A 57,671-nucleotide genomic window follows, 5' to 3' on the forward strand; every position below is an offset into this window, starting at 1 on the left:
ACTGCATTGTCTTCAAAAGCCTCAGCATGTTTTGGATCTTGTTCTGCTAAATGATCTGCCACATAGTCTGTTGCTTGCTTCCAGTTTTCTACACTGAACCAGATATGCGGATCTACTGTAGAGTCTGCTCCTTCTTCTACTTGAATTAAATCGTCTTCCGCTATTGCGTCTCCAATAACCATTGTCGGAATGCCTCTCTGAGCAGATTGTTCAAAGACATCTGTGAATTGCGCTTCTAAATGCAATCCGTTATAGGCAATCATATCTGCTTCCCCAATTGTATTGACTTCTGTTGCGGAAGGTTTATACGTATGAGGATCCACTCCCGGTCCCATCAGTCCAGTAACCGCTACTTGCTCTCCTCCGACTTGTTCCACCAGATCCTTAATCATCGTTGTCGTCGCCACTACATTGATCTTCCCGTCATCTCCGGCAGCAGACTCTGTTTGCTGACCGCAAGCAGAAAGGAAAACAATCCCCGTCAGTAAAAGCAGTCCCATAATTTTTTTCATTTGATTTCTTCTCCTTTTAAACTATTGTTTAAGCGAGCTTATTTTATATTTTTAGACTACCCTAAAAATATTTTTAAGTCAACCGTGTACTATGTATCTTTTTTACAAAAGAACCCTTCCGGTCAGCAGACATTTAAAATGAAGTTTGTTTCTGATACCGCCTATACGGTATAATTAAAGTACTGAACTTGCAGCCTATGTCTGCTTGTCAGATAGCTTGAAAGGTTGTAAAATAAGATTTCTGTGAAGTATTACGTGAGAGCATTCTGCCTATAAAGGTGTTTAAATGATAAATAAAGGAGTATCCTCCATGACCCCAAACAAAGAAGATTATATAAAAGCGATCTATGAACTGGGCGGAGAAAAAACCGTTGTCAGCAATAAGAATCTTGTCCAAGCTTTGTCCGTGTCAGCCGCTTCTGTGACAGAAATGAATGGCCGGCTGCTGAAAGAAGGTCTGCTCAACCATACCCCATATCAAGGAGTCCAACTGACATCCAGCGGACTGCAAATTGCCAACAAATTGATCCGCAAACATCGTTTATGGGAAGTTTTTCTGTCCGAGAAGTTAGGCTACGATTGGAATGAGGTGCATGCTGATGCAGACCTGCTGGAGCATGTTTCTTCTGATGCACTGATTGAACGACTGGATTTGTTTTTGGGCGAACCGAGATTTGATCCGCACGGCGGAGTGATTCCCGACAAAGATGGAACGGTTGAAGCAATGGATTATACACCACTGGTTGACGTAGCTGTCGGCACACCATTTATCGTCAAAGAAGTAGATGATCAGCAGGAGTTCCTGGAGTATCTGCTGCAGAAACAAGTACAGTTAGGTAATGCATATACACTGCTGAATATAGAAGCATACGAGGGGCCCTTGACATTAGAATCTGCTGAAGGATTAAAAACCGTCATCAGTCATAAAGCAGCGTTTAAAATCCTTGTAAAAGAAGTGAAACAGCCCTGATTTCTACAGCGGCGCCATTAAGGTGTCCGCTGTTTTTTGTACAAAGAGCTTTCTTTTTTAGTTTTATTTATCTAGTGGCGACTGATTCTATAACTCGTTCTACATGCTTTTCTTATTCAAGATTGCTATAGTAGAAGTGTGTACTGCTGTTTACTTTTCAGCAGATTATTACTGAATGAATAATGACAATGATGGAGGAACTCACTTGGACAAGGTATTTGATTCAATCCAACAGAAGATCGATTACTTAGAACAGCATATTTATGAGGATTATGACTTAGGACTGACTTATGCTAAACAGAAATCACTCTTCAAGGTCTGGTCGCCACTGGCTGAAAAAGCTGTACTGAATCTTTATAAAACTGGCGATGAAAACGAAGAAACACTCATTGAACAAATTGAGATGACTCGTCAGGAAGCTGTCTGGCAAGTAGAGGTCGAGCGCGACTTAGCGGGCCTATTTTATACGTACACTTTCACACATAATGGCAAAGAGACAGAAACACCTGACATCTACAGCAAAGCCGTTGGCGTTAACGGCAATCGGTCAGCGGTTGTAGATTTAAGAGAAACGAATCCGGTCGGTTGGAATTACGATGCACCGGTCAGACAAACGGCTATCACTGAAGCCATCATCTGGGAGACCCATATTGAAGACTTTTCCAGTGACGACAAGGCAGGATTTACGGATGAATATAGAGGGAAATACCTAGCCTTTACTGAATCCGAGACCGTATTAGCTGAAGATCCAGAACAGCCGACTGGTTTAAATTACTTGAAACAGCTAGGCATCAACTATGTACACTTACTGCCTGCATTTGATTTTGAAAATGATGAGCTGGGCGATCAATATAACTGGGGCTATGATCCTAAAAATTATATGGTTCCCGAAGGAAAATACGCATTGAACCCAAGCGATCCAATATCTAGAATCCGTGAATTCAAACAAATGGTTCAGAGTCTGCACCAGCAGCAGATCGGAGTAGTACTGGATGTGGTCTATAATCATACTTTTACCGTAGATGACGGCTGCTTCCAGCGGACGGTTCCTGATTATTACTATCGTCAAAATGAAGATGGATACCTGACAAATGGTTCGGGCTGTGGAAATGAAACGGCCAGTGAACGGAAAATGATGCGCAAGTATATGATCGACTCGCTGATTTATTGGGCTCAAGAATATCATATAGACGGATTCCGCTTTGATTTGATGGGGCTTCATGACGTTGACACTATGAACGCTATCCGTCAAGCCTTTAATGACGCTGGTATGGAAGATGTGATCTTATATGGTGAACCATGGAATGCCGGAAGTGTTGAACTGCATGAGCCTAATATTCCAGCGGACAAATTCCATGTACAGTCTTTAGCTGATGGTATCGCGATTTTTAATGATGAATTCCGTGATTCTATCAAAGGACCTGTATTCGATGCTCAAAAAGGGGCCTTTTTACAAGGCGCAAATGGTTACAAAGACAGTGCCTTTATGAATGGGGACCTTATCGGCAGTCTTCTGGCTAATACTCAAGTAGAGGTAGGCGATTTTTCACTTCCGGATGGAAAAGACTGGGCTAGAACCCCTTCACAAGTCGTCAATTACGCTTCTGCACACGATAACTTGCCGTTGTACGATAAACTGGTGGCCAGCATTCGACACGACAATAAATACAGCCGCCGCGAAGATGTTATTCAGTTGAACAAATTAAATGCAGCTCTTCTATTTACGGCTCAAGGCGGTATATTCCTGCAAGCCGGCGAAGAATTCGGCAGAACGAAATTCGGAGATGATAACAGCTACCATTCTCCTATCGATGTCAATAAACTGCACTGGACCAGAGCAGCTGGAAATAAAGATTTGGTCGACTATTATAAAGGGATGATCGAGATCCGCAAAGCTTATCCGCCTTTGAGAGATGCAACGACCAAGACGGCAGAGCAAACGCATTTCACCGCTTTGAAAGAAAACGTCATTGCCTACACAATACCTAACTTGATTGAAGACCAGCCAAAGTGGAAACAGCTCGCCGTTATTGTTAATACCAGCATGCATCCGGAGAGTATTGTCTTAAACTCTGCACATCCATTGCCTGAAGCCTGGACGATCATTGCTAATCGTCATACAGCCGGACTGGAATCTCTAGGCGTGCATGTAGGACAAAAACTGCTGATTAATCCGCGGGAAGTATTGATACTTGCGGCAGAAGAATAATTTTTTGCACATTTTTAAAAGAATATTTTTTATAAAAAGACACTTTTCCTGATTATGATTGTTTAATCATGAAAAGTGTCTTTATTGATTCTATTGTATTTGTTTTTCTCCTATGAATATGATTATTTCCAATACTTTTGCACTGCACCCTCTTGCCCTTGAACTGGATCGTTCTCTGGAACAGGCACCTTCGTAGATTCTTGTCTGACTTTCTCATATATTTCTTCAGAAGCAACGTCTTCTTCTCTATATGTCTGGTAATCTATACCATCGGGGTAAGCTCCCACAATCTCGAAGTCATCAGAAGCTTCAATTCTCTTATGTGCTGTACCAGCCGGCAGCAGCAATACATCTCCTTTTGAAAAGGTCACCGTTTTTCCATTCGGGCCACCTAGCTGAACGGATGCTTCTCCTTCAATACAGACCAGAACTTCATGAGTATTATTGTGAAAATGATGGTATGGAAAAATCCCATCTACCCAGTCTCTTTTATATAGATGTTGCCCAAGTTTTTCGATCACTTCTCTTTCTGGATTATCATTATTTGTAATCTCTTTGAAAGCCTCTGGATAATACAGAACTGGAAATGCACTATTGGGATAGGGCCGATCTTCTTCTAACAAAATTTGTTTAATCATTGAATTTCCCACCTCTTTTTCATTGATTATCCATAGTTTCTCACGTCTGCTGACCAGATTCAAAAATCCCGCTCTTTTAATCAACACCAGCAATGATTTCTAGTAAAGCAGCCTATCCTTCTTTATGATGTCTTAATTGACATTAATCTTTTTATTACGTATCCTTAAAATGATACATATAAATTTTACGGAAATTCTGCAGAAACGTTCAAATGTAAAGGTATACAAAAAGGAGATCTCTCTATGAAGTTCTTTGACCTATTCAAGTCTAAAAAGTCTTACTCAAACACTGCCAAGAAAAAATGCGACGTCAAAGCCAAGATGATTCAATACGAATCCAAAATGACTGCTCGATCTATTACAAAGGATTCCGCTCTTATCCAGTCCGCCATTGACCGTATGATCAAAGAAGACCCTTTCAAAAACTATTATACCGGTAAAACAGATGCTGACTTCGGTCCAATGTCTAAACGGGTTTATAAATATGATGCCGTCACTACAGTTAACGTCAACTTAGTATCTCCAGACGACCATTCATGCTTACTCTATGTCGAGGGAATCTCACTCGGAGAAATCCCTGACTCTGAGAAAGAAAAGATTGATCAATATAAAGAAAATTGCCTTCTTACAGCTTATGCTTATGTGACCGGCGGCCCCTATAAAGAATATTCAGAAGCCGAACAGTCAGTGGTTGAATTGGAAGATCCGTATGGTCTTGATATCTACATTCAGTTCACTTAATTAATATTTTCTTAAAGACCTTAGCATCCACTGGAGTTAAGGTCTTTTGTTTGTTCTGCAAGCTGAATAATTGCAGATTTACAGCGGAAAGAGTACTCTGAAAAGTAACAAGGATTATTTTGAAACCAAGAAATAAGATTTCAGGAGGCTAATCATATGGATTTAGGAATCAAAGGAAAAATCGCATTGATCACCGGCCCTGCTTCAGGCATTGGTAAAGCGACTGCAGAACAATTATTAGCAGAGGGCGTTACGGTTGTATTAACTGATAAAAAAGCAGAAAAGTTAGCAGAAACTGCTGAGCAGTTAAAAGAACATGGCAAAGTTTACGCTTATCCAGCCGATATCACTGATCTGGAAAGCTTGAAACAACTGCATGAACAAGTTAAGGACAACGTTGGAGAAATCGATATTCTCGTACAAGATGCCGGCACTTCCGGTGCTCAAGGACTTTTCCATGAAATTGAAGATGAAGGCTGGGTCGAAACTCTTGAAGTCGACTTGCTGGGACCTGTTCGTGTAACAAGAGAATTTTTACCTGATCTCAGAAATGGCGGATGGGGACGCATCGTATACTTATCTTCCGAGAATGCCGTTCAGCCGTATGCAGATGAACTGCCTTACGATGCTGCTAAGGCAGGAGTACTAGCCTTTTCTAAAGGACTATCTCGTCAATATGCTAAAGAAGGATTGCTTGTCAATACTGTTTCACCAGCATTCATTGCGACTCCAATGACCGATGAAATGATGGAAAAACGTTCCAAAGAAATGGATGTCTCATTTGATGAAGCTATCCAATCATTCCTTGATGAAAAACGACCTTACATCGAGCTGAAACGCCGTGGTAAAGCAGAAGAAGTCGCTGCCGTCGTTACTTTCCTATGCTCTGATAAAGCTTCATTCGTCAATGGCGCAAACTATAGAGTAGATGCAGGTTCTGTAGCAACCATTCAGTAATTTTATCTTATACTCAATCAAAGGAGAGACTCACTCAATGAACAATGAAGAAACTTATGTTGACTATCTGATTATCGGCGGTGGGATTGCTGCCGGGAATGCCGTGGCAGGTATTCGTGAAGAAGACAAAGCCGGAACAATCGGGATTATATCAGCTGATGTCGATAAACCTTATGAACGTCCGGCGCTGTCTAAAAAGTTATGGACAGATGATTCTTTTACAGAAGATCAGATTTTCTATAATGTCAGCGAAGAACATCAAGCTGCATTGATGCTGGAGACTGAAGCGACATCGATTAACCGTCAGGAACATACTGTAACGACCAATAAAGGTGATACCGTTAAATACAAGAAATTGCTGATCGTTACTGGCGGTATTCCTAAAACGATCGAAGGTCCAGAAGATGACAGAGTTTATGCTTTCCGATCTTACCGTGACTATAAAAAGCTGCGCAACTTATCAGGAGATAATCAGCATATCGCAGTTGTCGGGGGAAGCTATATCGGCACAGAACTGGCAGCCAACTTGGCATTGAATAATACTAGAGTGACCTTGATTTACCCGCAGTCTACCTTAGGCAACAACCGATTCCCGGAAGAAATTGCGGCAGAATACGAACAAACCTACAAAGATCATGGAATTAAAATGATCAGCGGGACACGCGCTGAAAGCTATTCTAAAGATGGTGATGAATTTGTTTTGGCTTTGAACAATGGAGAGACTGTCAGAGCTGATTCCATTATTCTAGGACTAGGTGTCTCCCCTGTTTTAGACCTTGCCAAGGAAGCAGGACTAGACGTAGATAACGGTGTGGTCGTGGACGAATACTTACGTACATCTGACCCAGACATCTATGCAGCTGGAGATATCGCTTCTTATCCAGATCCTATTCTTGGAAGACAGCGCATTGAACATGTGGATCACGCCAGAAACTCAGGAACCGCAGTCGGAAAAGTCATGGCCGGTATCAACCACCCGTATGACTATACACCTTACTTCTACTCCATGGTCTTTGATATCTCATGGAAAGCAATCGGGACATTGGATCCTTCATTAGACGTACTGATCGATGAAGTAGACGGCGGGAAAGTCGTATACTATCTTAAAGACGATAAACCCGTCGGGATCCTGACATGGAAAATAGAACCTGATCTAGATCAAGTTCGCCACTTGCTCGACAATCCGCCAGCTTCATCAGAACACTTAGTTGGTGCGATTCGCAGCCAAGAAAATTAAGTCTATCATTAAGGGGTACCGCTAAGGTGCCTCTTTTTTAGATGGATCAGAGTTTCTTTAAATGCACTTGTTAAGGCTGTCTCTTCCATATAAAGTTGCAGTAAGGATTCAGCTCTATTTGACCGAAGGAGGTTCAAAATCTAAATGGAAAATCATGAGTATACAATTGAGCAAAACCAATGGTTGATTGAGCAAAGAGAGCAAGCTTTAGAGCTGCAAGAACTGGAAATCGAATCTCAAGAACATGCTGTTGAACAAGCAGCATCAGAACTTGAAGATCGAGAATTAAAGTTAGAGTTTGATTATTTACAACCAATCATTTTACCAGATCATCCAACCATCAAGCGCAATAAGATTAACGAATGCATATAAAAAGGTGCCGGCAATCATGCCGACACCTTTTTTCAATTTATTTATTCATTTGATTTCAAAGCTTCGATCATATTGATGGTTTTTAATTTTCTGTGCGTAAACAACATTACGATAGCAGAGAATAATACCGTCATAACTGCTGAAATTACGTATCCTTGCCAATGAATAACCAGCGGGAAAACAATCATATCAGAAGAAGCCATGGTAATAATAAACCATGTCAATACATTTCCAATTCCAAATCCGAACAAGATTCCGAAAATTGTAAAGATAACATTCTCTCTTACAATATACATGGTCACTTCATTATCAAAAAATCCAAGTACTTTAATGGTTGCCAATTCTCTTTCCCGCTCCGAAATATTGATATTCGTTAAGTTGTATAGAACAACAAAAGCAAGTGTCCCTGACAAGATAATAAAGATCCATACGATTACACCTAAATTATCGGTGGAATCAGCCTGCGTTTCGATTTGGTCACTCATAAAGGTCGTGTTCAGCACCTCGTCCGTTTCCAGAAGATTCTCTGAGAACGTCCCCTCTTCTTCATTTGTCATATTATCCGACTTGATCAAGTAAGCATTCATAGGATTTTGAGTATCTGCAACCTCTTCATAATACGAGTGAGTCATATAAACATTATGTCCGAGATAGTTCTCAACAATACCAGACACTTCGATCTCAAATTCATTTCCCTCTGAGTTTTGGATCATCAGCGTATCGCCAGCTTCAGCGTTATAGACACTGGCCAGACGAGAAGTGACCACTGCCCCTTGATTCGTCAGCTCTACGGACTCTCCGCCATTTTCAGCATTCAGCGTTACATAATCGCCCACATCTGTAGTGTCATCAAATGCATAGAGTGATACCGACTGGTCCATTACATCTTCAGCTGTGAAGGTAACTTGATCCATATAAACAGGTGCGTAGCTGTTCACTGCTTCATTCTGCTCAATCACTTCTTGTGCTGCAGTGTAGTCAGTTGTCCCTTCTGTGTCTTCCTCTTCCAGTGTCACGATCGACTGATACTGCACAATATCGTCAAATTGCTTGCTGGCAATAGCTCCAATAGAATCCTGCAGTCCGAACCCTGCCATCATCAATCCAGTACATCCGGCTATCCCTAAAATCGTTAAAATCATTCGTGCTTTATAACGGAAAAGGTTTCGATAAGTCACTTTCTGATTAAAATTCATTCTATTCCAGATCGGTGTAATTCTTTCTAATAGCACTCGTTTGCCGGCTTTCGGTGCTTTCGGCAGCAAGAGAGCCGTCGCTTTTTCTTGCAGATTTTTTGTGAGTACCAACATAGATGATCCTAATGTAGCGATCAGTGCAGCAATAACTGCCAAGGTAATCGGAAAGGCAAAAAAGGCTGTTGTATAGTCTGTAAAAATATACTGTTCTCCCAGCAAGTTAAAGACCACACGCGGCAAGGCTTTAACACCGATGAGAACACCTAATGTTGTTCCGATCGCAGCGGCTAATACAGCATACAGAATATACTTGCTGGCAATTTCCAGTTTTCTATAACCTAAAGCTTTCAGCGTTCCGATTTCTTTACGATTTTCTTCCACCATTCGTGTCATTGTCGTGAAGGTAATGAGAATCGCAATAAAGAAAAAGAATACGGGGAAGACATTGGCAATCGCATCAATACGATCTGCCAGACTTGTGTATTCCGTGAACCCGGGATTGCTGGTCCGGTCATTCACAATATAATTCGGTGTATCCATTTCTTCAATTTCTGTTCTAACGTCTTCAAGTTCTGCTCTTGCTTCATCAAGCTGTGCCTGATTTTCTTCCAGTTCAGCACGCTGATCTGCCAGTTGTGCTTCAGCTTCTTCAAGCTGTTCATCAGCAACAGCTGCTCCAAATTGCGCCGTCAACTGCGCTCTTTGCGCTTCCAATTGCTCACGCTGTGTGTCCAATTGTGTTTGCGCTGCTTCTAGCTGATTTTGCCCATCTGTCAATTGTGCCTGATTATCTTCCACCGTTTGTTCTTCATCAGACAGTTGATCTAAAGCTTCCTCTTGCAGCGTTTCTTTTCTTTCTACGGCACGTGTATCAAAAACAGTTTCCAGCTGATCTACTTTTTCTTCCAGTGCCTGATCATATTCATCTGACAACGGCTGAAGAGAAGCTAAATCCGTAAAGTTCATATACATGATAGAATAGGCCTCTGCATCAAAAGCAGCTTCAGGAATATAGACGAACCCATCCAGTTCACCGTCACCTACAGTTGTGGCTCCACGCGTTTTATCGTCCACATAAAGCGGTGAATCAGCATAACCGACAACTTCGAATGTCGATTCCGTAAGCTGATCATTTTCAATCGTCAGTTCATCTCCAATGGCATATTGATCAGCCAGTTCTTCATCAATTATCGCTTCGTCATTTACTTGAGGCAACTGACCTTCTGTGATGATCAGCTGATTTTGCTCGCTGCTTTCATCATAGGAATGGATCTGCAGATTCAGCTGCTCTTCTTCAATATATTGAGGAATACTGTAGCCCAGCTCTGCTTCTGTACCTTCCACTTCTTCGACAGCTTCCAGATCTGCTTCTGTCAAGCCGGCAGTCGACTGGATCTGCAAATCAGACAACTGAACCTTGTCTACAAAATTCCCTACCGTTTTTTCCAGATTCGGACCGACTGACTTGATTCCCACAAAAAGCAGAACACCCATGAGAATGATCAAAATAATAGAAATGAAACGGCCGAACGATTTACGAATATCTGTAAAGGTTGATTTTAAATATAACTTTATTTTCACTGCTGTCCCCTCCTACCATTCAATCTCGTCGACTGGTACCGGGTTTTCATTGATTTCAACAGACCGGACTTTAGCATCATTGATGTGAATCACTCTATCAGCCATTGGTGCGATCGCTGAGTTGTGCGTAATAATCAAAACTGTTTTATTTGCTTCACGGCTGGCATCTTGAAGCAGCTTCAGAATCTGCTTCCCAGTATTGAAATCCAGTGCTCCTGTGGGCTCATCGCACAGTAAGAGCTTCGGATTTTTAGCTAATGCACGGGCGATTGCCACACGCTGCTGCTCGCCGCCTGACAATTGTGCCGGAAAGTTCTGCATTCGATCTTCTAGTCCTACTTGTTTTAATACTTGTGCAGGATCCAATGCATCCGGAGACACAGCAGTTGCCAGCTCTACATTTTCAAGTGCAGTCAAATTCGGAACCAAATTATAAAACTGGAATACAAATCCAATATCTTTGCGTCGGTATTCTGTCAGTTTTTTCTCTGAATAGTTTTCAATATTCATTTCATCAATGATGATTTCTCCATCACTAGGTGAATCCATTCCGCCTAAAATATTTAATACAGTGGACTTACCGGCGCCACTCGGTCCTAAAATAACCGTTAATTCGCCTTCTGCTACTTCAAAGTTCATATCATTATTGGCAACAATAATGGTATCTCCCATCTGGTAGCGTTTATACTCATTTTTTACTTCAATAAATCCCATTCTCGATGACTCCTTCTATTTTCAATAATCATTTTATGAACACAGTGTTGATTAAAAGACATAATGTCAGTATAATAACCTTGCGTATGATTGGCAACCAACAATACGAATCACTTTGTCATTAAATCAACACAAATACATAATCTGTTGAAAGGAGTAATGTAAAATGGTTGGACGAAAAAATAACCGCCGAACTCAATATACCATTGCAGCCATTAAAGAAGCTTTTTTAACTTTGTTGAAAGATACCGATTTATCTAAAATCACCGTTACGGAAATCTGCAAGCTCGCTGATGTGAATCGTGGAACATTTTATATTCATTTCTCAGATCCTTTTGATCTCTATCAGAAAATCGAGTTAGATCTCACTGAACAAATCAAACCTATTCTGGCCATGAAGCCGCAGGACCAACTGCACGACTGGCTGCAGCGCTTGATTTTATTGTTCAAAGAAAACGAAGCTGCCAGCAGAATCATCTTAGCCAATTACCAGAACAGTAAAATGGTCAATGATATTTTTTCAGAAGTTCATGAAGCAGCTATGAAAGATTTCAGTATTTTGTTCAATGAACAGAACCCGCTACTCCTGGAATATTATTTTACCTATTTTGTAAAAGGAACGATTGGAACAATACTTGATTGGATGGAAAACGATCAGGAGACTTCCGTCGAAGAAATCACAGACGTGTTAAGCAACTTGATTTCTACATTTACTAGGAAGACAGACTAAAACCGACTGATCCCCATAAGAGAGATGCATTTAATCTTTCTTATGGGGTTTTTAATTATTGCCTAATTCCAGACATTCTAATATATAAACGTATTAATTGTAAATCTGAAAGCTGGTTTATATACTGGGAAGTGTAATCGTTGGTTTATACTGAAGGGGGAATGTATGAAATGGATAAATATGTTGAAGGTCATTATAGATCAGTTGAAGAAGCAGTCCATGCAGCAAAAGCCTTATTATCACAAGGGTATGCGAATGAAGACTTATTATTTGTGACAAATGATTCGACTAAGTCAGAATTAGCCGCTCAAACGGAAGTGGACGTTACCACTGATCTTTCCTTGGACCAAGAGGACAACGATCAAGATGAATCAATCATGGATAAAATTAAAGATGCCTTTACTAGTAATGACAATGACGATTCCGATCGTGACTCGGAAACAACAAAACAGCTGCAGGATCACAAAGAAGCCATTCGAGCAGGAGACATTTTCTTACTGGCAGAAACTGCCCCAACAGTGGATCGTGATCCAACAACTGAGCCAAACAGCGGATATGACAATCACAGTTCGATTCAAGATCCAGAAGTATCTTCTATTCCACAGACGACAGATGGATTTAAAAAAGACAATCCAGAAGATATTCATGTGGACAACAGTGACATTATGCACCGTCCGTAAGAATTGCAGATTTTTATGATCAAACTTCAGCTTCACCAAATAGTAATAGGAGGAAAATAAATGAGTAAATATGTAGACGGAAATTATACTTCCATGGAAGATGTTACCCATGCAATCAACGCCTTGGTTATGCGCGGATATAACAAAGACGGCATTGTAGTGGTTACTAATGAAAACAAGAAGCAAGAAATCTCTTCAGACTTAGATATGAATGTAACGACTGATGACTCTTATCCTGAGTTGAATGACTACAAAAACGATATTCAAAACGGTCATTTCATTGTACTGGCAGACGAAGACTCCAGTATCAATGAAAATCAAAGAACGGGCTCAACCAATGGAGAAGCAGAAAGTCCAGCAGCAGATCCGGCTCCGGCACCTGACTTGGGTTCGACTGCTTCAAGAGAGAGCGACATCGGCAACGACACATCAAGAGAAGTTCCCGTCACCGACAAGGAAGACGAACCCGGTGACATCCCTGTAGATGAAGATCATGATCTTAAAGGTCCACATAATTTATAGATAAGCAAAAGGACGACTTGGATCAAAACCCTAGTCGTCCTTTTTATTTATACTTCTTTTCCATATTCCAGCAAGTCCCCCGGCTGGCACTCCAGTACTTCGCACAGTTTCTCCAATGTAGAAAATCGAATGGCTTTTGCCTTACCGTTTTTCAGATTGGATATATTTGCCATCGTGATACCGACTTTCTCCGACAGTTCGGTCACAGACATTTTCCTTTAAATTATCATTTTATACCTGTAGATACTCCGTTAAAGCAAATAAACACTAAAAAAGTTGAGCAACACATTGCTAACTTCCTGCTTATCCTTTTTGCAACATAATTGGATTGCTGCTCCGTCTGTAGTCAGATGACAGCTGACATTTTCAAAGCGAGCATATGGTTTGTATTCAGTCATTATCCTCCTTATACTGACAATATAACCATAAGTATTGAAAATTCCATTAGGAGGAATTTAGTTATGAACAAACATGTTATTGGAAGTTACCAAACTGTAGATGAAGCAAAACAAGCTGCAAAAAACCTGATCGATCAAGGCCAAGCTAGAGATGAACTTACATTGGCAGCGAATCAGGCAACTGCTCAACAAATCGATACAGATATTCCTGTGAAAGTCTATGGAAATCATCACAACGAAAATCATCCTGATGAAGACAACGACGATTCTGTCATCGATAAAATAAAAGATGTCTTTACTGGCGACTCTGATGATCATTCGTTATCGCATACTTCAAACGAAGAAAATACACTGTTAGATGAATATCAAGCTGACATTTCTCGCGGCAGTATCGTCCTTTTAGCTGAAGAACGATTGGATACGAATGTATCTGGAATGAATGCCGATCGACCAATCATTGATTCTGGCAATTCAGCAGACAAACCCGTCATTGATACAAATGACTCGGTAGATAAACCTGTCGTTGATCCGATTAACCCTGCTTCAGACGTTGTTGTCGATTCAAAAGATGACCCTTCTGTTGATCCGGCCATAGCGCCAACGGATAAACCTGGAATCGATCCAACAGAACCTGCTCATCAAGAGGCTTCTCAATCGACTGAGCGTTCCTCAGATAAAGGAGGAAAAGTGGATAAACCAGTCATTGACCCTATTAATCCAGCATCAGATGTCGTAGTCGATTCTGAAAATGATCCATCGGTTGACCCAGCCATCACACCAGCTGATGATCCGGATATTGATCCAACTGATCCGGCACACCGCTCACCAAAGAAATAAACACGTAACTCATCAGCAATCAAATTAAGTTTCATGATCTGGGACAGGCATAATGCTTGTTCCAGATTTTTTATTTTGAACAACGCTTGTTTAGCCAAACCAACCATTCTCTATTGGTTTTGATCCGGCTCTTTCACCCTATATGCGTTTAATTTGAATAATGCCAATAGTATTTCTATACTGAAATTAAACGATTTTCGTGGAAAATCAAAGGAGGACTCAAGTAATGAATCAATTTATCAAAGGAAGCTATGAAACCGTTAAAGAAGCTAATAGCGCAATAGATCAGTTGATTGTGCAAGGATATAATAAAGATGATATTACGCTCGTTTCAAACGCTTCTACTCATAGTACCATTCGGACAGATGTCCCAACTAAAGTATACAATGGTCCTGAATCTTCAGATGAACAAAATGGTGAATCATTTATAGAGAAAGTCAAAGATATTTTCACAAGCGATTCAGCAAATAACACAACACATCAGACATCTAAAAATGAAAATACCTTATTGAACGATTACCAAAGTGACTTGGATGCCGGACACATCGTGGTGCTGGTTAAAGAAAACCCTAATACAGACAGTGTAACCAATTATGAAACAACAGAACCTGTAGAACCGCCAATGGACCCGATCGTCAAATCATCCACAGATGAAACTAATACAGAAGAGAAGCAATCCTCTTCTGCACAACAACCTGCTCATACTTCAGATAACCAAAAAGAAGCGATTGAATTAAAAGAAGAAGAACTAGATATCAACAAACACGAAAAACAGGTCGGTGAAGTGCACATCCAGAAAAATGTTACAGAAGAAACCAAAACAGTAGATGTCCCTGTAAAACATGAAGACATCAAGATCGAAAGACATCCTGCCTCCAGCGATACCCCTTCTGATACAACGATAGAAGAAGGCGAAGAAATTACTATTCCTTTATCAGAAGAACAAATAGACGTGACCAAACGTCCTGTCGTAAAAAATGAGGTTACCATTGAAAAAGAAACCAAAGAAGATACCCAACGAGTATCAGAATCTCTGCGCAAAGAAAATGCTGAAGTTCAAACAGAAGGGCCTCTTCATTTGGAAGACGACAAAACAGGTGATGACGAAAAGCGCAAATCTTAAAACCGATTGAATCCAGTGAGAAGAGAACTACTCAACTCTCCTTCTCTTTTCATACTGCATTCAAATAAAGGAAGAGAGACAACCTTGAATACAGGTTGCATCTCTTCCTTTTTTATAGGATTGATCTTTTTAAAGCATTTCTTTGGCTAACAGTCTGTACGTATTCAGTCTCTGTTCTTGAGAATGGGCGATGCTGCAGATCATAGCTTCGTCAAACCCATATTCTTCAGCATCTTGATAGAGTTTTTTCGCCACTTCTTCAGCTGTTCCCACTAAATGGATTTCGCGGTTGCGTTTGATCGCCGCTTCCTCTTCTTCAGACAGTTTGTATTCAGCCGCTTCTTCTGGTGTCATTAAACTTACCATTTTTCCTTGTGCCAAGCGAATACGCGCAATGTCTTGCGGTTTAGCTTGAAATTCGGCTTCTTCTTTTGTTTCAGCGACTGTAACGAGATAAGCTACATTGATCTCTGGCTTTTCCATAAACTCAGAGGGTGTGAAATGATGTCTGTATAATTCAAAGATTTCCTTGCGCATAGCGCCCAGCATAAAGAATTGTGCAAAAGAATAGCCTAATCCTTTTCTGCCTGCTTCAATCGCGCTGTTCCCGCTTGATCCCAGCAGCCATGCTTCTGGCTTAACGATTTTGCCAGGTGTCGCAAGTGTGTGCTTATATAAGGTTTCTTCCGGTCTTTTATCATTGATCAGTGTCAAAGCTACATCCAATTTTTCATATAAATGATCAAAATCCGGGTTGTTGCCTTGTGACAATGCATAGATCGAACGCTGATCTCCGCCTGGTGCACGTCCGACTCCATAATCAATTCTTCCCGGTGCCAAGGCACTGAGTGTTTTAAACACTTCTGCCATTTTCAGCGGTGAATAGTGCATCATCATCGTTCCGCCAGTTCCTAAACGGATACTGTTGGTTTTAGCAGCCATGTAGGCAATAATAATTTCAGGTGCTGAGCTGGCAAACGCATCACTCCCGTGGTGTTCTGCCATCCACATACGGTAATAGCCTAGTTCTTCTGCTACTTGGGCTAATTCTACCGCTTTTTCAATGGCACCTTGACCTGTATTGCCTCTTGTAATAGGTGCCTGGTCTAATACGCTAAGTTTCATTCATCTATCAACCTTTCTTTTACTTACTTTTAGTATACCACTGGTATCACGATCGGTCATGCTGCACTCTATCATTTTTTCTGTATTTATTCGGATGCCCGCTCAAATTCTACCATGTAGTGACAGATAATACAGCCGATACATTTCACCAGGTTCCGATTCAAATGCCCAGGGATTTCCTCTATATTCTTCTCCTTCTAGCACAAACCCATTATCTCCACCAGGAAAATAAACATCACTCATTGTTCCTTCCACGACTTCTGTCTCTCCTTTTAATGCATACGGCAGATCTAGGAGCGGTAAATAAAGAAAATTCTTCAGGATATCATCAAAAAAGGTAGCAAAATACCGATAAGCAATCACCATTTTTTATTCAAACGACCTTTTTTAATCGCACGACCATTGGAATCAGTCTCCCGAAAATCATTAAGAAAATGATGATCTCAAATGCTAGCGAACCGTAGTAGTATTCCATATTCAATTCTCCAAATCTGGTATAGAAGACTGTGCTTCAAGCAGTTCTTTTACAAAAAATGCCGTGATCTGATCCATTGTCGGTACTTTGACTAAATGTTTTTCATCTTCTTCAATAAACGTCAAGTTTGCTTCGGGGTTCTCTGCTACAAATTCTGCGGTATCCTCATAAGGGACAACGACATCCTGGTTCCCGTGCCAGAATAGGACTGGACGTCCAGCCAGTTTCTCGGGCTGTCTTGATAAATCATAATAAGGAATCCAAGCCAATAATGACTCGTAATCTTTTGGATAAAAGCGTCCCATCTCCTCAGCATACGCAAAAATCCGCTCGCGATAAGCTACCGGCTTAGGTGAACCCATAATACAAGCTGCTGCCTTGATCTCAGGATGATTCGTCAGCAATGCACAGGTTGTAATCCCGCCCATCGATACGCCGCCTACTGCAATCTGATCTTCTACCAGCCCCAGCTGTTTGAAGTGATTTACAATATACCCAAATTCAAATAAATTGGTATGAATACTCTGCCAGAATGTCAGCGATGGAACCTTTGTAATTTGCTGCTTCCGTTCTCCATGATTCGCCGCATCCGGCAGCAAGACACGAAAGCCGGCTTCAGCCAATTTACGCCCCTGGGTCAATACCAGTTCCTTGGACGACTGCCACCCATGATAATAGACAATCAAGGGCATACTTTCATTTCGCTTTTCTTGCTGCACCACTTCCAGCAAGGGGATCGTTCCCAGCAGTCTTTTTCGAATGGTTAATTTCATGTTCATTCACCTCATTTATTAGATTACCGCAAAACCATAACAGTGGATATATATAAACGCTTAGAATTTTCTCACTTCTTAAAAATAAGTTTCTGGTGAGCCTTTTCTTTTGAATCAATCAGCATTTTCTACATAATGGTTGTAAGGAGGAGATTTAAGTGAGAGAAGATACATTATATTATGATGGTCAATGGCAGCAAGCTCAATCATCTGACTACACTGAAGTTATTAATCCAACAACTGAAGAAGTCATTAGTAAAGTTGTAAAAGCAAACAAAGAAGATGCCGATCGAGCAGTTGCTTCTGCGAATTCTGCTTTTAAAGAATGGAACACATTAAATCCCGATAAACGAGCTGATTATGTAGAAAAAATCCTAGAAGGTATTAAAGAAAGAAAACAGGAATTAATGGATACAATGATTCAAGAACTAGGAACTTCTTCTATTTTTGCTAATAGCACTCAAGTAGCGCTAGCGGTTAACGAAATGTCAGCCAGCATCGAAGAAGCCAGACAGTATTCTTTTGAAGAAGAAGTAGAGAATGCTACCGTCATTAAAGAAGGTTTTGGTGTCGTTGTCTGCATCACTCCGTGGAACTTTCCGTTGAATCAGATTCAAAGAAAAATCACACCGGCATTGCTGGCAGGAAATACTGTCGTCGTCAAGCCGCCAAATCTAGCACCGCTTACCGCTTTATTACTCACAGAAATTATACATGATGCCGGGCTGCCGAAAGGGGTTTTCAACCTTGTTACAGGTTCTGGAAGCGAGACAGGTGATTATCTGACCAGTCATCCAGATGTATCAGTGATTTCCTTTACTGGATCCACTAAAGTAGGGAAAAGTCTATATGAAAAAGCTGAAAAAACAGTCAAAAAAATTGTATTGGAACTCGGCGGAAAATCTCCCATGATTTATCTTAAAGGCGGCGACTTGGAATTAGCTGTTAAAAATGCAGCAGATACCGTTTTGCATAACCAAGGACAAACATGTTCTGCACTTACGAGACTGTTAGTTCCAAAAGATGAATTAGAACGAACAAAAGAAGTCATTAAAGATTACTACAAAGACATTAAAGTAGGAGATCCAAGTGAAGAAGATACTATGGTTGGACCGCTAGTCTCAGAGGATCAAATGAAGACGGTCTTAGACTATATTGAAAAAGGAAAAGAAGAAGGAGCAGAAATCCTAATTGGCGGAAACAAAATTGACCGTACCGGTTATTTTGTTGAACCGACTGTCTTTGTTAATGTTGACAACAAGATGACCATTGCTCAAGAAGAAATTTTCGGCCCTGTGCTTGTCGTTATCACTTATGAATCAATAGAAGAAGCTATTGAGATAGCAAATGATTCAATGTACGGTCTGTCTGGCGGAGTCGTTGGACCAGAAGATGAAGCCATAGCTGTGGCTCGTCAGATTCGTACCGGCAACGTATTAGTAAATGACGGAAAACGTAGTCCTAAGGCTCCATTCGGTGGATATAAACAGTCTGGATTTGGAAGAGAAAATGGGGCTTATGGTTTAGAAGACTATTTTGAAATTAAAGCGATTTTCAAATAAATATCTTTGATTCAATAAAATCATTGCAAATAGACCGCGCTGTGTAGGTGACTATACAGCGCGGTCTATTCGTATTAATCAAACCGTTCTTCTATAAGCTTTTCTGCAGCATATTTTCCTGAGCGCACAGCACCTTCCATAAACTGTGGAAATTCCGGAGCGAGTTCTGTGCTCGCAAAAACCAGATTATCATGCGGCTCTTTTAATACTTGCTTTGCTTCAAAATCTCCAGCAAAGTGGGTAACAGCACCATAACCGCCTCCGAAATAAAGGGATTCTACCCAAACCTTTTCCACTGAATCAGAATACTTTCCTGCCTGATCCCCAAGAACTTCAGTCAGGCAGTCTACTGCAAACTGCTCTCTTGCTTCTGGTGAAGTTTCAGACAATTCTTTTGCTTTGTCTCCTCCAATAAACATGGTCAACCGGCTTTCGCCTGCAACTTTGGAGGAATCCATTACATTGACCCCTTCGTGCTCTGCAAACAATACACCAAAAAGTGTTTTCTCTTCTCCGCGAATTGAAAAGTGACGCCAGAACGCTTCTTTATAACTCAGCGTGATTTTGATCACAGCACCATCAATAAAGCTATTCAATGCTCTCTGATATCGCTCCTGCAATGATTCGCTGAATCGAATCCGACGCGCTACGGTTGGCGGAACAGCCACAATCACTTTTTTAGCAATGTAAGACTGCTGATTGCCGATTTTTATGACATAATTGTTTTTCTGTTTAAGAATGTCTGTTACTGGCGCTTGATAAATAATTCGCTCTGATGATTCTTCCGCTAAAAACTGGATCACATTATCTAACGGACCTGATGCCTGAAACTTTACTTCGTCTTCTTCCAGTGTAATATTTCCGATCAGTCTTTTCAGTGCTTTGGGATTGATATACTCGCTGTTGACTGTAAATTCCGCCGCTACGAAACTCTTGATTGCTTTTGCTTCTTCTTCATCCTCCACTACTTCTTTCAAGACTGCTGATAATGGATTTTTCTTTTTAAAAGCCAGATCTCCCAGCAGCTCTGCATGATGGTCAAAACCAATATGGCCGACTTCTGTTTTTCTTTCATTGATAATGATCGCATCGTCCAGCAGATAGGTTCGCTCCAGTTCCATTCCAGCTTCTCTGATCAGACGAACCATTTCGACCATATCTTCATTCACAAACTGGGCTCCTAACTCCGTATATCGGCCACTGTCCGCTTCTACGTTGGACCTGACTTTCCCACCAGGTTGTTTTGTTGCTTCTATGACCTTGTATTGCAGTCCTTTATTTTTTAATTCTCTTGCAGCAGACAGCCCCGCTAATCCGGCGCCAATCACAATGACATCATACACTGGCTCTTCTGGCTTCATTATTTCACTCCTGTATATATGAACGAATTCCCTTCAGTTTGAACTATTTGATTATGATTGTGGTTGTGCTATACTGATTACATAAAAAGAGGACATGCTCTAACATGCCCCTTAGTGTAGACCGTTTAAGACGGCAGCAAAGTTTGACTATTAAAAAATAACCGTTAACTCGCCAAAGTTAAAAGACGGTTATTTTTTTCTGTCATTAATCAGCTTGATCAGAGCAACTACAAGACCAATTAAGGAAATCAAAAGACCTCCGAAACAATCATAAGCTGCAATGCATCAGCTATGGACAAAAAGGCTTCTCCTTTCTAAGATTTCAGCACTTATCTCCATAAGCACCACCACCTTCCGGATAGCCACCGTCTTAACTTTCTACTATGATAGTATATCATGTTTTATGGTGCGCAAGTTATACTAAGTAACAACTGTTTTAGTAATCTAATAGAACGAAAACCGTATTCTAAAATACTCAACTAGGAGGTATTCCTTTGATTTTCGCAAAACTTAACCAGTTAAAGTCATTAACAGCAAGCGAGCAAACCTTAGTAGACTATATCCTTAAAAATCCTAAATTTATTATACAGCATGATCCAACTATGATTTCAAAAGAAGCCTTTGTCTCTGTATCAACCATTTACCGCTTATTGAATAAACTAGATTTCAATGGATTAAATGATTTAAAAATACAATTAGCGCAAGACCTTGAGCACCAAGAAGAATTCCCTTCTCAAATAGATATTAATTATCCAGTCATTGAAGAAGACAGTCATTATCAAGTCATGAGAAAGTTAAAGTCCGTATATACCGAAACACTAAATGATACACTTAATCTCAACTCTCCTGAATACTTAGCTCTTCTAGAATCCGCTTTAACCCGCGCGAAATTTATCGATGTTTATACGTCCTCTGCCAATATTTTTCTCGCTCAGAACTTTCAGTTTCAAATGCAGGAAATTGGGCAGCAAGTCTCTGTTCCTGTAGACGAGTATATCCAGCGATTAACTGCGGCAAATAGTACTTTCGAACACCTCGCTATTGTCATTTCTTTCGGCGGTCGAGGTGCGATGGTGCACGATATTTTGTCCATATTAAATGAAAATCAGACTCCTATTTTATTGATTGCGTCTGAGGAAGCCGTTGAGTTAGAAGGAAAAGTGAATTACCGACTTTTTCTTTCTTCTCTCGAAAACCATTATCACAAAATCTCTTCTTTTTCTACTCGGCTATCTTTACTTTATGTACTGGATACCTTATACACATTGCTATTCAACAAAGATTATCAGAAAAACAAAGACTTTAAATTGAAAAACTATCAAAAAATCAATCACTCCCTTAAATAACTAGGGTGTGATTGATTTTTAATTACTAAAGGTGTTCAATGCTCTTGTAAAGAAATGAACTGTTCGATTGCTTTCAGCACACCTTGTTGATCATTTGATTTTGTGACATAATTGGCAATGTCTTTGACTTCATCAAAAGCATTTTGCATTGCAAAGCTGTAGTCTCCAGAAGCCAATAGTTCCCGGTCGTTGTAGCCATCTCCGAATACCATTGTTTCTGATCTTGCTGCTCCTAATATTTTTTGTAGTTCTGCGACCGTTGTTCCTTTGTGGACACCTTTATTGGCAATATCAATCCATGCTGCTTCGGATGCAACAATAAAGGCATCCTCTTGAAACTGTACCAACTGTTTAACAGAATCATAACAGCGCAAAACGGGGTCATAGATTGTAATTTTTACAAACGCTTCTTCTATGTGCTGAAATTCAGGTACTTTTTCGATTCTGGTATAAGATCCTCTAATCTTTTCCACAACTGCTTCAGGCGTCGTATCTTTTATATATGCCGATGTTGGAGTACAAGCAATAATGGCATGGTCATCTGCTATCTCTTCCAGCTTTTTTATAATCCTTTTCCCTATATCGTTTGGCAAAAGGGATTCATACACATACTCTCCAGCATGTTTAATACGGGTAGCACTATCTCCTAATATCCATAAATGGTCACTACCGGATTCTTCGAAAAGTTCCTCTACCCTCTCACATTGCTTTCCCGTACAAATGGCAAATGTAACTCCTTTTTCATCCATCAGCCTCTGAGCTTTTTGATAGCGTTCGTGGTCAAAACTGCCCTGACTATTTAAAAAGGTTCCATCCAAATCTGTTATGACTAACTTGATCATTCACTGTAATCTCCTTTTCTATTCAATTGTAAGAACAGAAACTGTCCTCACTGCTTATTATAAGACAGAATCGGGCTTAGATACGGATTCATCAGTACATTGAAAAAATCTTCTTAAAAATTTCACCTTCTGCCTCAATCAACTGAGAATTTTTTCTCAAAATGCTAAATGGATTTATAGAGAAAGAAAAGCCAAGACGTAACAAAAAATTTCTCAGCAAATAGACGTCCTTAAAGTGATCGTTTCTACATACTGAGAGAATGATATTACTTAAATATTCGAATGTACTGATAGAACGGTTTAAATCTATCTAGCTGCCACATAACTAATCGGCAACGAGTCTAAAATCTTTAAATGACAAACCTGCTGATCATCCATTTCGAACAGATATGAGACTTTTTCGTTTAATCGCTGTTTATCGCGCGAGCTGTGGTCTTCGATTTGAGTAAAATCATAGTTTGTACTTCTCGTATCATTGCAATCTTTTTATTATTTTTGTATAGAGACTGAATTGATTTATTCCTCTAAAAATGCCTCTCGATGCTGCTCAAAAAACTTTTGATACGTCTGAACGTTTTTTAACGCTGTCCATTTTTTGACCTCAACGGGATCAGTGTCCAGGTCATAAATCTTAGCGTGCGGTATAGACAACAGGAACGGTGAATGGGTCGAAATAATAAATTGACAGTTGAAGAAACGAGCGGATTCTTCGATATACTGTTTTAACTCCAGCTGTTTCTCTGGAGACAGGCTGTTTTCCGGTTCATCCAGCAGATAAAGCCCTCCTTCTTCAAGCTTTTCTATGAAGTAGTAAAAGGCACTTTCGCCATTGGACTGCTCTCGAATGTTTTTGATGAGACGGTCTCTTACATATCTAGATTGTGTTTTTCTTCGTGCCTCATTGATTTTTTTAAGCTGTTCATAATCCTCCAGCGACTTCAGCTGAAATTGTGCATACTTCGTATTGAGATAATCTTCAAACATCTCCTCACGCTTATCGTCGATCTCTTCATTGATTGAACGCAGCGTCAAAATATAATCAAAGACATCATCGCTAGTGATGATCCGCTTGTATTCCGGCTGCTCAAAAGCAAAATCAACTGTACAAAGTTTTAGATATTCAGGAAAAAAAGATGACTTATTGTATAAAGCATCTCGTTCTGCCGCTATTTTTTCGCCTATGACATTTAAAGCCGTCGTCTTCCCAGATCCGTTTCCGCCATATAAGATTGTAATCGGCTCAAAGTCCAGACGCTCAAGGCGTCGTTTAGATAACACCTGAAACGGGTAAAACGTTGTATATACTTTTCGCTTTACCTTGCAGATAAAATACTCGGACTCTGCATCATTATCCGGAAATGTAATCGAGTTGATGTACAAGGGTATGCTCCTTTCAAGTAAATATTGTGATAACTATGTATGGTGATCACTTTTGCTGGTGATCTTTTTAAGTCGTTACTTCAGTTTATCATAACGTCTGTTTCAGATACTAAAAATCAGCGCTATTCTTAGTAAAATTACACAAAAATCTCCCGACAAATATACCCGGCCTGCTGCCAACCTGATACATTCATCGAGAGAACTATACTGTATTGAACAATCAAAAACATTAACCAGCTGCCACATAGTTGATAGGCGACCAGTCAGCTGTTTTCAGATGACGAACTTGCTGATCATCCATTTCAAACAGATGTGAGACTTGCTCATTTAATCGGTGTGTGTCTCGCGAGCTGAAGGCGCCCATTTTAATAAAATCAAAGATAGACTCATGAAAAGCTCTCCTTCTCATATAGTCGGCATCCTTGATTAGAAAATAATCTGCGAGCACTACATCAGAGTAAATCATTTCAAGTCGATTCTCATCATTTAACACTTTCAATTCATACGTTACTTCCTGCAACTCATCATTTTTTTGTACTTGATGATATAATGCTTTCATCGTCTGTTTACCCGGGGAGTGTTCCTCTGTCAGTAATGTAATTACTTTTTCAGACATCTAAGTCCCTCCATATTCACCTTTTTTTGAAAATCATTTCTCCGTTTTCATTAACAACTAAGAGTGTACACCCTAGACCCGGGTAGAAGTCAAGTTTGTATGCTCAGCTTTAGATAATCTTTAGATTGTGAGCGGATTCATTGTAAACTCAGCTTTTTTTGCTTTCTTTTGTCCTCTAATCACTTATAATCAAAAAGAGACGAAAGGAGTACGATGATGATTGAGATCAAAGAACTAACGGAAATCCAAACGAATCAAGACGAGTTAGCTCGCCTTTTCCAGGAAGTTGTTGCAGATGGTGCTTCGATGAACTTTCTGCATCCCATGCAATATGAAACGGCTATCCATTACTGGAGCAATGTACTAACAGAAAATGTTCGACTATTCATTGCTATATTGGATGATAAAATTGTAGGCACGGTCCAGCTGCATCTGAGCGACAAAGAAAACGGCCAGCACCGAGCAGAAATTGCTAAACTCATGACCCATCCAAACGCTCGCAGAAAAGGAGTCGCCAAAACGTTACTGCACTATGTATTGCAGATCGCAGAACAAGAAGGAAGGACCCTGCTGCTGCTCGATACAGAAAAAGACAGTTTGGCAAATGGTCTATACCAATCGGCAGGATTCGTTCTATATGGAGAAATTCCGGCCTATTCACAAGACCCTTTCGGTGTTTATAAAGACGGGAATTGCTATTATAAGTTGCTGAAGTGAATGCACTAAAAAACAAAGATAGCAGTCCGAAATGAACTGTTATCTTTGCTTTAAAAATGTTTGCTATTGATTCTTCTCAATCATTTCTTCCACCAAGCTTACTAAATGATGATGGGAAAAATCTGGTTGTGAATAATAGGGATTGTACTGATCTTTTTTGCGGTCAATGTAAGCTGTCGTCAGCCCTGCTCTCTTAGCCCCGAACAAGTCCCAATCGTGAGTGGCGACCATGACCGTTTCCTCTGCCGTAGCGTTTTCTTCTTTCAATACATACTGATAGATATCTTTGAACGGTTTATATTTCTGTACGGCATCCACCGAGTAATACGAATCAAACAATTCGATGAGCCTGGCGTTTGTCAGCTGCTCTTTAACCATTTCATTAGAGGAATTTGTTACAGCAATGACTTTGATATCCTGTTCTTTCAGCAATCTTAATGCTTCCGGTACGTCATCATATGCCGGAAGTTTTTTAAATGACCCTAATATATCTGTCTTGATTTCCTCTGTCAGTTCTTTTCCTTTCTCTAGAAACAAACTTTCTAAAGCTGCTTCTGATAGTTTTCCGAAATCGACATACTCGTCCATTGCGCCCATGACCGCAGAATAGTGTAATACCTTGGCAAACCAATACTTGGGAACAGTCGGGTCCGCAAAATGTTTTTCAAAATTTTCTTTCAATAAGCTTAGATTCAGCAGCGTTTCATTCATATCAAATAAGACGGTTTTGATCATTTATTTTTTCATCCCTTTCCAGTAAACTCTTGCTTGTCCGAATTCTAACATGAAAAGGTATCTTTCCTGAAACAGAAAGATACCTTTTCACGATCTATTTAATCATCTAAACTAAAATCCAGCTCCGGCCCTTTTGGTACGATACCGTTTGGATTGATCTGTTTATGGCTGCGATAGTAGTGCTGCTTAATGTGATGGAAATCGACTGTTTTTTTGACGCCTGGTTCGTTATACAGTTCCCGCGTATAACGCCATAGATTTTTGTAATCCACGAGACGACGGATATTACATTTAAAATGACCATAATAAGCACTGTCAAAACGAATCAAGGTCGTGAATAAACGCCAGTCAGCTTCTGTGATCTGGTCACCAACTAAAAAGCGGCTGTTTTCTAAGCGTGCTTCTATCTTATCCAGCGCCTCAAATAAAGTCGTGACTTCTCTTTCATAAACGTCCTGACTTGTCGCAAATCCAGTCTTGTAGACTCCGTTATTGATTGTCCCGTATACAATATCATTGATCTCGTCAATTTCATCCAGTAAGTCTTCCGGCAGATAGTCTTTGTTATTTGCCCCGACTTCATCAAAGGCAGAATTAAGCATTCGCATGATATCTGAGGATTCATTATTGACAATGGTATCCTGCTTTAAGTCATACAACGTCGGTACCGTCACACGTCCGCTGTAATTCGGATCGACTTTCGTGTAGATTTCATGCAGATAGTTCGCATCCATGACCGGATCTGGAATAACTCCTTCTCCCGGTTCAAATGTCCACCCGTTTTCCAGCATCAACGGATTTACAACAGAGATTGAAATCATATCCTCCAGTCCTTTAAGGCTGCGCATAATCAGCGCACGACTCGCCCAAGGACAAGCTAGAGAGACATAAAGATGATAGCGGTTCGGCTCAGCCTTGAACCCGCCTTCTCCTGTCGGCCCAGCACTGCCGTCTTGTGTGATCCAATTTCTAAATTGCGACTCCTGACGAATAAATTCGCCCTCATCATTGTTATAATCCCATTTGTCATGCCATTTTCCTTTTACTAGTAATCCCATGGTTGGCTCCTTTCAAGATGACTTACACTTTCTGTTTTAACGTTTTTGACGTTTCTCTTTTAAGTATAAATCTCGAAATTGAAATAAACAACCAACTAGATTCATTTACCCTAATCGTAGTAACCTCACTGAATTTTATTTAAAAAGTAATTCAAGACAGCGTAATCTTCTGTTAATTCCGGATGATGAGCCGTCACTAGAACATTCCCCTGCTCTGCGGCAACGATTTTCTGATCAATAGAAGCGAGCACTTTAACGCCAGATCCGACCGACTGAATATAAGGCGCACGGATAAATACAGCTTCGACTTCCTGAGCAATCCCCTCAAACTGAAGGGCAGTCTCAAAGCTGGCTGCTTGTCTTCCAAAACCGTTTCGTTCGACTTCCATATCAATAAATCCTAGACGCAAATCTTCAGTATCGCGGCTTTCGTCTGTACTGCAGAGTATGAGACCTGCGCAGGTTCCGAAAATGGCTTTTCCTTCTTTATGAAAAGTGCGCAGGCGGCTTTCCAGTCCTTGTTCACGGATCAATCGGCCGATTGCCGTTGATTCTCCGCCGGGAATGATCAAGCCATCTAATCCATCGAAGTCTTCAGATTTCTTAACAGATACTGCCTGCACCCCCAAACTGCTTAAAGCAAAGAGATGTTCTGTAACAGCTCCCTGCAGATCTAAGACACCGACTGTTTTTATCATGCCTACCATCCTCTATCCTGCATGCGTTCAGCTTCTTGAAGGTGGCTGATCTCGATTCCTTTCATCGGTTCACCTAACCCTTTAGAAAGTTCAGCCAATAATTCGTAATCTTCATAATTTGTCGTTGCCTGAACGATCGCCCGTGCAAATTTTTCTGGTGATTCGGATTTGAAAATTCCCGAACCGACAAATACACCATCCGCTCCAAGGCTCATCATCAATGCAGCATCAGCTGGTGTCGCCACCCCACCAGCAGCAAAGTTGACAACCGGCAATTTCCCTAATTCTTTGACTTCTTTTACTAATTCGTACGGCGCACCCAAGTCTCTGGCAAACGTCATCAGTTCATCATTTGATTTGCCGGACAGAATCTGGATCTGGCTGTTTACTTTGCGCATATGACGCACCGCTTCAACGATATTTCCAGTTCCAGGCTCTCCTTTAGTTCTGAGCATAGAAGCTCCTTCGCCAATACGGCGCAACGCTTCTCCCAAATCTCGGCAGCCGCAAACGAAAGGTACGACATAGTCAGATTTCAGCAAGTGATATTCCTCATCTGCCGGCGTCAGCACTTCGCTTTCATCGATGTAATCCACGCCCATCGCTTCTAGGATACGGGCTTCCGAAACATGTCCGATACGGACTTTAGCCATGACCGGTATACTTACGACATTCATGACTTCTTCAATAACAGTAGGATCGGCCATACGCGCAACGCCGCCTGCTTTTCGTATATCAGAAGGTACACGTTCCAACGCCATGACCGCAACAGCTCCTGCAGCTTCTGCTATTCTAGCCTGTTCCGCATTGACCACATCCATGATGACACCGCCTTTTTGCATTTGCGCCATTCCGCGTTTAACTTTTTCGCTTCCGATGATTCTTTCACCCATAATTAATCCCCCAACTTTTCTAAGTTTTTCTTTTTTTATATTATTCTCTAACGATAGAAAGTATACGCATGAAAAAAAGATTGGGCTACATCCAATTGGACTAGAGTTAACCCATCCAATTTATGATATAATAAGTGAAATCTGACTAAAGGAGGATTTGATATCGATAATTGGAAAATACAAAGAGACCGATCTCTGCCGATCTATCAGGAAATTATGAAATTAACAGAAGAAAAAATCCGGTCCGGTGAATTGCAGCCCGGAACCCGGCTGCCGGCTGAAAGAAAACTAGCAGAGGCTTTGAATGTGAACCGTTCTACCGTCATACGAGCTATGGAAGAATTGACTGCTCAAGGTGTACTGACCCGGAAGAAAGGAAGCGGTACCTTTGTAAACCCGGACAAATGGGGACTGCAGATGAAGCCTTTGATCAACTGGGGCACGTCACTAACCACAGAAACACTGAATAAAAAGACAAAATATGAACAAACCGCTGCACGGCTTTTGAAAGATCGAAAAGGAAAAGTCATGGATCTGTCTAAAGGAATTTTGCCTGCAGAATTGCTGCCGGAGCTTCAGTCGCCCGATCTCTCCTGGAAAGAACTGATCCAGCAAGAAAAAGAACAAATCCCCATGCATAGCGGTATCTATTCTTTAAGAGAAAGTGTTCAAACTTACTTGAAGAAAACCTATGAAATGGAGGTTCCTTTGGAAGAAATTCTGATCACTTCCGGCACCCAGAATGCACTATTTTTAATCTCTCAAGGTCTGCTGAAACCGGGCGATGCTGTTGGAATAGAATCCCCTTCTTATTTTTATTCCCTTCGTTTATTTCAAGCAGCCGGACTGCGCATCGTGCCGATTTCAATGGATGCAGAAGGCATGACCCTTAAGGGATTGCAGGAAGCTTCTTTGAATTATCCGTTGAAGATGATTTTTTTGAATCCGATTTTTCAAAACCCGACCGGCCGGGTAATGAGCCCTAAGCGAAAATCTCAGATCCTAGACTATTGCATGATGAAGCGGATCCCAATCGTAGAGGACGATGCTTACGGCGGTCTCGCTTTTGATCAATCAGTGGATACTTCTCCATTGAAGAAAATGGATCAGGCGGACCAGATCATTTACCTAGGCACTCTCTCCAAATTAGCCGGAAATCATTTACGGATCGGCTGGATGGTTGGTCCCCGAACCGTAATGAAAAGCCTTGCCGATATCCGGATTCAGATCGATTCAGAACTCAGTTTTCTTCCGCAGTTTATGGCCGATCATTTTCTTAGAACGGAAATGGAAGAACATCAGCAGAACATCAGAAAGACACTGGCAAACAGAGCTCGCAACTTGGAGACCTGGTTGCAAAAAGAGTTCGGATCAGACATTGCCTTTTCTCCTTCTAAAGGCGGATTTCACTTGTACTGCCAGTTTTCAAACAAAACAAGAGAAGAAGTAGAGAAAATATTATATGAACTACTCGATAAAAACGTAATAGTACTAGAAGGGAAAAAGTTTGGCGCTCAGACAAATGGATTCCGCTTGAGTTTTACTCATTTTGAAAAAGAGTTTTAGAAAGAAATCCCTTTTCATTTTCTATTCGATCAAACACCTTTCTCCAGAAAAAAACTGTTTTTCGACAATCCACTTCCTAAAAAAGTGCTGTATCATAGGGAGATTGTAGACTCATTATTATTCTAATATGCGGTCGTTTAATGCGTAAAGAAAAGAACTATTCACTCGCTCTATCAAAGAAGACAGCAACCGAATCTGCTGCTGTCTTCTTTATTTCCATGTATATCTACATACAAAATCACTCTATTTTTCTTAGTTTTCAAAGTCAGCATGTATTCTTTATCTTTTTATGAATCATTCCAGTCAGTCAACAGCAGCCCATAGTAATAAACATCCAGCCATTTCCCATCCTGGAACAGGCCTTCTCGGTCAACGCCTTCTCTTTGAAAGCCGATTTTCTCGTAAAGCTTGATCGCTGCTTCGTTGTTGCTGTGGACGGACAAGCGGATTTTATGCAGTCCCAGTTCGTAAAAAGCAAATCGGCAGATCGTGTTCAATGCATCCGTCGCAAATCCTTGTCTTCGATTGGTTTGTGGAACGATCGCTAAACTGAGCTCTGCGCCTCTATTCTTCAGCTGCACGTCAGATAGCGCTACCCAGCCTATAAACGTTTCTGTAGTAAGATCTCTAACCGCAAACATGAATCGTTCATTATCGTTCGGGTCTCCTTCAAACGTTTTCCATGTTTCTACATTCCATGGGTGAAATGTGTCCCACGTCAGATGTCTCAGGAATTCATTGTCCCATTGATACTCAGCCAGGAACTCAAAATCTTCTTCATAAAAATGGGTAAAGTAAATCTTTTCTCCGGCAATGACATTTTTCATTTCAGTACCTCCACTCTCTTTAATTTCACTATACAGGAAGGGACTGCGACCGACAATGCAGGAAATAAATTTTATAAACAAACCGTCTATTAGAACAACCTTCCTTTTACGTGATGAATGAACAGCTGTTTCTATTGTTGCTGATTGATCATAGTACACCGGCTATTTACTGTCTAAAGGGGTTTAAAGACTTTCCTTGATTAGAATCGTGGTACTGATTATTTTTTCTGTAAAATCTAGCTGGATTTTTGGAGAATCCTATTCAACTTGTAAAGGGACATAGTCATATGGCAAATTCTGATCATTAACTTTGTGCCCTTTGATTCTCTGCACTCTCTCAATATCCTACTCTTCCCATAACAACTGCTTCAGCTCTTCAAATTCATCGCTTTTCCTTTCCAAATCTTTATGTGCCACGTTCGTTACCTTTCTCGTTCACTCTGCAAAATTTCGAAGTTAAGTGCAAATCTTAATATAGTAACGGACAATTTGAAGCCGACTTCATTTTCTCTTTTATTAACCCTAAATAAAAAGGTACCTTTCCGAAAACAGAAAGATACCTTTTAAAATTAGTCATTACTTCAGGTGATTTACCAAGCCGGTACTAAAGCACCTTTAAATTCCTCTTCAATGAATTGTTTGATCTCTGGAGTTTTATAGTATTCAACAAATTGTGCCAAAGCTTCATCGTCTTTGTCTTCTGTTCTGGAGACGATATAGTTTGCCTGAAATAGATCATCCACATTTTCCATGAATATACCGTATTCTTCAGGGTTGATTCCTGCATCCAGGATAAAGTTTGAATTAATACCGGCAGCACCCACGTCTTGTAGTTGGGCAGGTAATTGAGCAGCTTCCGAAGCAATAAAGTCTAAGTTCAGTGGATTATCTACAATATCATCAATGGTCACTTCAACGCCTGACCCTTCAGGCAGCGTAATCAGCTCCGCTTCTTCGAACAGTTGCAGTGCGCGACCTTCTTGAGTAGGCGAGTTCGGGATGCCGATAACATCTCCTTCTTGTATTTCACTGACATCATCGTATTTTTCAGAATAAATGCCCATTGGTATCGTTAGTGTCGGTTCTATCTTCGTTAAGTCATATCCGCTTTCTTCTACAACCGTATCTAAGAAAATGCCTGTCTGGAACGAGTTGATGTCCAGCTCTCCTTCTGCTAATGCAGTATTTGGCTGCACAAAATCACTAAAGGGAACCACTTCGATTTCCATTCCATCTTCTTCTGCGATTTTTTTGACTTCATTTAGAATATCTTCATGCGGTCCGGCAGTCACACCCACTGTCAACACCCCGTCACTCAATAATCCTTCCGCTTCTTCAGAACTGGCATCTTGTCCACCGCATCCTGTTAAAATTGCCCCAATCGCTGCTGTTGTTACAAATCCCCATACTTTTTTCATCTTCTTTTCTCCCTTTTTAATCACTGGTTTTTCATTTCTGTTAATGGTGTAAGCCTATATTTTTAATTGAGCAAGTCTTTTCGCTGCTTCAATCAACCGTTCTTCCGAATGCGCTAAGCTGATCCGGACGTACCCTGCTCCCAGACTCCCAAAACCATCTCCAGGCGCAACCAGAACTTGTACTTCTCTTGCCAAGTATTCCATAAATTCTTCTGAACTAAATCCTTCCGGCGCTTTCAGCCAAATGTAAAACGATCCTTTTGGTTTGTTGAATTTGAACGCTGTCGATTCTAGTTCTTTTAAAAAGAGATCTCTGCGTCTTTCGTAGGTTGCCGTCAGGTTCCGTACAGAAGACTGATCGCCTGTCAGTGCTTTTGCGGCTGCTCTTTGAATCCCGCCGTAGTAGCCGCACCCAATATGGTCTTGCAGCAGATTTAGGCTTTCGATAACCGACGCATTTCCGACAGCGAACCCCATTCTCCATCCTGCCATGTTATGCGACTTGGATAAGGTGAAAAATTCTACCCCGACCTCTTTTGCACCTGGCGTCTGCAGAAAACTCAAGGGACGCTCTCCGTCAAATCCAATCGTTCCATACGCAAAGTCCTGCGCTACACAGATATGATGCTGCTTCGCAAATGCCACTGTCTCAGCGAAAAATTCAGGCGTGGCAACGGCTGAAGTCGGATTGTTCGGATAGTTCAGAAACAACAGCTTCGCTGCCTCCGCAGTCTGTTCATCCACCTGACCATACTGCGGTAAAAACAAATTTGCTTCCAGCAGCGGCAATTCAGCGATCTTTGCACCCGCCAGTCCGATACCGGACAGATAATCAGGATAGGATGGATTCGGCAAGAGCACGGTGTCTCCTGGATTCAGTAAACATTGACTGACTTCCACAACACCTGCTTTTGAGCCATGTAAAATCGCTACTTCTGTCTTCGGATCCAGCTCGACGCCATACTCCCGAAGATAGTATTCAGCTACGGCTTCTTTCAAGTAATCGAACCCAGTTGCCGGGCCGTACTGGTCATTGATCGGATCATCAGCCGCCGCTTTCAGTTCTTCCACAATAAACTCTGGCGCCGGCAGATCCGGATTCCCGACGCCTAGATCAATGATATCTTCATACTGCGCCTTGAGTTCATTTTTTCGTTTTGCTAAATAAGAAAAATACTGCCTGGGCAGTCGTTTCAGCATTTCCGACTTTGCAAAATCGCCCATTTCTCATCCCTCAATCTCAGTTTTTCTGTTTTTTTCTCTATATAATCCTCTAATTCAACAATTGCTTGGACTAAACCATTTTGTGTCGCAGGATATCCTGACTTGACCACTGCATCATCCTGTACAACTTTTCCTGCAAATTGTTCGACTTGATCAGCTGTCAGACCGCTTAACTTAAGATCCGCCAGCGACTTCGGCAGGTTCAATGCATTATAGAACGTAAACAGCTGATCGATCTCAGACCATTTGTTTTCGACCGCGAGTTGGACCAGTACACCATATGCTACTTTTTCACCATGAAGGTAATCATGTGTTTCCGGGAAAACGGTGAGTTTATCGTGGACAGCGTGTCCCACTGTCGTACGAGCATATGCATCTCCCAGTCCGCCTACCAATCCGCTGATTGAAATGATAGTTTCAACAATCTGAATAAAAGCGGGCGTCAGAGTCTGTGACTGGATATCAGCGACGGCTTGCTGGCCGTGCTGAACGATGTTATCTCTGCAGTGCAGAGCTGCTGAGCGAGCCATCATCAGGAATGCATCTGTCTGATGTTCCGGCTGAGACAAAATCAAATCTGATTCATACCACTTAGCTAATGTATCAGCTACTCCAGCAATAAAGTAATTAACCGGAGAATCAAGTACCAGCTTCGGCTCAATCAATAAAAGTCCGACTTGCTCTTTGTGGAAGTCATATCCAAGACAGACACCATCAGCTGAATACATGACACTCAACGGTGTCCAAGGTGCACAATTGCTCGCCAGCGTTGGAATTAAAATAGAATAGATACCTTGTACCTTGTCCGCTGAATATTTGACTGTGTCCAGCAATTTCCCGCCGCCAACTCCAATAATGGCGTCCGCTTCTACCTGAACGGCAAGTTCTGCAATACGCTCAACTTCTTCATACGTACACTCTCCATTGAAGGCACTCAACTCGATTTCAATTTCACTTTCCAGAAACGCTGATAGATAGGGTTGAGCGACTTTCCAAGAGGTTGTTCCATGAACGATGACCACTTTCTGGATACCGCGTTCTTTTACTCTTTCGCTTAGCGCATCCAGTACCCCTGCGCTGCATTCATACTCTTGAGGACCTGTTCTTACAACTAATGACATCTGCTATTCCTCCAATTTTTTCTATAAAAAAATCCGCCCTCACACAAATAAGCTTTGTGAAAGGACGGAAAGTTATCTACTCTCGTGTTACCACCTTGTTTCGCAACAGCTTCGCAGCTATTGCCTTCAGCAGTGCGTTCGGCCAAACATTGGACCTACTGATACTGTCGCGCTTTAGCGGGCGCACCCGTAACCGTCTGAAGTTCCATGAACCCTCGACCGTTGACACTCCAAGACCATCTTCCATTTCTTTTCGGCTGCCCTCTTCCACCAGCAAGGGCTCTCTATGAGCTTACTACAACATGTACTCTTCTCTTCATCGTGTTCGAAAGAGTATTCCCACTCTCTCTAATGAATATCTAATTTTCATTTATAATAGCAAGTTCCCTATTTGTTGTCAAACATTATTTTCATTACTGACCGATTGCGCCTGAAATATGGTCTGACATCCTGCTGTACAAAGCTTTGTATCTTTCAGTTTCTAGTGTACACTATACTTATTGATTCCCCTATCAGAAATTTGATGAGTTGACGTCAGGATTTACTTTGACGTTTTCGAGCATAAAACCGATTCAAATTAGAAATGGCTTAAAAAAAGTGATCAGAAAGGATCTGTGTAAACATGAAGGCTTTAATAAATATTGACTATACAAACGATTTTGTTGCTGAGGACGGGGCACTGACTTGTGGGGAACCCGGGCAGAAAATACACGATAGAGTGTTGGCATTAACGAAGGAATTTTTTGAAGCAGGGGATTACGTAGCCTTTGCGATTGATAAACACACCGAACAGGATCCCTATCATCCTGAAAACAACCTGTTCCCTCCTCATAATCTTGAAGGAACAGATGGGCGACTGCTTTACGGTGACTTGGAAGCCTGCTTTCAAGATATCAAGTCCTCTGACACGGTCTACTATACAGACAAAGGACGTTACAGTGCCTTCAATGGCACAGATTTGGAAATCAAATTACGAGAACGCGGCATTACCGAAGTTCATTTGATCGGTGTCTGTACAGATATCTGCGTACTGCATACTGCAGTCGATGCTTATAACAAAGGCTTTTCCATCGTGGTTCACCAAGACGCCGTAGCCAGTTTCGATCAAGCCGGACATGAATGGGCACTCAGACACTTTAAGAATACACTTGGAGCAAAGGTCGTTTAGTTGTAATAAAAAAAGAGTCTCTTCCACTATATCTATTTAGTGAAAGAGGCTTTTTAATTGTATTGTCTTTAATGCTTAATCTTGCGGCTCATTTTATAATACTGATTCTCTAATAGTGACTTACTTATAGATTCATCTTCCAAACTATGGTACGATATCGGTACAATAGAATAGCAAAGCTTATTAAGAGCAAGCGGAGGGAATTGGCCCGATGAAGCTTCAGCAACCGACCTTTTGGCACGGTGCTACATCCAACAAGTGTGAACTTGGAAAATAAGACAACCATTCAGGCGAACACTTCTAAATTACTAAGTGGCGCTTTTTTTATTGCAAACAATAAAAGGAGAGGTTCAGTAATGGAAGTAACGACACGTGAAGTAAAGCAGTATTTCGAGGAGCTGAAGGAGCAGATGCTCAAGCAGCAAGCCTATTGGGAGCAAGTTGACCCCTATCCACATGCGGTAGGTGTTCTGATGCGTATAAATCGACTAGGATGGTATGAAAAAATCCTTCCCGAAATCGAAGAAGCCCTCAATACGATAGAAGAGATTGATTATAGAAAGGATTTTATTGAATAATATTGTTAAGAAACAGGTACACAATGGGTACCTGTTTTTTTTGAGTTATAATTTGAGTAAATTCACTTTTACTTGAGCCCCTCTTTTCTTCTAAGTTAAACATTTACCGTGTATTCCACAGATAGTGTACTATAAACATATAAACTCATACATATACAAACATTACGAGGAGGCGCAACGATGAACTCTTTTTTACACGCATAGGAAAAATTTTCTCTATAAGTCTTTTATTTATCGTACTGATTTACCTATCTACTTTTTTTACAGCCTATCATTTCATCAGTGGTGTCCGGAATTTTGCTTTCGCTGCAACGATTCTTGCTGTATTAATATCTGGCGCGTTATTGAGCGGAGACAGACTACGTGCAATTTTTATTCAAGTAAAGAAACTACAACGTCTTCATATAAGTCGCATATAAGTATAGTAAAAATTTATTAATTTTCTCACTCCCCTTTTGTTTGATTATGTTCATTCACTTTCTTTTAACTAGCTGAAGTTAAAATCAGTCTCTAACCATTTTAAAAACTCGTATACTTTTGCTGAATCGTTCAGTAAAAGTATACGAGTCTATTTCTTCTTTTATTCCATTTCTGGAAGATCTTCGACAGAGTCAACATCCATATATGCCGGAACGGCTAGTCCATTCAGTGCCCCGGACATGTTTGGTCCTAAATTGTCAATCTGACTTTCAAATTCTTCATAGTAACTTCCGAAAGTAATTGGCAGCCAGGCTGCTAAACTGGCATCTCCTTCACCGGTGGCCAGCGCTTGAAACATTATGACGGGATCAACTGTTGTAATGTCAACATCATAACCCAGTTCTTCCAGAACGACTTTCATAACATGTGAAGAGGAGCGTTCTGTATCCCAAGGTGTTGAAATTAAATGCAGCGGTTCTCCGTCAACGGTTTCACTGCCCTCGGTCCACTCTTCTACAAGGTCTCTATTTTCATCTACCCAGGTTGCTGAAGCTTCTTCAAAAGGAACATATTGAGCTGCAAGCATGACTTGCTGAATATCCTCTATTTCCCAGTTAAAGTTATCTAATATAGCGTACGCATTTGGCTTTTCTTCAGCTAATCCTTTTCTGGCAATCGTTTCAATAAATTCTTCTTCGCCAAGAGAATTTTTAGGATCTTCTAACATTTTTAAATCATACTCTTCAAAAATCCAATGGGGTGTCCATGCTGTCACGATAATCGGCTTTTCTCTTTTAATCGCCTGATCAAGTGAGGTAACCATACCTGCCGTTGAACTTCCCTGTACTTCCCAGTCTTCTAAGTTATCGTAGTCATCTAACATATCAATTGCTAAATCGTTAGTCCCTGAACCGGGTTCGATTCCAGTGAGTGTATACTCCACTGCTTCCCCTACATCAACGGACTGCTCTTCAGCATCTCCTGTTTCACAACCTAATAATACTAATGAAACAGGTAATATTGTCAAACTTTTACGATACTTTCCTTTACTCATTTTTTTCCTCCTATATTTTAGTGCTTCTTCAATTTATTTGCTATTAATAAATAGTAACCTGAATCTTCTCTATAAAGGTTATACTTAAGAAACACCTTAAATACCCTATCATAGATAGTCACGTCATTCAAATGATGACCATTCAGTAATAAATTTCAGATTCTACATCAGGAAGAAGGAGTTCCGTTAATTGAACAATAAAGAGCAAGTACACTTTTATGCATACTTGCTTCTTGTTTTGACTACCGTCTTTTATCGATTTTTTAAAATCTGATTTTACATCGTAACTAAGTTCTGGATTTTGTTTATTTTGATCTTATATTAATAGAGGTAAAAATAGTTTCGCTAACCCTAGAAACAAGAAAAATCCAACAACGTCAGTAGTCGTTGTTAAGAAATTTGCGGAAGCCAAGGCTTTTAAGAATTTCAACAAATCCTTTCGCATTTTAATAGGGAGGTTTCCTAATATTCTGCTTTAATGTTATTAGACATATAAGAAAATAATTGAACGATTGAGTTGAAGTCAAACAGTTTGATCATCCTAACTTATAGGCTTTCACTACATTGTTCCTATCGTGGATAATTTAAACTAAGGAAATGACCTCAAAAAAGAAATCTTTTTGAGGTCATTCATCGCTATAAAGTTTTCTGATTATTTTTTTTCATCAAACTTTAACGTATTTCCGTACTGCTCATCCAATCGCCCGCTAAACCAGCGACCATTCAATACTTCTGATTACAAAGTCTCTTTTTCTTCTTCGCTTGCTTTCAAGACATCTTCAAAAGAGTTCCTTTTAATTGTCAGCTGAATGAATCAGCCATTCTATTCTATTTGATTCTTTTCTTTTTCATAGATTCCATCTTTCCCAAAATACTCTTTTGTAGACTTAACGATTACTGGACTTAGGATCAGCAACCCCACTAAGTTAGGCAATGCCATCAGTCCATTCAGCGTATCCGCCAGATCCCAGACAACTCGAAGACCGCCGACTGCTCCTACCACGATCAAGGGCAGATAAACAATGCGATAGATGATAATAGATTTTGCACCAAACAGATATTCCATACAGCGTTCTCCATAATACGACCATCCCAGTAAAGTAGAAAAGGCAAAGAAAATTAAACCAAAGGTTACAATATAGCCTCCATACGCAAATCCTTTTTCAAATGCTGCCGTTGTCAGTGGTGCGCCGTCTAGCCCTGTGTCCCAGGCACCTGTCATCACGATAACCAGCGCAGTGATGGTACATAAAACAATCGTATCTGCAAAGACTTCAAAGATACCCCACAACCCTTGTCTCACAGGATGATCCGTAGTTGCAGCAGCGTGGGCAATCGGTGCACTCCCAAGACCAGCTTCATTGGTAAATACGCCTCGAGCAACACCATAGCGAATCGACAGCATAATCGAAGAGCCGACAAATCCACCGGTTGCCGCTGAACCTGTAAAGGCATCATGGAAAATAATTCTAAATGCTTCTGGTATTAATTGAATATTCAACAAAATAATGCCCAGTCCACCAATCAGATAAATAGCGGCCATAAACGGTACGATAATTTCGGTTACTTTCCCGATCGATTTGATCCCGCCAAGAATCACCAGCGCTACTAATACGGCCAGCACGATTCCTGTAAGTAACGGACTGATTCCAAATGTAGCGTTTAGAGAATCCGCAACCGAGTTAGACTGAACCATGTTTCCAATTCCAAAGGTCGCAAGCGTTCCGAAAATCGCAAAAAGTACTGCGAGCCATTTCATGTTGGCACCCTTGCTTAAGTAATACATCGGACCACCGACAAATCGGCCATCTTCTGTCTTTTCTCTGTATTTGATAGACAACACGACTTCCCCGTATTTCGTTGCCATTCCAAATGTTGCAGCGATCCACATCCAGAACACAGCCCCCGGACCGCCGATTGCAATCGCCGTACCCACACCGGCGATATTTCCTGTACCAACCGTTGCAGCTAAAGCCGTCGAGACCGCTTGAAAGGCCGTAACTTCTCCTTCACCCAGTTGATCCTGCTTGAACATCTTGAAAAATGTCTCTTTGATCACATACCCAAATTTCGTGATTGTAATAAATCGCGTATAAGTTGTCAGAAAAATCCCTGTTCCGAAAATCAATAATAATAGCGGCCATCCCCAGACCAAATCATTTACAAATGCATTAGCCTCCAATACCCATTCCATAAAACCTTCCATACTCAAACCCCTTTTTTCTCGTTTATAATTCATTATAATACCATACTCTATAACACTTGTGAGATGCTTTTTTCTAAAAAACTAGATGACTTCGGTTACAGATCTGTTCTTATTGTCAGGTATTTTGAATCAATAAAAAAGTGTACTCAGTTTAACTATCGACACGCATACTGAAGCTGTTTTTATTATTCAGAGACCAATCTATTCTCTCCATATAATTCAGAATATTTTGCAACTTGTTGTCTTATTAAATACAATGATTAGAGGGACAGCTTTTGCTGATTATCCTAATTTAATCACACAGTATGGAGTGAAAACATGAAGTTATTTTTTAAGTCCTTATTTATCTTGAACATCGTTTCCTTTTTGCTAAGTATCCTTTACCTCGTCTTTCCTATAGAGACTGTTTATCTGAATGGGTATGGTCTACTACTGATCGTTACACTGACTGGTAATATTATCTCCAGTGTAAACGGAAGCCAATCTAGAAAGGCAGATTTTGCTTACCTTATCCTTTCCAGTGCTGGACTTATAGCCGTGATGCTTTTAAACACAGCTGCTTCGTTGTCTCCCACGAATACATCCTCTAGAAGTATACTATCGATTGGCATCCTTTTTTTAATGATGATCCTGGGCGCTATTGTCACTCGTACACCACATACAAAAAGGTCAACTAGAGGATTTTTCCTATCACAAAGACAGTCAGAAAAGAAAACACAGAAAGTCATTAGAATCATCCTGATGTTTTTATTGACTGCTTTCTTATTAATCGGTACTTTTTTAGCATTCGTTCTAGTAACAGGTAGAGATGTAGGATTAGTCCAAGTCGTTATCTCTCAATATAGCTTATTTTACAGCCTGATCTTTCTCAGTATTGCAGGTCTTTTACTTAAAATCTCAAAATTTAGGCTGCGGTCAATCATAGGGGTTCTGATTTCAATTTTAGGTATCGCCTTATTCGTACTCTTCAATTTACCTTTATTCACTCTACCGTCTCTATTAAATGAAGCAAAGACCGACTATACTGAAGCATTTGGCGAAGAATGGAAAACGATTGGAGAAGACGATTCCTTATTTATGAGCAGTCCAATATCGATTCCGGATTACTTCTTCGGGACTGCTTCAACTGATTACACAGTTACTGAAGACGTTCTGTTTTATGAAGGAACCGAAGGAGTAGATGAAGGACTGGAACTTCGGTTTGATGTATACACACCGCCCGTCAATGCAGATCAACTCCCAGGACAAGGATCTACCTTGATACGCATTCATGGAGGTGGTTGGAATTCGGGTAATAAAGGATCTGAAAATCATTCGCAAATAAATAAATACTTTGCTGCCCAGGGATACGTCGTTTTTGATGTACAGTATGGATTGAATGACCAAGACCAGTTCGTCGAATTCGCTACTGTTCCTGATGAAATTTCCGGTGATTTTTCAATAGATGACATGGTACGTCATCTGGGAATCTTCACAACTTATCTGGCAGATCATCATGAAGAATACTCAGCCAATATAGATTCCGTATTCGTTTCAGGTGGTTCAGCGGGAGGACATTTGGCTAATGCAGTGGCACTGGGACTGTCCAGTGGTGAATACACTGACCTGTTAGACGACAGACTGACTGTCAATGGAATCATTCCTACCTATCCCGCAAATGGACTAGCTGGATATCAGGACATCACTGGTGAAGACGAACTGGTTGATCCGGCCTTACTTGTAGAAGAAAACAGTCCGCCTGCATTAGTCTATCAAGGCCAACATGATACGATCGTTGATCCACGAGTAGCAGAGAACTTTAAAGACGCTTATCTGGAAAATAACAACACCGAAATTGCCATCATCCGCATGCCTTACGGTGAACATGCCAGTGATTTGTACTTCCCAGGATTCTATAGTCAAACCTTTATATACTATATGGAACGGTTTATGTATCAGTATAGATAGCATATTATTACTATTTAGACGAAATTCTTTCTAATAATATATAAGGAGTATCCAACTTGTCAGATACTCCTTATATATTTATCTTTGATATTAAATATCTTCATCCATAAAACAAATCGAATCCACACTTTTTATTTCGTAAAAATAGTAGTCCGACTCATCTAAATCACAAGCAAAGCTAGTATTTTCCATCAATTTCTACATTTTGCGTTATAGACCTTTTTACACTCTCTCCAGCCCGCTACTCAAGCACTTCTACTTCACGATTTACTACATCAAATCTCCGCACCCGATCTTTAACATACCCTCCAGCAGACTTCATCAGCACACTGTCTCCTGCTTTAAGCAGTTCGATGACGCCGTTTGATTTGTAGATGTGTTCTTGACTTTCACCTTCAAAATCCGTTAGGTAGACGCCATTTTCTGTGGCTGCTTTTCCGGATTTATAGAGCTCGTCTGCTGAGTAGATGGAATAGAAGATGCCTTGTTCTGTCACTGTGTAGTTAGAAATTTTCTGGTTAACGATCAGTTCGGATTTGTGCTGTTCTTCTAACCTAGTGCGGTAGAGTTTTCCTTCTATATCAAGGTAGTAGTAGTCCTCTTTCCATTTTATGAGTTTGTGGGTGTCCTGGTCTAATAATCGGCTCTGACTGCTTTCATCCAGGTCAAGGCGGTCTGTTGGGCGGCTTTTATTATTTGTATAGGTAACGAGCAATTCGTCATCCGTTACCGCCAGGTCGGTCACGTGTTCGTCGAGTAGTCGTTCGATCTGGTTGCCATTCAGATCCATTCGGTAAAGGTTGTTGTCATCATCTTCATTGATGAAGTAGATCCAGTTGTCTTGGATTTGGACCTGTTGAAGATAACTTAGATCGTAAACAATTTCTTTCTCCGTCCCATCTAATCGCATGCGTTTCAATGCATCATATTCATTGTAGTATAACCACTCGCCGACAATGTTAAAGTCCCGAATCATAAACATGACTCCCTCATTCATCAGGTCCGTTCTTTCTTTAAAATCTTTATCGGTTCGGTAGAGTTCATATTCATTTTCAACATAAAAAATGTACTGTTCATTTTCCGCAGCATATCCGCCATTATTGTGATTTTCGATAGAATTTCCTGCAAGTTGATCTGACGGCATTTCGATCTGAGTTTCTGCACTGGCAAAAGCATTATGGTAAAAAACCTTCATCTCCCAAAGTAAACCTGCTTCCAGCAGTACCGGCAGTGCAAACAGGAAAATCGTCAGCCCTGTTTTCATCACTGGCCAGTGTCTCTTTTTCGGCAAGTCCTCTTCCCCGTTGATTTCGTTTGAAAATGCCTCTACATAATGCACGGGTCCTGAGATAGTGATCCAACCGTTTTGATGCGTTATTTTCACCGTATCCTTGAATACGATGTGGAAGGGAAAGTCGAAAGTTGGTCGAATCACTAATTCGTTTTGACGCCTATCTAAGATTTCCCAGCGTTCTGCATCCAGTTGCCTTTCTACTCCAGCAAATCTTTCAATTCTTTCCTCTGCATCCTGGTGCTTGTACCTTTCAGCAAATGAGTCTACTGTCACCCACCAGATTGAAAGCAGTGCTAACCAGTAAACGTCTAAATCTGCATTGAACAGCAACCGATAAATTAAAAAAAGCAGCAAGTATGCTGGCAAAAGCATAAAAATAGTACTCCTGACAGCTATCTCGATCCAGTTACGATATTTATTCATCCTTATTCCCCCAAGTACTGAAGCATTCAGTGTAAACATGCTGATTGTTCTTTTCGTCTAGTTCTTATAGTGTCTTGCTTTCTCCTGTTTCAGTATCCAATTGCTGCATTGTAGATTCTCCCGATTGTTCATTCACAGCATTATATAAAAGGGCGCCCTTTATTTTGAACAGTCCTTCAATTGTATCGTCTGACAGTTTTCGAGCAGGTTCAGTGCCTATAAGGTCAGTCTGATAGACCCCTTTTCCTTCATGTCCTATTTCCGCCTGATAAGGGCTATAGTAAAGCTGGTTCTCATGAATCGTATAGTATGCCACCCGCTCATCGATAATCAGCTCCGGGTGTGTGCCACTATTCAACTGATTTCGATATAACCGATCATTTTCCCCAACATAGTAATATTCGTCTTCTCGCTTAACAAGCGCTCTTGCTGGTGCTTCTAACACTACATCTGTATACTGTCCGTCCAGCGTCATGCGCTCAACAACCGATTGACCTGCTTCGTTCTGATGGCTGACATATAAGAACTCACCATACAGCGCCAGGTCCTGGATTTCTCCATCCATCATTTTCTGCAGCTGCCCGCCGTTCAAGTCCATCTTGTAAAGAGCGCTATCCTCGTTGAAATTAATAAAATAAATCCAGTTTTCGTATATATGTATATCAGATAAGTAGCTCAAGTTATAAATAATCTCTCGTTCTGACCCGTCGAATCGCCTGCGGATCAGTTCCTCTCCTCTGGTGTAATACAGCCATTCTCCCACAATATTCAGTTCATCTATCCCTATACCCTGTGTCTGATTAGATAGATACGTTTTCTGTTCAAATGACTGATTTGTTCGAATGAGATTCAAATTGTCCTCAACGTAAAAAACATGATCTTCATTTTCTACGGCGTATCCGTAGTTATTAGTGTTTTCTACAGTATTCCCCAGTCCGCTGTGATTCAGCCCAGAGATTTCGCTCACAGATTGTGCATCAGCATTATGCTGATACACCTTCCATTCCCAGACCAGATTTCTTCCTTGAAGAACCGGTGCCGCTAAAATGAAAAGGACAAAAGCAATCTTCAATCCCGTCACGATTTTCCCATTTGCAAAACTGTTTTTTCCTTGCAGATTATTTTTTAAAACATCTACGTAATATTTCTGCCCGATCATTGTGATTTGCTGGTTAGCGTAGATGACTTCAACTTTTCCATCAAATAGTTTATTGAAGGGAAAATCGAATCTGGGTCTGACAATCAGCCGGTGAGCGCGGCGCTCAACCACTTTCCATTTGTATTTTGTTATCAGCTGTTCTAGTCCAGAAAAAGACTGCACTTCAACTTTTTTCTGAATGGTTCTATAAATATCAATCGTCCATCTGTAAATCAATAATATGTATAAAAGGTACACAATCCACTGCAGTGCATCAGCTTCCAAAAAACGAATCCCATAATAGAAGTGCATGAATAATGCAATAGGTATGACTAAAAACACGGTGCTTTTTAATACAATGTGTGACCAGTCTTTGAATCGTTTCATTCGAACCTCCTGCTTAGCAATTGTCTATTCATCATTTTTGAAAAAGGATTGCGATATGTTTAATTTATTCTATTTTAGCAAAAAAGCACTCTATTTAGAAACCGCTTTTCAATAAATTTATAAAAATTTTGATCAAAAAAGAGCCGCAAAGAAGAAAATGCCTCTTTTTTGGCTCTTGTAAACATTTTGAATTAGTTTTTCTTCCGGTAAAGCATCATCGTCAGCGGTCCGAAGATGATGAGCAGCACGAATGAGGAAACAAGTACCCAGAAGATGTCGCCGGCTACTGGATATCCGTGCATCAACCCTCTGACGGCATTGACCAAGAAAGAAATGGGATTGATCTGTACGAAGCTTTCCAGTACGCTCGGCATCGTCTCTGGATCGACAAATGCACTACTTAAAAACGTCAGCGGGAACGTGATCATCATCGCTGTAGCCATCAACGCATTCTCAGATTCCATTTTCATGGCAAGAACGGTCCAGATCCAAGATAAACTGAATGAAAAAACCAGCAGGACTAAAACGGCTAAGATCACACCAGCAAATCCAGCTTGGGGTCTGAATCCAAGTATCATTGCAAACACGATCATGATCGCTGAAGCAATACTGTATCGGATGGTATCGAACAGCATTGCACCTACTAATGAAGACGGCGCCCAGATCGGCAAAGTACGCTGACGGTCAAAAAAGCCTTTCTGCAAGTCCTTATTCAGATCCAAGGCTGTGTACACAGTGATCTGCACAACAGTCTGCACTAAAATCCCCGGCAGAATAAATTGCAGATAGTCAATAACTGACCCTGCAATAGCACCCCCGAAGAGATACGTGAATAGCAGTAAAAACAGAATCGGCATTGCAGTAATATCCATTAATGCCATAGGTGTGTGTTTGGTTTTCAGTAATGACCGCATGGCAAACGTCCCTACCGATTGAATTGCCGTCGGCGGTGTTGGTCGTTTATCTGATACGATTGCATCCTGAAGTTTTACTTTATTAGCTGGAACACTTTCTAATTGGCTCATGCTTCTTCCTCCTCTGTCAGGGCTAAGAAAACTTCGTCCAAACTTGGCTGGCTCAACGAGAATGTCACAAGCTCAATACCCGCTTCTGCTAAATGGTTTAATATTGTCGTCGCTATGGCTGGGTCTTCTACTTTAACTAACACTTCAGCAGCTCTTGAAGACTCGCTCAAAACAAGTCCGACGCTTGACTCAATCAGTGATTCTGCTTGCGTTCGGTCTGCTTCATTTTTCAGCGTCAAGTGCAGCATCCCTGAACCGACAGAGGCTTTTAGTTCTGTTGCGGTTCCTTCAGCAATGATCTCTCCTTTATCAATTACAGCGATACGGTCAGCCAGCTGGTCCGCTTCTTCTAAATATTGTGTGGTCAATAATACTGTAGTGCCGGCTTTCGTTAAAGCACGAATCACGTCCCAGACTTGATTCCGGCTTCTCGGATCCAGTCCAGTCGTCGGCTCATCTAAAAACAGCAAATCAGGCGTTACCACGATACTCGCCGCAATATCCAGTCTTCTGCGCATTCCGCCAGAGTACTCTTTTGTCTGCTTGTTTGCAGCATCAAATAACCCAAAAGCTTCCAGCAGATCCAGCGCGCGCTTCTTTGAATCTTTTCTGGAAAAGCCCATCAATCGACAGATCATGACCAGATTTTCTTTTCCTGTCAAGTCTTCATCTACCGAGGAATACTGTCCTGTCAAAGCAATTCGCGGACGGATTTTTTTCGGTTCTGTCTGCACATCGTATCCGAAGATCGTAGCTGTTCCCCCATCAATCTCAAGCAGTGTCGCCAGCATCCGCACGGTTGTTGTTTTCCCCGCTCCGTTTGGTCCTAAAAATCCATAGACCATGCCTTTTTCGATGTTCAAATCTATTTTGTTTACTGCTTTAAAATCACCAAACTGCTTCGTCAGTCCCCTGACTTCAATAGCATATTCCCTCGATTTTTCCATGAGCATTCTCCCCTTTTCCCCCACAACTTTTCTTCTGATCATCCTTTAACACTTGTTATTATACCTTATTGACATAACTTGTTATATGTATTTACTGTAAAATCTGCTGTTTATTTAATGGTTTATCGGGACAAATAAAGAGACGTCTTTTCTAGAAAAAACGCCTCTTTATTGCTGCCTTATTTTATTGTTCGGTATGGCTTATTTCTTTCTCTTCTTATGAACGTAATAGAGAATACCGCCTATCAAACCAATCACGATCAGGAAAGGAATGGCATAGATGATCCAGATCAGAAGAGATTGCAGGAAATAGAAGAATCCGTACATTGATTCCATGAAGGCTTCGCTCACTCTGTCGATGAACGGCAGATGATCACCGCTGGAATCTGATAGGCTTGGACGCTCCATTACATACAGCTGTACCTCAGTATAATCGATCAGACTGTCAAATGTCTCCAGTTCTGCCTGTAGTGATTCGCGTTCTTGAATCGTCTCGCTCAGGCTGTTTTCCAACTCAATAATGTCTTCGATAGATCCTGCTTCTTCCAGCAGAGCTGTCAGCCGTGCTTCCTTGTTTCTGAGGACTTCGATTCTGGCTTCTGTATCGCGGTACGTTTGCGTGACATCCTGTGTTCCGATTGCCTCATTCTTTTTATAAGCCTCCATGTCTTCCAAGGCATTTAGAAAGTCTGTCAGCGATTCTGTCGGCACTCTCAGTGTGTAGCTGACACTTTTATATTGTTGCCCGGAAATACTACCCGGTTCATCAGTTGTTTCATTGGAAAATTCTATATATGCGTCAAACTGGTCGACCAGATCTTCGACTGTGTCTGTTGTCTGCTGAAAATCTAAGGTCTCGTATTCTAAAGATACTGTCTTGATGACTTTTTCACCAATCAATTCCCCACTTTGATTGGTGTTGGAAGCTCCTTCTTTCGGTTCTATCACTGTATTTTCTGAGGGTGAAGACCCAGGTTCTGATGCCATTTCCGAATCGGACATTTCAACACTTGAATCAGCTGATTCTTCTGCCATGTCGCCGTCACCGTTTGACGAACAGGCTGACAGGATCATTATAATTACTAATGCTATCCATACTATTCTTTTTCTCATTTTCTTTCCCCCTAATGATGATCGTTATGCTGTTTTATAATTCCTCAACATGTAAACATATTAAATCTACTGTTAATGTTCCACACTTTTCCCCTTTGTTATTCCGTTCTGCATTAGCGTTGTCTTCTGCGCTTTCCTCTAGTAAACTGTAATAAACAGCAAGCAGGAGGCGACGAAAAGATGAATACACAACATATTGAATTACAGAACAGTCACTTGGACTTAGAAGATCCAGCGGTTCAAAAGGCGCTGTCTTTGTATGACCAGCATGAAGAAGCTCCTTATATCTCTCCTAAAAGAAACCTGGATGAGTGGCTGGAAGCTGTAGAGATTGGTTCTGAGTCGCTTGTTCCTAAGCGTAACATGGTGCGTTTAGAAGAAGGGATTCTGCCTGGCTATCTGATTTTACTTTGGCGTATCAGTTTCTCGACTTTTACCAACGAAAGTCCTTTTCCAAAATATTTCGAATATACTTACGGTATCAATGCAGAGCAGGCCTTGGATGAATTATTGGAAAAACATTATGTTAAAGAGATGTCTGCCTTTGAATCTCTGACCTACCTAAACGCTGCTCAGTTAAAAGATCTGCTGAAGAAAAGAGGCGGATCCGGCTTTTCCAACTTGACCAAAGGCAAGCTGATGCAGCGTGTACGTTCTGCTTACTTGGAAGATGAATTAGAATCACTTTTCTCTGTTCGCGGATACAAGCTGACCTCTCCTGGTCTGGCACTGCTTGGAAAATATCCTGAGATCATCGACAAGCATCCGAAAAAGAAATTTTAATGAGTATTATTGGCGCGATAGACTTCTTAATGGCTATCGCGTCTATTTCTATATTCATTTTTTCCTTACTGTATACTGTTGATTACTTCTATGAGAGCTGATTCTGAGATCGGCTGGTCGAATTGAAGACGATAATTGAATCCATCGTTTTGCCATTCAGCCAAGTAAATATGATTTTCTTCTCCTGATAAGCTGACGGTTACGCCGTTAACTTCTATCGTCTCAGTCACCGCAGCGGAGTTCTCTCCGTCTCCAAATTCATAAAACCTTTCTTCTTTAATAAATGTCAGAGCATTTTCTGATCCAAAGAACTCGATCATGGCTTGACCCGTTTCTCCGGATGTATACTGACGGCTCTCCACCTCAAATGGTACTGTTTGGATGTTCTCTACCTCAAAACCGACACTTTCTGACAATGCCGCTCTTGAAGCATAAACATCACTCGATGGTGCACTTTCTAGCGCTGAATCCTCGCTGGCTATTTCTGTCTGATCGTTTCGGCTGCTCTGATTGTAGATCAGGACGCTTCCGAAAATGAATAGCCCTATACAGCAGACGGCTGTTACCACAGACAGGGTATGTTTCGGCAGCCGGAAAGCTTTCTTCTGAGGTTCTGATTGTTCAGACAGGTCAAAGGCATATTTACTGATGGCATACAGGATGCTGTCTTGCATCTCCTCCGTCACTTCAAGATGATCCATCACCTGGTTATAGTTATTCTTCAAAATCATAGGCCTCCTTCAATACTGTTTTCAGCTTAATACGTGCACGTCTAAGTAAAGAGCGGACCGTGGCTTCTTTTTTGGAGAGCATGTCAGCTGTTTGGGCAGTAGAATAGCCTTCTTGATAATATAAATGAATCACTTCTCGGTATTTGATCGGCAGCGATTTTACGGCTTCCCAGACATAGCTCAAGTCCTCACTCTTTTTTGCAGTCAGTGTCTCATTCAATTCGTCCGTTTTGCGTATATGGTTGTACTTGATTTTATTTTTACTGAGATTGATTGCCACTCTCAAAAGCCAGGCCTTTTCATGTTCAGCGGATTCGAACTGCGGATGCTTTTTCAAATATTGGATCAGTGTATCTTGTAAAATATCTTCCGCATCACTTTTATTATGCAAGTAAGAATAGGCGAGACGGAAAATTGCATTCCCGTATAATGTCATTAACCTGCTTGCCTGTTCCTGATGGGTCTCCTTCTGCTTTGACTGCCCCGATTCAGGGCGGCTGAATGCAAAAGAAGAATAAACGGCTTGAATCATATGCCAGATTGTCTGAAAAAAGTATCCGCTCCTCCTTTCTCTGTTATTCATTAAGTCAGCATGCTGCATCTGTTTTCCTCCTTACCCATTTTAACCATGTAAATCAGACGGCTTTAAAAAGCCTTCTTACCTTATATACAACTCAACAAGTCATAATGTTGCAGAAATAAATAAATTTTTTATTCTTTTTTATTCTTTATGATGCATTCTCTAGAAAGCAGAACGTTTATTAGTTCCATTATAGCCATACCTATTCTTCAATAGAAATAAAAGTCGTATGTGAGAATCTACCCCAATAGCTCAGTTAAGGCCAAAAGGGTTAAAGGAACGATTTGACCATCTCTCTGATCATAGAACAGGTATCTAATTCAAGATAGGAACCAGTTGGCCTTGAATGAAAAGAATCTGGGACAACCATTTAAACAAGAGAACAAGTAAAAACTCCATCCAATCAAGAATTTCTTTTCTTGAATATGATGGAGTTCTACTTTTGAGTTCGTTTGGTCTCAATCTCTTTATTTTACGAGGACTTACCAGCCTCTAACGATGTAACTCTGTTTTGAATACTTTATTCCTGCATGCTCTTTTTGATTTTCTCCGGTATCATGACTACTTCCGTCTTCAAATCAACTGGTTTAAATGTTTCATCTATACATTCTTCCCAAAACTCTAAAAACTTCTTATCAATCCAGTGGTCAGACTGTTCTACCTCTTGCCCACCTTCCCCTTGGACTGAATACCAGTACAGATATTCTTCCTCATTCAACTCTTCTCTGAAGATTGTTTCCACATACATTTTTTCTCCTTCAAGTGTGACGAGGACATCTTTCAGGTTTTCATTTAAAAACTGCATCCATTCATCTACTCGTCCTGACTTTCCTTTTTTCACTTTGAATCTCGTTAATTCTACGTTCATACATGCAAACTCCTTTTACTACATTGACTTTTTCAGTTTCATACAACCTATAAATCCTACTGATAATACTGCGCTTGAGCATTCCAAAGTTCCTGGTATTTTCCGTCTTCTTCAACGAGTTCTTTATGAGACCCACGCTGGACGATTTCTCCACGATCGAAGACGAGAATCTCATCGCAGAACTTAGCGCTGGAAAGTCTATGAGAAATGTAGAAAGCTGTCTTATCCTGAACCAGCTGGTCGAAATGCTGGTAGATTTCAAACTCAGTGATGGGATCTAGTGCCGCTGTCGGCTCATCAAGTACCATGACCGGCGCGTCTTTATACAGCGCTCTGGCAATGGCGATTTTCTGCTGCTGACCGCCGGAGAAATTGACTCCAGATTCGTCGAACTCTGTACTGATATAAGTATCCAACTGCTTCGGTAATGCTTTGATGTGACTTGCCAACCCTAACTGTTCCAGTGTGTGCATTCCCTGCTCTGTATCATAACCCGGCTGTACAGATATATTCTGTCCCAGTGAAAAACCCAGCAAGTGATAATCTTGAAACACCACACCGAACAAATCGAAATATTCTCTCAGGTCATACTTTCGTGCATTGATTTTATTTAGCTTGATTTCACCGCTTGTTGGCTCATAGAGTCTAGTCAACAATTTGATAAAAGTCGTCTTCCCAGAACCATTCTCTCCTACAACAGCATATTTCTTCCCTACTTCAAAAGTCCCCGTCAAATTTTTCAAAACACGTTCTTCCGTTCCCGGGTAGGCAAAAGATACTTGATCTAACTTGAAATGATACTGATGATCTAATCGTTTTTCGACGGGCAGACTGCCGATGACTTTTTCATCTGGCAAGTCTAAAAACGCGTAATATTCTGCTAATGTATCTGGGGCAGAAAACATCATCATCAGATGCTGGATCGTTCCTGGAAATACAGATACCATCTGGCTCAACGCGCTGGATAATTGAATAATCAGAGCGATTGGAAGAGCCCCTAATAAAACCAGCACCCCTATATAGGCATAGATCAGGTAATTCATGATTTGAAACAGTCCTGATGTAGGTATGATCATTTTTTTAAACAACTTGTAGTTGGCTGCAACGATTTTCAGTGAAAATGCATCATCTTCTTCAACGTTTTTGAGCATCTTATCCGTTAACTGGTATAAACGAATCTCTTTGCCTGATTGAACATCTTGCAAGATGTCATCTTCATAACTATAAACTGCATTGATTCTAGCGACTTTCTCAAATAGTTCAATCAGATATTTTCCTGACTTCTTTGACTGCCCGACTTGTACCCAGATGCTGAATCCAAGCATCCCGGCAAATCCAATCAGTATCATAAACGGATTTAAAAACCAGTACTGGTCAGGTAAATTACTGACATCTACCGTAAACAGAGGAAAAAGTAGAATCACACCCCAGATTGTACTAAAGAAACCTGCCAGTACCATCTTCATTCTAACTTTTAAAATCGGCAAGGACGATTGACTGCTCACGTTGTTTCGATTTATAAAATCCAGCTTTTCTCGTATTTCTGAATCTTCTGCATAGCGATACTGCATCGTCAGCATTTTCTTTTGCGGAATAGCATAGAGTTTTCTCATCAGTATGGCATCTTCTCTTTCAAACACCGGCTGAAGCATGCTGCTGATCCACTGCAGGAGAAAGGTCAAAGTTAAATACTGAATAATCAAAGCAGGGATACGATTCATCTGGCTGTTGGATAAAGCTGCAATGATTTGCGTTACATAGATAAACCCGATAAATGGTGTACTGGAAGAAACTGCCGACTGAATAATGAGTAAAAAGTGGTATTTTTTCCCTAAATGAAACAGATCTGAAAAAGCTCGTTTATATAACCGTATATTCTTCATTAGATGACGCCTCCTTCAATAACCGCTTCTGATTCATCCTCAACCTTATCTTTCTTGTAGTAATAAGCCTGAGCTTCATACAGATTATAATAGTCCCCAGCTTTTCTGATCAGTTCATCGTGTGTACCTATCTCTGTAATAGCGCCTTGTTTCAAGTAGATGATTCGATCACAGAACCTAGTTGATGACAAACGATGTGAAATAAAAATAGACAACTTATCTTTCGAGAACTGGAAATAATCCTGATACACTTGATGCTCTGCGATTGGATCAAGTGCGGCAGTCGGCTCATCTAATATCAGACAAGGAGCATCTTTGTACAGAGCTTGTGCCAGTTTCAATTTCTGAAGCTGTCCCCCTGAAAGATTAACGCCATCTCGGTCAACAGCTCGTACAATTTTAGTCTCATCTTTTGTTTTGAACTGTGAAATAATTGTCTCCATCCCGCTTAACTTCAAGACTCTTTCATATTTCTCGGCATCGAACGGCACGCCTTGGATAATCGTCTCTTTAATGGAATAGGTTAGTAAGTATTTTTCCTGAAAGACTGGAGCAAACAAAGTATAGTATTCAGAACGGTTAAAGTCTTTTTGTGAAATACCATTAATGAGAATTTCGCCCTCATCCGGCTCAATCAACCCGGTAATCAAGTTAGTCAGTGTCGATTTACCTGCTCCATTTTCTCCAACGATGGCCAAGTTCTCATAGGGCTGTATGATCAGAGAAATATTTTTCAAGGCTGGCTGATCGTGATTGGGATACGTATATGAAACATTCTTTAATTCAATGGTCAGAGGTCCACTTGGGATTTCTGTGCCTTTGCCATGATTAAATCGGCTTTTTTGCGTTAGAAATTTATCGTATTTTTCCGTTTCATTGATATTTTTGTTCATTTTACCGGATGCTTTAATCAATTGAATAATTGCCTGTGCTAGAATCGTTACGGAGCCAGCAAAAACAACAAAACTGGATACAGGGATCTCACCAGACACAATCAGCTGGACACTTCTTATATATGACAATGCCGAGAGGCCGATAATCCCAATGTTCAAAACTGTACTTTCCGTCCAAGATAATCTCTGTTTTGGTTTTAAAATTTCTTGGTACTGATCTATCGTGTTTTTTTCTATCCGCTTGAACCAGTTATTCATCTGGAAAATACGGACATCTTTTGTGATTCTGGATTCCCCGTAAACTTTTACTAAGTATCTCTGTTTTTGTGTATTATTCGCTATAGCTGAAAACAATTTGTGATCAAGCTTGATCTGCAGTCGATTAAAGAACAAGACGATCAGCATAAAGAGTCCTATCATCAACAAGAATAAAGGCTCCAGCTGACTTAGAATTGAGACAGTCAGTATGACACTGGTTAAAGCCGTTCCCCATTCAATACTCTCTGGAATCAGTCTTCCAAACAGCGATTCGTTATTGTAACTCAGCTCTCTTGCTTCGTTATAGCGTTCTTGCGCTTTCTTTCCGATTAACAAAGGATAGTCTAATTGAAGGTACTGCTTTTTTACTTTGAACATTGTCTGTGTTCTAAAGAAGTTGACGTACTCTTCTACTGTAATCTCAAAGTAAGAACTTGCTAGCTCTGCCACTGCCAATACTGCGATCCATCCTAGTAAATTCAATAGATATTCCTGAATAGCTATCCCTTCCAGCAGCCACTGGATAACCTGTGCGGACAGCAATAACTGCAGTAACGGCTTAACCGCATTGATAAGTACATTTAAAGACATAAAAACAAATATCGTCGGCTTAAATGTGTATAATTCCATTATTAAAATCTTTAAGTGCTTAAGTTTCTGTTTCATTTCCTTCACCTCCCCGTTAGTATATCTAAAAAAATACACTCCTTTTTCAGAAGTGTATGAATGGTCTGCATTTGGTTACGAACGGTCAGATAATGGCAAAGTAACTTCTGTTGCAAAGACACCGTCCTCCCATTTCCTGTTTACAATTCCCTGATATTTATCTACTGCCTGGTCTATCCTGGAAAGTCCGTACCCTCTGCTGTTCTTTCGTTTCAGCGATAGAAAAGAGGGTCTAGGATTTTCAGTCATCGTATTGGTCACGCTGATATACAAAGTATTTTTCATCGGCGCCAGATATAGTCGAATAAATCTATCGTCAGCCGTCTCACTCTTTTTGGTCGCTGCCTCAATGGCATTGTTCAAAAGATTGCCCAGAATGATGGCTAAGTCTACGTGTTCAATACTGAGTTCTTTTGGAGCAATTGCTGTAGCATCCAACTCAATGCCTCTATGTTTTGCCGCTGTCAGTTTTGTATTCACTATGGCATCGATCATTGTATTTCCCGTTCGAATGATGGTATCTACTTGGTTCAGTTCATTCGTCAGTTGTGCAATATAGCTGCCCAGCTCATCGGTTTTTTTGTTTTGCATTAAGGTGTTCATGACTTGCAGATGGTTGCGATAGTCATGCCGGATTCCTCGCATCTGCGTATAGATGATTTCCACTTCCACCGCATACTGATCCAATTCTTTCTCCTGTATCTTGTACTGCTCAATCGTTCGTCTTTGTCTGAAAAACAAGAAAAGCAAGATCATCAGCAGTACTATCATTAAAACAATCCCGATCCACTCAGTCATTATAGAACACCGTTCCTTTATGGTACTGGACAAATTGTTCCTGAACAGCTTTAGAAAGCCGCCTGGATACTGGAACGATTTTTTTGTTGGACAATTCTGCATCCGACTTCAACAATCGCTCAATATGACTCAGGTTTACAACATAGCTTCGATGCGTCTGGATAAAGGTATCATCTAACTTATCCAATAGTTCTTTCAGCGTTTGATGAACGATGATCACCTGATCGTTTAAATGGATTTCACATTCTCGTTTGTTGACCTCTATGTATAAAATGTCTTCTAGAAACAGTTTGGCTGTTTCTCCGCCGGTTTCAATGGTCATAAACGACTTCGCTGTTGGCTTGCGGTCCAGATATCGTTGAAAAACGCGTTTGATTTTGTCCACTTCTATCGGTTTCAGAAGATAATCCAGCGCCTGTACATCATATCCTTGAACAGCGTATTCAGCATAAGCTGTAGCAAAAACGATCGTCAATTCCTGATCGATCTGGCGGATGGACTGCGCGACTTTTAACCCGTCTACCTGCTTCATTTCAATATCCAAAAAAATCATATTCAAGTCTGGATGCTCTTCTAATTCAAACAGGAAAGCTTCTCCACTTGAAAATGCTGCAATCTGAATAGGCAGTTTCATTTCATCCGCTGCCTTTTTTAACAATAACGTCATCGTACTAAGCTGGATTGCTTCATCATCTACGATCGCAATATGCACTGTCTCTATCATCTGTCTGCCCTCCTGGTATTATGCGCCTTTAATATAAATCTGTAAAATACTCTATCTCCATTTCTTCTGTATCTTTTTTTAAAGAGTGGAAGATAACCAGCAAATAAATGATGGCAGCGACTTCTAGCAAAGTTCCTGCTACTAAAATTACGGGGCTGCTGAATACGAGGTTCAGCGTCAGCAGCAGCGCAGAAAGTCCTTTTAAAAGAATATAAATGCGGTCACGGCGGCTGTATTTTTCCACTCCGTATATAAAATCGCGTGCTTGAAACTCAGTTACAGACACTTCAAGAATCTTATGAAAAGCGACTAACTCCATCACGGAGAATAAAGTCGGAATAAAGGCCACCAGCGGCAGTGTTTCATACTGACTGCCTGTAAATAAATTGAATGCAGAATAGATAGCAGTCAAAATTACGAGAGCCAGCAGTGTTCCCTGCGGCAAGTCAAATGATTTTGATGCCGTCTCCGTTTCCATATCCAGATCTGACAGCCCTGAATAAGCAATCAGAAATCCGACAAAACCCGGAAGTATGGTGATTGCGCCAAAGTGCAGTTGGATATTCGCAAAAAACACACCCCAGAATAGTTTCTTATATGCTGCTGACATTACAATGCTCCTCTCGCTTTTAC

The 57,671-nt window shown here is 40.8% G+C and carries 55 protein-coding genes and 1 riboswitch (2 of these 56 running past the window's edge); of the genes, 19 read left to right on the forward strand and 36 right to left on the reverse strand.

Annotation, left to right across the window (positions count from 1 at the left end):
• On the reverse strand, positions 1 to 512 hold the 5' portion of the coding sequence (locus B6F02_RS10050; protein ID WP_080147207.1) for a metal ABC transporter solute-binding protein, Zn/Mn family. The gene continues 421 nt to the left of window position 1, outside the view; 512 of the gene's 933 nt are visible here — the first part of the coding sequence; the start codon lies at positions 510 to 512; the stop codon falls past the left edge of the window.
• A gap of 310 nt (positions 513 to 822) precedes the next feature.
• Here B6F02_RS10050 and B6F02_RS10055 point away from each other — a divergent pair, with 310 nt between their 5' ends.
• Together B6F02_RS10055 and pulA are read left to right on the forward strand one after the other, a co-directional pair.
• Positions 823 to 1,482 (forward strand): metal-dependent transcriptional regulator, encoded by a 660-nt coding sequence (locus B6F02_RS10055; RefSeq protein ID WP_080147208.1) that lies wholly within the window; start codon positions 823 to 825, stop codon positions 1,480 to 1,482.
• Positions 1,483 to 1,657: 175 nt separating this feature from the next.
• On the forward strand, positions 1,658 to 3,691 hold the full coding sequence (pulA, locus tag B6F02_RS10060) for a type I pullulanase (protein WP_080147209.1): 2,034 nt from the start codon (positions 1,658 to 1,660) through the stop codon (positions 3,689 to 3,691).
• 122 nt (positions 3,692 to 3,813) lie between these two features.
• Here the strand turns inward: pulA and B6F02_RS10065 are convergent, their stop codons facing one another.
• Positions 3,814 to 4,329: a cupin domain-containing protein gene (locus B6F02_RS10065; RefSeq protein WP_143745280.1), complete on the reverse strand. Its 516-nt coding sequence runs from the start codon at positions 4,327 to 4,329 to the stop codon at positions 3,814 to 3,816.
• Positions 4,330 to 4,572: 243 nt separating this feature from the next.
• On the opposite strand from B6F02_RS10065, the gene B6F02_RS10070 reads away from it, so the two are divergent.
• The 4 genes from B6F02_RS10070 (at position 4,573) to B6F02_RS10085 (ending at position 7,636) form a co-directional block, all read left to right on the forward strand.
• Positions 4,573 to 5,070, forward strand: a complete 498-nt coding sequence (locus tag B6F02_RS10070) for a hypothetical protein (RefSeq protein WP_080147211.1) — start codon at positions 4,573 to 4,575, stop codon at positions 5,068 to 5,070.
• A gap of 156 nt (positions 5,071 to 5,226) precedes the next feature.
• The gene (locus B6F02_RS10075; protein WP_080147212.1) at positions 5,227 to 6,027 is read left to right on the forward strand and encodes an SDR family NAD(P)-dependent oxidoreductase; all 801 of its coding nucleotides are present in this window, start codon (positions 5,227 to 5,229) and stop codon (positions 6,025 to 6,027) included.
• Positions 6,028 to 6,064: 37 nt separating this feature from the next.
• Positions 6,065 to 7,264: an NAD(P)/FAD-dependent oxidoreductase gene (locus tag B6F02_RS10080; RefSeq protein WP_080147213.1), complete on the forward strand. Its 1,200-nt coding sequence runs from the start codon at positions 6,065 to 6,067 to the stop codon at positions 7,262 to 7,264.
• A 144-nt stretch (positions 7,265 to 7,408) separates the two neighbouring features.
• Positions 7,409 to 7,636: a hypothetical protein gene (locus B6F02_RS10085; protein ID WP_080147214.1), complete on the forward strand. Its 228-nt coding sequence runs from the start codon at positions 7,409 to 7,411 to the stop codon at positions 7,634 to 7,636.
• Between the two features lie 41 nt (positions 7,637 to 7,677).
• Here the strand turns inward: B6F02_RS10085 and B6F02_RS10090 are convergent, their stop codons facing one another.
• Together B6F02_RS10090 and B6F02_RS10095 are read right to left on the reverse strand one after the other, a co-directional pair.
• Positions 7,678 to 10,413: an FtsX-like permease family protein gene (locus B6F02_RS10090; RefSeq protein WP_080147215.1), complete on the reverse strand. Its 2,736-nt coding sequence runs from the start codon at positions 10,411 to 10,413 to the stop codon at positions 7,678 to 7,680.
• A 12-nt stretch (positions 10,414 to 10,425) separates the two neighbouring features.
• Positions 10,426 to 11,127, reverse strand: coding sequence for an ABC transporter ATP-binding protein (locus B6F02_RS10095; RefSeq protein WP_080147216.1), 702 nt, complete (start codon positions 11,125 to 11,127; stop codon positions 10,426 to 10,428).
• 166 nt (positions 11,128 to 11,293) lie between these two features.
• Here B6F02_RS10095 and B6F02_RS10100 point away from each other — a divergent pair, with 166 nt between their 5' ends.
• The 3 genes from B6F02_RS10100 (at position 11,294) to B6F02_RS10110 (ending at position 13,059) form a co-directional block, all read left to right on the forward strand.
• Positions 11,294 to 11,857 carry a TetR/AcrR family transcriptional regulator gene (locus tag B6F02_RS10100; RefSeq protein WP_080147217.1) on the forward strand — a complete coding sequence of 188 codons (564 nt, stop codon included), beginning with the start codon at positions 11,294 to 11,296 and terminating at the stop codon, positions 11,855 to 11,857.
• A gap of 170 nt (positions 11,858 to 12,027) precedes the next feature.
• Complete coding sequence (locus tag B6F02_RS10105) at positions 12,028 to 12,537, forward strand: general stress protein (protein WP_179128571.1); 510 nt, start codon at positions 12,028 to 12,030, stop codon at positions 12,535 to 12,537.
• 60 nt (positions 12,538 to 12,597) lie between these two features.
• Positions 12,598 to 13,059 carry a general stress protein gene (locus B6F02_RS10110; protein ID WP_080147219.1) on the forward strand — a complete coding sequence of 154 codons (462 nt, stop codon included), beginning with the start codon at positions 12,598 to 12,600 and terminating at the stop codon, positions 13,057 to 13,059.
• A gap of 47 nt (positions 13,060 to 13,106) precedes the next feature.
• On the opposite strand, the gene B6F02_RS10115 is transcribed toward B6F02_RS10110, so the two are convergent.
• Positions 13,107 to 13,271: a helix-turn-helix domain-containing protein gene (locus B6F02_RS10115; RefSeq protein ID WP_080147220.1), complete on the reverse strand. Its 165-nt coding sequence runs from the start codon at positions 13,269 to 13,271 to the stop codon at positions 13,107 to 13,109.
• Between the two features lie 249 nt (positions 13,272 to 13,520).
• Here B6F02_RS10115 and B6F02_RS10120 point away from each other — a divergent pair, with 249 nt between their 5' ends.
• Together B6F02_RS10120 and B6F02_RS10125 are read left to right on the forward strand one after the other, a co-directional pair.
• Entirely contained in the window at positions 13,521 to 14,294 is a 774-nt protein-coding gene (locus B6F02_RS10120) for a general stress protein (protein ID WP_080147221.1), read from the forward strand.
• 226 nt (positions 14,295 to 14,520) lie between these two features.
• Entirely contained in the window at positions 14,521 to 15,417 is an 897-nt protein-coding gene (locus B6F02_RS10125) for a YsnF/AvaK domain-containing protein (protein ID WP_080147222.1), read from the forward strand.
• Between the two features lie 129 nt (positions 15,418 to 15,546).
• Here the strand turns inward: B6F02_RS10125 and B6F02_RS10130 are convergent, their stop codons facing one another.
• From B6F02_RS10130 to B6F02_RS10140, 3 genes are all read right to left on the reverse strand, one after another.
• Positions 15,547 to 16,542, reverse strand: coding sequence for an LLM class flavin-dependent oxidoreductase (locus B6F02_RS10130; RefSeq protein WP_080147223.1), 996 nt, complete (start codon positions 16,540 to 16,542; stop codon positions 15,547 to 15,549).
• 102 nt (positions 16,543 to 16,644) lie between these two features.
• A complete protein-coding gene (locus tag B6F02_RS10135; RefSeq protein ID WP_080147224.1) occupies positions 16,645 to 16,908 on the reverse strand; it encodes a hypothetical protein in 264 nt (87 codons plus the stop codon).
• A gap of 111 nt (positions 16,909 to 17,019) precedes the next feature.
• The gene (locus tag B6F02_RS10140; RefSeq protein WP_080147225.1) at positions 17,020 to 17,790 is read right to left on the reverse strand and encodes an alpha/beta fold hydrolase; all 771 of its coding nucleotides are present in this window, start codon (positions 17,788 to 17,790) and stop codon (positions 17,020 to 17,022) included.
• Positions 17,791 to 17,948: 158 nt separating this feature from the next.
• On the opposite strand from B6F02_RS10140, the gene B6F02_RS10145 reads away from it, so the two are divergent.
• Positions 17,949 to 19,352: an aldehyde dehydrogenase family protein gene (locus tag B6F02_RS10145; protein ID WP_080147226.1), complete on the forward strand. Its 1,404-nt coding sequence runs from the start codon at positions 17,949 to 17,951 to the stop codon at positions 19,350 to 19,352.
• A gap of 74 nt (positions 19,353 to 19,426) precedes the next feature.
• Here B6F02_RS10145 and B6F02_RS10150 read toward each other — a convergent pair whose 3' ends face one another.
• Complete coding sequence (locus B6F02_RS10150; RefSeq protein WP_080147227.1) at positions 19,427 to 20,713, reverse strand: flavin monoamine oxidase family protein; 1,287 nt, start codon at positions 20,711 to 20,713, stop codon at positions 19,427 to 19,429.
• A gap of 494 nt (positions 20,714 to 21,207) precedes the next feature.
• On the opposite strand from B6F02_RS10150, the gene B6F02_RS10155 reads away from it, so the two are divergent.
• Positions 21,208 to 22,059, forward strand: a complete 852-nt coding sequence (locus B6F02_RS10155; protein WP_080147228.1) for a MurR/RpiR family transcriptional regulator — start codon at positions 21,208 to 21,210, stop codon at positions 22,057 to 22,059.
• Positions 22,060 to 22,094: 35 nt separating this feature from the next.
• Here B6F02_RS10155 and B6F02_RS10160 read toward each other — a convergent pair whose 3' ends face one another.
• From B6F02_RS10160 to B6F02_RS10170, 3 genes are all read right to left on the reverse strand, one after another.
• Positions 22,095 to 22,901 carry an HAD family hydrolase gene (locus tag B6F02_RS10160; RefSeq protein WP_080147229.1) on the reverse strand — a complete coding sequence of 269 codons (807 nt, stop codon included), beginning with the start codon at positions 22,899 to 22,901 and terminating at the stop codon, positions 22,095 to 22,097.
• Between the two features lie 516 nt (positions 22,902 to 23,417).
• The gene (locus tag B6F02_RS10165; RefSeq protein ID WP_080147230.1) at positions 23,418 to 24,281 is read right to left on the reverse strand and encodes an AAA family ATPase; all 864 of its coding nucleotides are present in this window, start codon (positions 24,279 to 24,281) and stop codon (positions 23,418 to 23,420) included.
• A gap of 229 nt (positions 24,282 to 24,510) precedes the next feature.
• Positions 24,511 to 24,897 carry a hypothetical protein gene (locus B6F02_RS10170; RefSeq protein WP_080147231.1) on the reverse strand — a complete coding sequence of 129 codons (387 nt, stop codon included), beginning with the start codon at positions 24,895 to 24,897 and terminating at the stop codon, positions 24,511 to 24,513.
• Between the two features lie 216 nt (positions 24,898 to 25,113).
• Here B6F02_RS10170 and B6F02_RS10175 point away from each other — a divergent pair, with 216 nt between their 5' ends.
• The gene (locus B6F02_RS10175; protein ID WP_179128572.1) at positions 25,114 to 25,614 is read left to right on the forward strand and encodes a GNAT family N-acetyltransferase; all 501 of its coding nucleotides are present in this window, start codon (positions 25,114 to 25,116) and stop codon (positions 25,612 to 25,614) included.
• A 63-nt stretch (positions 25,615 to 25,677) separates the two neighbouring features.
• On the opposite strand, the gene B6F02_RS10180 is transcribed toward B6F02_RS10175, so the two are convergent.
• From B6F02_RS10180 to pdxS, 4 genes are all read right to left on the reverse strand, one after another.
• A complete protein-coding gene (locus tag B6F02_RS10180) occupies positions 25,678 to 26,349 on the reverse strand; it encodes a haloacid dehalogenase type II (protein WP_080147233.1) in 672 nt (223 codons plus the stop codon).
• Between the two features lie 98 nt (positions 26,350 to 26,447).
• Entirely contained in the window at positions 26,448 to 27,407 is a 960-nt protein-coding gene (locus tag B6F02_RS10185) for a glutathione S-transferase family protein (RefSeq protein ID WP_080147234.1), read from the reverse strand.
• A gap of 125 nt (positions 27,408 to 27,532) precedes the next feature.
• Complete coding sequence (gene pdxT, locus B6F02_RS10190; RefSeq protein ID WP_080147235.1) at positions 27,533 to 28,105, reverse strand: pyridoxal 5'-phosphate synthase glutaminase subunit PdxT; 573 nt, start codon at positions 28,103 to 28,105, stop codon at positions 27,533 to 27,535.
• 2 nt (positions 28,106 to 28,107) lie between these two features.
• Complete coding sequence (gene pdxS / locus B6F02_RS10195) at positions 28,108 to 28,998, reverse strand: pyridoxal 5'-phosphate synthase lyase subunit PdxS (protein WP_080147236.1); 891 nt, start codon at positions 28,996 to 28,998, stop codon at positions 28,108 to 28,110.
• A gap of 216 nt (positions 28,999 to 29,214) precedes the next feature.
• On the opposite strand from pdxS, the gene B6F02_RS10200 reads away from it, so the two are divergent.
• On the forward strand, positions 29,215 to 30,564 hold the full coding sequence (locus B6F02_RS10200; protein WP_080147237.1) for an aminotransferase-like domain-containing protein: 1,350 nt from the start codon (positions 29,215 to 29,217) through the stop codon (positions 30,562 to 30,564).
• 287 nt (positions 30,565 to 30,851) lie between these two features.
• Here B6F02_RS10200 and B6F02_RS10205 read toward each other — a convergent pair whose 3' ends face one another.
• From B6F02_RS10205 to B6F02_RS10220, 4 genes are all read right to left on the reverse strand, one after another.
• On the reverse strand, positions 30,852 to 31,391 hold the full coding sequence (locus tag B6F02_RS10205; protein WP_080147238.1) for a GNAT family N-acetyltransferase: 540 nt from the start codon (positions 31,389 to 31,391) through the stop codon (positions 30,852 to 30,854).
• A 590-nt stretch (positions 31,392 to 31,981) separates the two neighbouring features.
• Positions 31,982 to 32,809, reverse strand: a complete 828-nt coding sequence (locus B6F02_RS10210) for a MetQ/NlpA family ABC transporter substrate-binding protein (protein ID WP_080147239.1) — start codon at positions 32,807 to 32,809, stop codon at positions 31,982 to 31,984.
• 54 nt (positions 32,810 to 32,863) lie between these two features.
• Entirely contained in the window at positions 32,864 to 34,033 is a 1,170-nt protein-coding gene (locus B6F02_RS10215) for an aminotransferase class I/II-fold pyridoxal phosphate-dependent enzyme (protein ID WP_080147240.1), read from the reverse strand.
• Positions 34,003 to 35,154, reverse strand: a complete 1,152-nt coding sequence (locus B6F02_RS10220) for an iron-containing alcohol dehydrogenase family protein (RefSeq protein WP_080147241.1) — start codon at positions 35,152 to 35,154, stop codon at positions 34,003 to 34,005. Before B6F02_RS10220 ends, B6F02_RS10215 begins: the two co-directional genes overlap by 31 nt.
• Before the next feature lie 622 nt (positions 35,155 to 35,776).
• On the opposite strand from B6F02_RS10220, the gene B6F02_RS10225 reads away from it, so the two are divergent.
• Both B6F02_RS10225 and B6F02_RS10230 read left to right on the forward strand, forming a co-directional pair.
• Positions 35,777 to 36,322: a cysteine hydrolase family protein gene (locus tag B6F02_RS10225; protein ID WP_080147242.1), complete on the forward strand. Its 546-nt coding sequence runs from the start codon at positions 35,777 to 35,779 to the stop codon at positions 36,320 to 36,322.
• A gap of 177 nt (positions 36,323 to 36,499) precedes the next feature.
• Positions 36,500 to 36,602, forward strand: a riboswitch (SAM riboswitch).
• Between the two features lie 76 nt (positions 36,603 to 36,678).
• Positions 36,679 to 36,900 carry a hypothetical protein gene (locus B6F02_RS10230; RefSeq protein WP_080147243.1) on the forward strand — a complete coding sequence of 74 codons (222 nt, stop codon included), beginning with the start codon at positions 36,679 to 36,681 and terminating at the stop codon, positions 36,898 to 36,900.
• Between the two features lie 580 nt (positions 36,901 to 37,480).
• On the opposite strand, the gene B6F02_RS10235 is transcribed toward B6F02_RS10230, so the two are convergent.
• Positions 37,481 to 38,374, reverse strand: a complete 894-nt coding sequence (locus B6F02_RS10235) for a glycine betaine ABC transporter substrate-binding protein (RefSeq protein WP_080147244.1) — start codon at positions 38,372 to 38,374, stop codon at positions 37,481 to 37,483.
• An 823-nt stretch (positions 38,375 to 39,197) separates the two neighbouring features.
• Positions 39,198 to 40,580: an alanine/glycine:cation symporter family protein gene (locus tag B6F02_RS10240; RefSeq protein ID WP_256864684.1), complete on the reverse strand. Its 1,383-nt coding sequence runs from the start codon at positions 40,578 to 40,580 to the stop codon at positions 39,198 to 39,200.
• Between the two features lie 318 nt (positions 40,581 to 40,898).
• On the opposite strand from B6F02_RS10240, the gene B6F02_RS10245 reads away from it, so the two are divergent.
• Complete coding sequence (locus B6F02_RS10245) at positions 40,899 to 42,527, forward strand: alpha/beta hydrolase fold domain-containing protein (RefSeq protein WP_080147245.1); 1,629 nt, start codon at positions 40,899 to 40,901, stop codon at positions 42,525 to 42,527.
• A gap of 241 nt (positions 42,528 to 42,768) precedes the next feature.
• On the opposite strand, the gene B6F02_RS10250 is transcribed toward B6F02_RS10245, so the two are convergent.
• The 5 genes from B6F02_RS10250 to B6F02_RS10270 form a co-directional block, all read right to left on the reverse strand.
• Entirely contained in the window at positions 42,769 to 44,244 is a 1,476-nt protein-coding gene (locus B6F02_RS10250; RefSeq protein WP_179128573.1) for a DUF5050 domain-containing protein, read from the reverse strand.
• 64 nt (positions 44,245 to 44,308) lie between these two features.
• The gene (locus tag B6F02_RS10255) at positions 44,309 to 45,769 is read right to left on the reverse strand and encodes a DUF5050 domain-containing protein (RefSeq protein ID WP_080147247.1); all 1,461 of its coding nucleotides are present in this window, start codon (positions 45,767 to 45,769) and stop codon (positions 44,309 to 44,311) included.
• A gap of 191 nt (positions 45,770 to 45,960) precedes the next feature.
• The gene (locus B6F02_RS10260) at positions 45,961 to 46,794 is read right to left on the reverse strand and encodes an ABC transporter permease (RefSeq protein ID WP_080147248.1); all 834 of its coding nucleotides are present in this window, start codon (positions 46,792 to 46,794) and stop codon (positions 45,961 to 45,963) included.
• Positions 46,791 to 47,741 (reverse strand): ATP-binding cassette domain-containing protein, encoded by a 951-nt coding sequence (locus B6F02_RS10265; RefSeq protein ID WP_080147249.1) that lies wholly within the window; start codon positions 47,739 to 47,741, stop codon positions 46,791 to 46,793. Before B6F02_RS10265 ends, B6F02_RS10260 begins: the two co-directional genes overlap by 4 nt.
• 201 nt (positions 47,742 to 47,942) lie before the next feature.
• A complete protein-coding gene (locus B6F02_RS10270; RefSeq protein WP_080147250.1) occupies positions 47,943 to 48,854 on the reverse strand; it encodes a DUF4349 domain-containing protein in 912 nt (303 codons plus the stop codon).
• Positions 48,855 to 49,034: 180 nt separating this feature from the next.
• Between B6F02_RS10270 and B6F02_RS10275 the strand changes: the two genes are divergently transcribed.
• Complete coding sequence (locus B6F02_RS10275) at positions 49,035 to 49,637, forward strand: hypothetical protein (protein WP_080147251.1); 603 nt, start codon at positions 49,035 to 49,037, stop codon at positions 49,635 to 49,637.
• A gap of 65 nt (positions 49,638 to 49,702) precedes the next feature.
• Here B6F02_RS10275 and B6F02_RS10280 read toward each other — a convergent pair whose 3' ends face one another.
• From B6F02_RS10280 to B6F02_RS10320, 9 genes are all read right to left on the reverse strand, one after another.
• Positions 49,703 to 50,362 (reverse strand): hypothetical protein, encoded by a 660-nt coding sequence (locus tag B6F02_RS10280; RefSeq protein WP_143745284.1) that lies wholly within the window; start codon positions 50,360 to 50,362, stop codon positions 49,703 to 49,705.
• Positions 50,352 to 50,969 (reverse strand): RNA polymerase sigma factor, encoded by a 618-nt coding sequence (locus B6F02_RS10285; RefSeq protein WP_218672181.1) that lies wholly within the window; start codon positions 50,967 to 50,969, stop codon positions 50,352 to 50,354. Before B6F02_RS10285 ends, B6F02_RS10280 begins: the two co-directional genes overlap by 11 nt.
• Positions 50,970 to 51,468: 499 nt before the next feature.
• Positions 51,469 to 51,816, reverse strand: a complete 348-nt coding sequence (locus B6F02_RS10290) for a DUF6176 family protein (protein ID WP_080147253.1) — start codon at positions 51,814 to 51,816, stop codon at positions 51,469 to 51,471.
• 56 nt (positions 51,817 to 51,872) lie between these two features.
• Positions 51,873 to 53,699 carry an ABC transporter ATP-binding protein gene (locus tag B6F02_RS10295; protein ID WP_080147254.1) on the reverse strand — a complete coding sequence of 609 codons (1,827 nt, stop codon included), beginning with the start codon at positions 53,697 to 53,699 and terminating at the stop codon, positions 51,873 to 51,875.
• Positions 53,699 to 55,516: an ABC transporter ATP-binding protein gene (locus B6F02_RS10300; protein WP_080147255.1), complete on the reverse strand. Its 1,818-nt coding sequence runs from the start codon at positions 55,514 to 55,516 to the stop codon at positions 53,699 to 53,701. The genes B6F02_RS10295 and B6F02_RS10300 overlap by 1 nt, the downstream gene beginning before the upstream one ends.
• Before the next feature lie 75 nt (positions 55,517 to 55,591).
• Positions 55,592 to 56,314, reverse strand: coding sequence for a sensor histidine kinase (locus B6F02_RS10305; RefSeq protein WP_179128574.1), 723 nt, complete (start codon positions 56,312 to 56,314; stop codon positions 55,592 to 55,594).
• The gene (locus B6F02_RS10310; RefSeq protein ID WP_080147257.1) at positions 56,307 to 57,038 is read right to left on the reverse strand and encodes a LytR/AlgR family response regulator transcription factor; all 732 of its coding nucleotides are present in this window, start codon (positions 57,036 to 57,038) and stop codon (positions 56,307 to 56,309) included. Before B6F02_RS10310 ends, B6F02_RS10305 begins: the two co-directional genes overlap by 8 nt.
• 28 nt (positions 57,039 to 57,066) lie before the next feature.
• Positions 57,067 to 57,648 (reverse strand): hypothetical protein, encoded by a 582-nt coding sequence (locus B6F02_RS10315; RefSeq protein WP_080147258.1) that lies wholly within the window; start codon positions 57,646 to 57,648, stop codon positions 57,067 to 57,069.
• Positions 57,648 to 57,671 carry the 3' end of a hypothetical protein gene (locus tag B6F02_RS10320; RefSeq protein ID WP_080147259.1) on the reverse strand. The gene runs 870 nt beyond the window's last position, so the window shows 24 of its 894 coding nt (coding positions 871-894); the start codon falls outside the window, past its right edge; it ends in the stop codon at positions 57,648 to 57,650. The genes B6F02_RS10315 and B6F02_RS10320 overlap by 1 nt, the downstream gene beginning before the upstream one ends.

Source organism: Marinilactibacillus piezotolerans (assembly GCF_900169305.1).
GTDB lineage: Bacteria > Bacillota > Bacilli > Lactobacillales > Carnobacteriaceae_A > Marinilactibacillus > Marinilactibacillus piezotolerans_A.

Excerpts from the sequence above, each read along its gene's own strand:
- B6F02_RS10075 (WP_080147212.1), top strand. The coding sequence starts at position 5,227 with ATGGATTTAGGAATCAAAGGAAAAATCGCATTGATCACCGGCCCTGCT.
- B6F02_RS10200 (WP_080147237.1), top strand. The coding sequence starts at position 29,215 with ATGAAATTAACAGAAGAAAAAATCCGGTCCGGTGAATTGCAGCCCGGA.
- pdxT (WP_080147235.1), bottom strand. The coding sequence starts at position 28,105 with ATGATAAAAACAGTCGGTGTCTTAGATCTGCAGGGAGCTGTTACAGAA.
- B6F02_RS10150 (WP_080147227.1), bottom strand. The coding sequence starts at position 20,713 with ATGAAGCCAGAAGAGCCAGTGTATGATGTCATTGTGATTGGCGCCGGA.
- B6F02_RS10205 (WP_080147238.1), bottom strand. The coding sequence starts at position 31,391 with ATGAAAAATGTCATTGCCGGAGAAAAGATTTACTTTACCCATTTTTAT.
- B6F02_RS10180 (WP_080147233.1), bottom strand. The coding sequence starts at position 26,349 with ATGATCAAAACCGTCTTATTTGATATGAATGAAACGCTGCTGAATCTA.
- B6F02_RS10085 (WP_080147214.1), top strand. The coding sequence starts at position 7,409 with ATGGAAAATCATGAGTATACAATTGAGCAAAACCAATGGTTGATTGAG.
- B6F02_RS10305 (WP_179128574.1), bottom strand. The coding sequence starts at position 56,314 with ATGACTGAGTGGATCGGGATTGTTTTAATGATAGTACTGCTGATGATC.
- B6F02_RS10055 (WP_080147208.1), top strand. The coding sequence starts at position 823 with ATGACCCCAAACAAAGAAGATTATATAAAAGCGATCTATGAACTGGGC.
- B6F02_RS10235 (WP_080147244.1), bottom strand. The coding sequence starts at position 38,374 with ATGAGTAAAGGAAAGTATCGTAAAAGTTTGACAATATTACCTGTTTCA.
- B6F02_RS10105 (WP_179128571.1), top strand. The coding sequence starts at position 12,028 with ATGGATAAATATGTTGAAGGTCATTATAGATCAGTTGAAGAAGCAGTC.
- B6F02_RS10210 (WP_080147239.1), bottom strand. The coding sequence starts at position 32,809 with ATGAAAAAAGTATGGGGATTTGTAACAACAGCAGCGATTGGGGCAATT.
- B6F02_RS10225 (WP_080147242.1), top strand. The coding sequence starts at position 35,777 with ATGAAGGCTTTAATAAATATTGACTATACAAACGATTTTGTTGCTGAG.
- B6F02_RS10110 (WP_080147219.1), top strand. The coding sequence starts at position 12,598 with ATGAGTAAATATGTAGACGGAAATTATACTTCCATGGAAGATGTTACC.
- pulA (WP_080147209.1), top strand. The coding sequence starts at position 1,658 with ATGAATAATGACAATGATGGAGGAACTCACTTGGACAAGGTATTTGAT.
- B6F02_RS10065 (WP_143745280.1), bottom strand. The coding sequence starts at position 4,329 with ATGATTAAACAAATTTTGTTAGAAGAAGATCGGCCCTATCCCAATAGT.
- B6F02_RS10185 (WP_080147234.1), bottom strand. The coding sequence starts at position 27,407 with ATGGGATTACTAGTAAAAGGAAAATGGCATGACAAATGGGATTATAAC.
- B6F02_RS10120 (WP_080147221.1), top strand. The coding sequence starts at position 13,521 with ATGAACAAACATGTTATTGGAAGTTACCAAACTGTAGATGAAGCAAAA.
- B6F02_RS10315 (WP_080147258.1), bottom strand. The coding sequence starts at position 57,648 with ATGTCAGCAGCATATAAGAAACTATTCTGGGGTGTGTTTTTTGCGAAT.
- B6F02_RS10290 (WP_080147253.1), bottom strand. The coding sequence starts at position 51,816 with ATGAACGTAGAATTAACGAGATTCAAAGTGAAAAAAGGAAAGTCAGGA.
- B6F02_RS10115 (WP_080147220.1), bottom strand. The coding sequence starts at position 13,271 with ATGTCTGTGACCGAACTGTCGGAGAAAGTCGGTATCACGATGGCAAAT.
- B6F02_RS10245 (WP_080147245.1), top strand. The coding sequence starts at position 40,899 with ATGAAGTTATTTTTTAAGTCCTTATTTATCTTGAACATCGTTTCCTTT.
- B6F02_RS10070 (WP_080147211.1), top strand. The coding sequence starts at position 4,573 with ATGAAGTTCTTTGACCTATTCAAGTCTAAAAAGTCTTACTCAAACACT.
- B6F02_RS10300 (WP_080147255.1), bottom strand. The coding sequence starts at position 55,516 with ATGAAACAGAAACTTAAGCACTTAAAGATTTTAATAATGGAATTATAC.
- B6F02_RS10170 (WP_080147231.1), bottom strand. The coding sequence starts at position 24,897 with ATGTCTGAAAAAGTAATTACATTACTGACAGAGGAACACTCCCCGGGT.
- B6F02_RS10130 (WP_080147223.1), bottom strand. The coding sequence starts at position 16,542 with ATGAAACTTAGCGTATTAGACCAGGCACCTATTACAAGAGGCAATACA.
- B6F02_RS10250 (WP_179128573.1), bottom strand. The coding sequence starts at position 44,244 with ATGAATAAATATCGTAACTGGATCGAGATAGCTGTCAGGAGTACTATT.
- pdxS (WP_080147236.1), bottom strand. The coding sequence starts at position 28,998 with ATGGGTGAAAGAATCATCGGAAGCGAAAAAGTTAAACGCGGAATGGCG.
- B6F02_RS10275 (WP_080147251.1), top strand. The coding sequence starts at position 49,035 with ATGAATACACAACATATTGAATTACAGAACAGTCACTTGGACTTAGAA.
- B6F02_RS10095 (WP_080147216.1), bottom strand. The coding sequence starts at position 11,127 with ATGGGATTTATTGAAGTAAAAAATGAGTATAAACGCTACCAGATGGGA.
- B6F02_RS10160 (WP_080147229.1), bottom strand. The coding sequence starts at position 22,901 with ATGATCAAGTTAGTCATAACAGATTTGGATGGAACCTTTTTAAATAGT.
- B6F02_RS10255 (WP_080147247.1), bottom strand. The coding sequence starts at position 45,769 with ATGAAACGATTCAAAGACTGGTCACACATTGTATTAAAAAGCACCGTG.
- B6F02_RS10230 (WP_080147243.1), top strand. The coding sequence starts at position 36,679 with ATGGAAGTAACGACACGTGAAGTAAAGCAGTATTTCGAGGAGCTGAAG.
- B6F02_RS10140 (WP_080147225.1), bottom strand. The coding sequence starts at position 17,790 with ATGAAATTAACCATTCGAAAAAGACTGCTGGGAACGATCCCCTTGCTG.
- B6F02_RS10220 (WP_080147241.1), bottom strand. The coding sequence starts at position 35,154 with ATGTCATTAGTTGTAAGAACAGGTCCTCAAGAGTATGAATGCAGCGCA.
- B6F02_RS10260 (WP_080147248.1), bottom strand. The coding sequence starts at position 46,794 with ATGAGCCAATTAGAAAGTGTTCCAGCTAATAAAGTAAAACTTCAGGAT.
- B6F02_RS10135 (WP_080147224.1), bottom strand. The coding sequence starts at position 16,908 with ATGGTGATTGCTTATCGGTATTTTGCTACCTTTTTTGATGATATCCTG.
- B6F02_RS10080 (WP_080147213.1), top strand. The coding sequence starts at position 6,065 with ATGAACAATGAAGAAACTTATGTTGACTATCTGATTATCGGCGGTGGG.
- B6F02_RS10100 (WP_080147217.1), top strand. The coding sequence starts at position 11,294 with ATGGTTGGACGAAAAAATAACCGCCGAACTCAATATACCATTGCAGCC.
- B6F02_RS10285 (WP_218672181.1), bottom strand. The coding sequence starts at position 50,969 with ATGCAGCATGCTGACTTAATGAATAACAGAGAAAGGAGGAGCGGATAC.
- B6F02_RS10265 (WP_080147249.1), bottom strand. The coding sequence starts at position 47,741 with ATGGAAAAATCGAGGGAATATGCTATTGAAGTCAGGGGACTGACGAAG.
- B6F02_RS10175 (WP_179128572.1), top strand. The coding sequence starts at position 25,114 with ATGATTGAGATCAAAGAACTAACGGAAATCCAAACGAATCAAGACGAG.
- B6F02_RS10310 (WP_080147257.1), bottom strand. The coding sequence starts at position 57,038 with ATGATAGAGACAGTGCATATTGCGATCGTAGATGATGAAGCAATCCAG.
- B6F02_RS10240 (WP_256864684.1), bottom strand. The coding sequence starts at position 40,580 with ATGGAAGGTTTTATGGAATGGGTATTGGAGGCTAATGCATTTGTAAAT.
- B6F02_RS10270 (WP_080147250.1), bottom strand. The coding sequence starts at position 48,854 with ATGAGAAAAAGAATAGTATGGATAGCATTAGTAATTATAATGATCCTG.
- B6F02_RS10125 (WP_080147222.1), top strand. The coding sequence starts at position 14,521 with ATGAATCAATTTATCAAAGGAAGCTATGAAACCGTTAAAGAAGCTAAT.
- B6F02_RS10295 (WP_080147254.1), bottom strand. The coding sequence starts at position 53,699 with ATGAAGAATATACGGTTATATAAACGAGCTTTTTCAGATCTGTTTCAT.
- B6F02_RS10215 (WP_080147240.1), bottom strand. The coding sequence starts at position 34,033 with ATGGGCGATTTTGCAAAGTCGGAAATGCTGAAACGACTGCCCAGGCAG.